The 57,671-nt window shown below is 45.2% G+C and carries 49 protein-coding genes and 1 pseudogene (1 of these 50 running past the window's edge); 30 read left to right on the top strand and 20 right to left on the bottom strand.

Translation table 11 applies throughout. From position 1 onward, the window contains the following. From kdsB to DSM107010_RS15410, 27 genes are all read left to right on the top strand, one after another. Positions 1 to 366, top strand: the final stretch of a protein-coding gene (gene kdsB / locus DSM107010_RS15535; RefSeq protein WP_106166112.1) for a 3-deoxy-manno-octulosonate cytidylyltransferase. Its footprint begins 402 nt before the window's first position; the window shows 366 of its 768 coding nt (coding positions 403-768); the start codon falls outside the window, past its left edge; the stop codon is at positions 364 to 366. Positions 367 to 437: 71 nt separating this feature from the next. Beyond that, positions 438 to 1,838: a nucleotide sugar dehydrogenase gene (locus tag DSM107010_RS15530; RefSeq protein ID WP_015152816.1), complete on the top strand. Its 1,401-nt coding sequence runs from the start codon at positions 438 to 440 to the stop codon at positions 1,836 to 1,838. 113 nt (positions 1,839 to 1,951) lie between these two features. Beyond that, complete coding sequence (gene kdsA, locus DSM107010_RS15525) at positions 1,952 to 2,788, top strand: 3-deoxy-8-phosphooctulonate synthase (protein WP_106166113.1); 837 nt, start codon at positions 1,952 to 1,954, stop codon at positions 2,786 to 2,788. A 1-nt stretch (position 2,789) separates the two neighbouring features. After that, positions 2,790 to 3,356 carry a KdsC family phosphatase gene (locus DSM107010_RS15520; protein ID WP_106166114.1) on the top strand — a complete coding sequence of 189 codons (567 nt, stop codon included), beginning with the start codon at positions 2,790 to 2,792 and terminating at the stop codon, positions 3,354 to 3,356. Positions 3,357 to 3,379: 23 nt separating this feature from the next. Next, a complete protein-coding gene (locus DSM107010_RS15515; protein WP_106166115.1) occupies positions 3,380 to 4,615 on the top strand; it encodes a polysialyltransferase family glycosyltransferase in 1,236 nt (411 codons plus the stop codon). Positions 4,616 to 4,735: 120 nt separating this feature from the next. Then, the gene (locus DSM107010_RS15510) at positions 4,736 to 5,578 is read left to right on the top strand and encodes a polysaccharide lyase family 20 protein (RefSeq protein WP_106166116.1); all 843 of its coding nucleotides are present in this window, start codon (positions 4,736 to 4,738) and stop codon (positions 5,576 to 5,578) included. A 506-nt stretch (positions 5,579 to 6,084) separates the two neighbouring features. Further along, positions 6,085 to 6,795 carry an alpha/beta hydrolase gene (locus tag DSM107010_RS15505; RefSeq protein WP_241994224.1) on the top strand — a complete coding sequence of 237 codons (711 nt, stop codon included), beginning with the start codon at positions 6,085 to 6,087 and terminating at the stop codon, positions 6,793 to 6,795. Between the two features lie 99 nt (positions 6,796 to 6,894). Beyond that, entirely contained in the window at positions 6,895 to 7,083 is a 189-nt protein-coding gene (locus DSM107010_RS15500) for a hypothetical protein (protein ID WP_106166118.1), read from the top strand. 506 nt (positions 7,084 to 7,589) lie between these two features. Beyond that, positions 7,590 to 9,278, top strand: a complete 1,689-nt coding sequence (locus DSM107010_RS15495) for an HAL/PAL/TAL family ammonia-lyase (RefSeq protein WP_106166126.1) — start codon at positions 7,590 to 7,592, stop codon at positions 9,276 to 9,278. Positions 9,279 to 9,434: 156 nt separating this feature from the next. Next, positions 9,435 to 11,072 (top strand): class I adenylate-forming enzyme family protein, encoded by a 1,638-nt coding sequence (locus tag DSM107010_RS15490; protein WP_106166127.1) that lies wholly within the window; start codon positions 9,435 to 9,437, stop codon positions 11,070 to 11,072. Between the two features lie 248 nt (positions 11,073 to 11,320). After that, complete coding sequence (locus tag DSM107010_RS15485) at positions 11,321 to 12,487, top strand: thioesterase domain-containing protein (protein WP_106166119.1); 1,167 nt, start codon at positions 11,321 to 11,323, stop codon at positions 12,485 to 12,487. Next, the gene (locus tag DSM107010_RS15480) at positions 12,477 to 14,186 is read left to right on the top strand and encodes an FAD-dependent oxidoreductase (RefSeq protein ID WP_127023321.1); all 1,710 of its coding nucleotides are present in this window, start codon (positions 12,477 to 12,479) and stop codon (positions 14,184 to 14,186) included. Before DSM107010_RS15485 ends, DSM107010_RS15480 begins: the two co-directional genes overlap by 11 nt. A gap of 173 nt (positions 14,187 to 14,359) precedes the next feature. After that, a complete protein-coding gene (locus DSM107010_RS39650) occupies positions 14,360 to 14,611 on the top strand; it encodes a glycosyltransferase family 2 protein (protein WP_199755565.1) in 252 nt (83 codons plus the stop codon). Beyond that, positions 14,583 to 15,221 carry a glycosyltransferase family 2 protein gene (locus tag DSM107010_RS15475; RefSeq protein WP_199755564.1) on the top strand — a complete coding sequence of 213 codons (639 nt, stop codon included), beginning with the start codon at positions 14,583 to 14,585 and terminating at the stop codon, positions 15,219 to 15,221. Before DSM107010_RS39650 ends, DSM107010_RS15475 begins: the two co-directional genes overlap by 29 nt. A gap of 285 nt (positions 15,222 to 15,506) precedes the next feature. Beyond that, positions 15,507 to 16,349, top strand: coding sequence for a beta-1,6-N-acetylglucosaminyltransferase (locus DSM107010_RS15470; protein ID WP_241994222.1), 843 nt, complete (start codon positions 15,507 to 15,509; stop codon positions 16,347 to 16,349). Positions 16,350 to 16,353: 4 nt separating this feature from the next. Continuing rightward, positions 16,354 to 17,121 (top strand): acyltransferase, encoded by a 768-nt coding sequence (locus DSM107010_RS42265; protein WP_015152803.1) that lies wholly within the window; start codon positions 16,354 to 16,356, stop codon positions 17,119 to 17,121. Positions 17,122 to 17,318: 197 nt separating this feature from the next. Then, positions 17,319 to 19,016 (top strand): GMC oxidoreductase, encoded by a 1,698-nt coding sequence (locus DSM107010_RS15460; RefSeq protein ID WP_106166123.1) that lies wholly within the window; start codon positions 17,319 to 17,321, stop codon positions 19,014 to 19,016. Positions 19,017 to 19,059: 43 nt separating this feature from the next. After that, positions 19,060 to 19,887, top strand: coding sequence for a class I SAM-dependent methyltransferase (locus DSM107010_RS15455; RefSeq protein WP_015152801.1), 828 nt, complete (start codon positions 19,060 to 19,062; stop codon positions 19,885 to 19,887). A gap of 223 nt (positions 19,888 to 20,110) precedes the next feature. After that, positions 20,111 to 21,961: a heterocyst formation ABC transporter subunit HepA gene (gene hepA, locus DSM107010_RS15450; RefSeq protein ID WP_106168528.1), complete on the top strand. Its 1,851-nt coding sequence runs from the start codon at positions 20,111 to 20,113 to the stop codon at positions 21,959 to 21,961. 239 nt (positions 21,962 to 22,200) lie between these two features. Continuing rightward, positions 22,201 to 23,382, top strand: a complete 1,182-nt coding sequence (locus DSM107010_RS15445; protein WP_106168527.1) for a glycosyltransferase — start codon at positions 22,201 to 22,203, stop codon at positions 23,380 to 23,382. Positions 23,383 to 23,572: 190 nt separating this feature from the next. After that, on the top strand, positions 23,573 to 24,322 hold the full coding sequence (locus DSM107010_RS42260; RefSeq protein ID WP_106168526.1) for an acyltransferase: 750 nt from the start codon (positions 23,573 to 23,575) through the stop codon (positions 24,320 to 24,322). A gap of 88 nt (positions 24,323 to 24,410) precedes the next feature. Beyond that, positions 24,411 to 24,959 (top strand): dTDP-4-dehydrorhamnose 3,5-epimerase, encoded by a 549-nt coding sequence (rfbC, locus tag DSM107010_RS15435; protein ID WP_106168525.1) that lies wholly within the window; start codon positions 24,411 to 24,413, stop codon positions 24,957 to 24,959. 2 nt (positions 24,960 to 24,961) lie between these two features. Then, positions 24,962 to 26,293, top strand: a complete 1,332-nt coding sequence (locus tag DSM107010_RS15430) for a GDSL-type esterase/lipase family protein (RefSeq protein ID WP_127023318.1) — start codon at positions 24,962 to 24,964, stop codon at positions 26,291 to 26,293. Between the two features lie 121 nt (positions 26,294 to 26,414). Continuing rightward, the gene (locus tag DSM107010_RS15425) at positions 26,415 to 27,764 is read left to right on the top strand and encodes a GDSL-type esterase/lipase family protein (RefSeq protein ID WP_106168523.1); all 1,350 of its coding nucleotides are present in this window, start codon (positions 26,415 to 26,417) and stop codon (positions 27,762 to 27,764) included. A gap of 283 nt (positions 27,765 to 28,047) precedes the next feature. After that, complete coding sequence (locus DSM107010_RS15420; protein ID WP_015152794.1) at positions 28,048 to 29,370, top strand: NAD(P)H-dependent oxidoreductase; 1,323 nt, start codon at positions 28,048 to 28,050, stop codon at positions 29,368 to 29,370. Positions 29,371 to 29,544: 174 nt separating this feature from the next. Next, positions 29,545 to 30,501: an NAD-dependent epimerase/dehydratase family protein gene (locus DSM107010_RS15415; protein ID WP_106167604.1), complete on the top strand. Its 957-nt coding sequence runs from the start codon at positions 29,545 to 29,547 to the stop codon at positions 30,499 to 30,501. A 501-nt stretch (positions 30,502 to 31,002) separates the two neighbouring features. After that, on the top strand, positions 31,003 to 31,314 hold the full coding sequence (locus DSM107010_RS15410) for a hypothetical protein (protein ID WP_127023315.1): 312 nt from the start codon (positions 31,003 to 31,005) through the stop codon (positions 31,312 to 31,314). Between the two features lie 40 nt (positions 31,315 to 31,354). Here DSM107010_RS15410 and DSM107010_RS15405 read toward each other — a convergent pair whose 3' ends face one another. From DSM107010_RS15405 to DSM107010_RS15335, 15 genes are all read right to left on the bottom strand, one after another. Beyond that, positions 31,355 to 33,043, bottom strand: coding sequence for a glycosyltransferase family 39 protein (locus DSM107010_RS15405; protein ID WP_106167606.1), 1,689 nt, complete (start codon positions 33,041 to 33,043; stop codon positions 31,355 to 31,357). A 159-nt stretch (positions 33,044 to 33,202) separates the two neighbouring features. Further along, positions 33,203 to 34,261, bottom strand: coding sequence for an AI-2E family transporter (locus tag DSM107010_RS15400; RefSeq protein WP_015152790.1), 1,059 nt, complete (start codon positions 34,259 to 34,261; stop codon positions 33,203 to 33,205). 80 nt (positions 34,262 to 34,341) lie between these two features. Then, a complete protein-coding gene (locus tag DSM107010_RS15395) occupies positions 34,342 to 34,638 on the bottom strand; it encodes a DUF2288 domain-containing protein (RefSeq protein ID WP_106167607.1) in 297 nt (98 codons plus the stop codon). A gap of 132 nt (positions 34,639 to 34,770) precedes the next feature. After that, a complete protein-coding gene (locus DSM107010_RS15390) occupies positions 34,771 to 35,409 on the bottom strand; it encodes a lysophospholipid acyltransferase family protein (RefSeq protein WP_015152788.1) in 639 nt (212 codons plus the stop codon). Positions 35,410 to 35,553: 144 nt separating this feature from the next. Next, entirely contained in the window at positions 35,554 to 36,423 is an 870-nt protein-coding gene (gene fabD, locus DSM107010_RS15385; protein WP_106167608.1) for an ACP S-malonyltransferase, read from the bottom strand. Between the two features lie 103 nt (positions 36,424 to 36,526). Continuing rightward, the gene (locus DSM107010_RS15380) at positions 36,527 to 37,519 is read right to left on the bottom strand and encodes a beta-ketoacyl-ACP synthase III (protein ID WP_106167609.1); all 993 of its coding nucleotides are present in this window, start codon (positions 37,517 to 37,519) and stop codon (positions 36,527 to 36,529) included. Positions 37,520 to 37,609: 90 nt separating this feature from the next. Continuing rightward, positions 37,610 to 38,626, bottom strand: coding sequence for a phosphate acyltransferase PlsX (gene plsX / locus DSM107010_RS15375; protein ID WP_015152785.1), 1,017 nt, complete (start codon positions 38,624 to 38,626; stop codon positions 37,610 to 37,612). Positions 38,627 to 38,856: 230 nt separating this feature from the next. After that, positions 38,857 to 40,443, bottom strand: a complete 1,587-nt coding sequence (locus DSM107010_RS15370; protein WP_106167610.1) for an NAD(P)H-quinone oxidoreductase subunit N — start codon at positions 40,441 to 40,443, stop codon at positions 38,857 to 38,859. A 377-nt stretch (positions 40,444 to 40,820) separates the two neighbouring features. Then, entirely contained in the window at positions 40,821 to 43,085 is a 2,265-nt protein-coding gene (locus DSM107010_RS15365) for a cytochrome-c peroxidase (RefSeq protein ID WP_127023312.1), read from the bottom strand. A gap of 315 nt (positions 43,086 to 43,400) precedes the next feature. Continuing rightward, the gene (locus DSM107010_RS15360; RefSeq protein ID WP_181246572.1) at positions 43,401 to 44,621 is read right to left on the bottom strand and encodes a mannosyltransferase family protein; all 1,221 of its coding nucleotides are present in this window, start codon (positions 44,619 to 44,621) and stop codon (positions 43,401 to 43,403) included. 82 nt (positions 44,622 to 44,703) lie between these two features. Further along, entirely contained in the window at positions 44,704 to 45,606 is a 903-nt protein-coding gene (locus DSM107010_RS15355; RefSeq protein WP_106171320.1) for an ROK family protein, read from the bottom strand. A 52-nt stretch (positions 45,607 to 45,658) separates the two neighbouring features. Continuing rightward, on the bottom strand, positions 45,659 to 45,865 hold the full coding sequence (locus DSM107010_RS15350; protein WP_015152780.1) for a hypothetical protein: 207 nt from the start codon (positions 45,863 to 45,865) through the stop codon (positions 45,659 to 45,661). 173 nt (positions 45,866 to 46,038) lie between these two features. After that, entirely contained in the window at positions 46,039 to 46,941 is a 903-nt protein-coding gene (locus DSM107010_RS15345; RefSeq protein WP_106168052.1) for an ABC transporter permease, read from the bottom strand. 275 nt (positions 46,942 to 47,216) lie between these two features. After that, positions 47,217 to 47,846: a Holliday junction branch migration protein RuvA gene (gene ruvA, locus DSM107010_RS15340; protein ID WP_106168051.1), complete on the bottom strand. Its 630-nt coding sequence runs from the start codon at positions 47,844 to 47,846 to the stop codon at positions 47,217 to 47,219. After that, the gene (locus DSM107010_RS15335; RefSeq protein WP_015152777.1) at positions 47,843 to 48,589 is read right to left on the bottom strand and encodes a sucrose-phosphate phosphatase; all 747 of its coding nucleotides are present in this window, start codon (positions 48,587 to 48,589) and stop codon (positions 47,843 to 47,845) included. The genes ruvA and DSM107010_RS15335 overlap by 4 nt, the downstream gene beginning before the upstream one ends. Positions 48,590 to 48,943: 354 nt before the next feature. Here DSM107010_RS15335 and DSM107010_RS15330 point away from each other — a divergent pair, with 354 nt between their 5' ends. Then, positions 48,944 to 49,306, top strand: a complete 363-nt coding sequence (locus DSM107010_RS15330) for a DUF4351 domain-containing protein (RefSeq protein WP_106168050.1) — start codon at positions 48,944 to 48,946, stop codon at positions 49,304 to 49,306. Between the two features lie 115 nt (positions 49,307 to 49,421). Here the strand turns inward: DSM107010_RS15330 and DSM107010_RS15325 are convergent, their stop codons facing one another. After that, positions 49,422 to 52,631, bottom strand: a complete 3,210-nt coding sequence (locus DSM107010_RS15325) for a glycoside hydrolase family 15 protein (protein ID WP_106168049.1) — start codon at positions 52,629 to 52,631, stop codon at positions 49,422 to 49,424. A gap of 382 nt (positions 52,632 to 53,013) precedes the next feature. Here DSM107010_RS15325 and DSM107010_RS42255 point away from each other — a divergent pair, with 382 nt between their 5' ends. Continuing rightward, a complete protein-coding gene (locus DSM107010_RS42255; protein ID WP_015152774.1) occupies positions 53,014 to 53,142 on the top strand; it encodes a hypothetical protein in 129 nt (42 codons plus the stop codon). Positions 53,143 to 53,252: 110 nt separating this feature from the next. On the opposite strand, the gene DSM107010_RS38460 is transcribed toward DSM107010_RS42255, so the two are convergent. Beyond that, the gene (locus tag DSM107010_RS38460) at positions 53,253 to 53,396 is read right to left on the bottom strand and encodes a hypothetical protein (protein WP_158631792.1); all 144 of its coding nucleotides are present in this window, start codon (positions 53,394 to 53,396) and stop codon (positions 53,253 to 53,255) included. 475 nt (positions 53,397 to 53,871) lie between these two features. Here DSM107010_RS38460 and DSM107010_RS15320 point away from each other — a divergent pair, with 475 nt between their 5' ends. Continuing rightward, entirely contained in the window at positions 53,872 to 55,797 is a 1,926-nt protein-coding gene (locus DSM107010_RS15320; RefSeq protein ID WP_106168048.1) for a caspase family protein, read from the top strand. 42 nt (positions 55,798 to 55,839) lie between these two features. Here the strand turns inward: DSM107010_RS15320 and DSM107010_RS15315 are convergent, their stop codons facing one another. From DSM107010_RS15315 to DSM107010_RS15305, 3 genes and pseudogenes are all read right to left on the bottom strand, one after another. After that, a complete protein-coding gene (locus DSM107010_RS15315) occupies positions 55,840 to 56,475 on the bottom strand; it encodes a hypothetical protein (RefSeq protein ID WP_106168047.1) in 636 nt (211 codons plus the stop codon). 150 nt (positions 56,476 to 56,625) lie between these two features. Continuing rightward, entirely contained in the window at positions 56,626 to 57,189 is a 564-nt protein-coding gene (locus DSM107010_RS15310) for a RidA family protein (protein WP_106168053.1), read from the bottom strand. A gap of 177 nt (positions 57,190 to 57,366) precedes the next feature. Further along, a pseudogene (locus tag DSM107010_RS15305) lies at positions 57,367 to 57,591 on the bottom strand (FAD-dependent oxidoreductase); the annotation flags it as partial. Positions 57,592 to 57,671 lie beyond the last annotated feature (80 nt).

Raw genomic sequence — 57,671 nt, 5'->3', positions numbered from 1 at the left:
TACAACGACCCCAACGCCGTAAAAGTCTTGTGCGATCGCCGCGATCGGGCGCTTTATTTCTCCCGCTCCCCCATCCCTTACTATCGCAATGCGGGTTCTGCACCAGTATTTCACCACCTCGGACTCTACGCTTTTAGCCGCAATTTTCTTGCCAAATACGCTCAGTTGACCCCGACACCATTAGAACACTGCGAAGGATTAGAACAGTTGCGCGTACTCGAACACGGCTACGCGATCGTCGTTTGTCAAACTCAAAAAGCCGTGTTGGAAATCAACACGCCGAGCGATCTGCTACAGGCGCAAGCCTTAATTGCTCAAAGCACCATGAAAGAAGTCGAAAGTCAAAAGTTAAAAGTCAAAAGTTAAAAGTCAAAACACACTCCTCCCTGCCCTGCTCCCTGCTCCCTGCTCCCTACTCACTTAATAGGAAAATAACAATGCGCGTTATCGTTTGGGGTTTAGGTTACGTCGGTACAGTTGTTGCTGCTTGCTTGGCGCAAGCCGGACATGATGTTATAGGTGTAGAACTCAACCCAGAAAAGGTAAAAGTTTTTAATAGCGGGCGCAGTCCGTTGAAAGAACCCGATTTAGATGAGTTAATTCAGCAAGGAATCGCTCAAGGACGGTTACGGGCTGTAACGGATGGCGAACAATACGTTGCTGAGGCTGATGCTTCTCTCATCTGCGTTGGTACGCCTAGCATGGCGGATGGTAGTCCAATGCTCAACTATATAAAAGGAGTTGCCCAACAGATCGGTAGCGGGTTGAAGCATTCACAACGCTATCACGTTGTCGTTCTCCGCAGTACGGTTTTTCCTGGCGTAACCCGCGATTTTCTCCTACCATTGCTAGAACAGCATTCGCTGCGTTCTGCTGGCGAGGACTTTGGTTTAGTAGTCAATCCAGAATTTCTGCGCGAGACGGAAGCAGTCACAGATTTTCACGCGCCTCCTTATACCGTAATTGGGGAATTAGACAAACGCTCGGGTGATGCGATCGCTCAACTCTATAGCAATATCCAGGCTCCTTTACATCGCGTGGCATTGGAGGAAGCGGAATTGTTGAAGGTAGTTAACAATACATTTCATGCCCTCAAGATCGGGTTTAGTAATGAAATTGGTCGGATTTGCGATCGCCTGGGAATAGATAGTCACGTCCTGATGCAGCTCGTTTGTGCCGATACTAAGCTCAACATCTCCCCTGCCTATCTCAAGCCTGGATTTGCTTTTGGTGGCTCTTGTTTACCAAAAGACTTGCGCTCTCTCATTTTCAACGCTCGGCAGTTGGGGGTTGAAATCCCGATTCTAGATTCAGTACTGCCCAGCAACACGTTGCAAGTTGAAGCAGCGCGGATCAAAATTCACGAAACTGGTGCTAAGCACGTCGGTATCTTGGGTTTGAGTTTTAAAGCAGGTACGGACGATCTGCGCGAAAGTCCCGTTATCAGCCTGATCCGTCAGTTGTGGCAGGATGGCTTAGAAATATCAGTCTACGATCCAGACGTAAATCTAGAGGTGCTATTGGGCAGCAACTTAGAATACCTGCAACGCCAGCTACCGCAAATCGATCGGATTTTGCGCACGGATATCGATAGCGTATTAAATGAATGCCAAACTCTAGTCATTACTCAAAAACGACCGGAATTCACCAACATACAAGGACTCAAGAGTCACGTTGCCGTTCTCGACTTGGTGCGGTTGAGCAACGAGTCTGCCGTTACAGGCTTAGCTAACTATGAAGGGATTTCTTGGCAGAAGAAACAGCCTGCTAAGAAAATCTTGCCATTTGCGGGCAGCGATCGCGCTAACAACAAAGACGTTGCGCCCGTTGCTAGGTAGTAGGTTTTTGAAACAATCGTAGGGGCGCACAGCTGTGCGTCCCTACAAAAATGTGCGCCCCTACAAAAATGTGCGCCCCTACAGATCGTGTACCTCATCCATCAGTAACCACAATGATTCAAACCCAAATTTCCAAAACTCTCTCTATTGGTGATGGCTGTCCCCTCACCTTAATTGGTGGTCCCTGCGTGATTGAATCGGGGGACTTTACGCTGAAAATGGCAGAGGAAATTGCTAAAGTGTGCGATCGCTTGGGTGTTTCTTTTATCTTCAAGTCTTCCTTTGATAAAGCCAATCGCACGTCAATTAATTCTTTTCGCGGACAACCGATCGAATCTGGACTCAAAATTCTCCAACGGGTAAAAGAGGAAGTCGGAGTCCCAGTCCTCACCGATATCCACGAAAGCCACCAAGCGGTGACTGTAGCAGAAGTGGTTGATGTTTTACAAATTCCTGCTTTCTTGTGTCGGCAAACCGATCTGCTTTTGGCAGCAGCAGCAACAGGCAAAGTTGTCAATGTCAAAAAGGGTCAGTTCCTTGCGCCTTGGGATATGAGGCAAGTCGTGCGCAAGTTAGAAGCAGCTGGAACCAAGCGCATTCTTTTAACCGAGCGCGGTACGAGTTTCGGCTACAACACTTTGGTAGTAGATTTTCGTTCTCTACCACAAATGCGATCGCTGGGTTATCCCGTAGTCTTTGATGCTACCCACAGCGTTCAAATGCCGGGGGGTCAAGGTGATAAATCTGGCGGACAGCGCCAATTCGTACCTTACCTGGCAAGAGCCGCTGCTGCGATTGGAATTGATGCCTTATTTATGGAAATTCACGAAGACCCAGACAATGCACCAAGTGATGGTCCAAATATGATTCCTCTGGCTCAATTGGAAACTGTGTTGAGACAAATTATCAACGTCCGTAACTGTTTAGAAGTAACTCCCGCTCTTGTTTAACATGACAACCATTTTTGAATTTGAACCCGAAGTGCGATCGCCCAGCAGCTTTCAAGGAGATTCGCACAATATTTCTGAGAGAGATGCACGCTTGTCGCAAGTCAAATTACTAGTTCTTGATGTTGATGGTGTCCTCACAGATGGAGGTCTTTACTACTCCGAAAGCGGTGAGGTTCAACAGCGATTTAACATCAAGGATGGTCAAGGATTAAAGCGATTGATGTACTCTGGTGTAGAAGTTGCCATTATTACAGCTAAGTCTTTTTCATCCACTCTTCATCGCGCCAAAGATTTAGGAATTGATCGCGCTTATCTGGGGATTAAAGATAAATTACCGACTCTAATTCATCTGTGTCAAAACTTAGACATATCTTTGTCTCAGGTGGCATATGTTGGTGATGACATTAACGATCTAGAAGTCATGCACGTTGTTGGCTGTCCTTTAACGGTAGCTGATGCCATGCGTGCCAATCAAGACTGCGCTCTTTACGTCACTAAATTACCAGGAGGACAAGGTGCAGTTCGCGAGATCTGCGATCTTATTGTTGCCCTCCAAACGGTGAAATAAATTCACTCGCATAGAAATCAAGTATGTCAACATCAAAAACAATTAAGCGGCTTGTCGTTTGTTTTGGTAGCATTCAACTCGTCACGGTTTTGTCAGTCATGAATTATCGAGAAAAGACGCGACAAGACCAGAATTTGCAGTACGAAAACTACCTGCTAATTACTCCTTTATTTGCTCCCCAAGGACAAAGTGAGAAATTTGCTGCTTTGATTGAACAAATGGCTCGGTCGATTTGCACTTGGGAAAAAGTTGCTTATATGCCCTTGGAGCAAAAACAAGCAATTTCCCAAAAAGTGAAGCAGTCTGGTTTATCTAAAGTGACTGACTTAGTTCATGCATTAACCGGGAGTCAGCATTTTGATGAGATTTTTCTAGCGCATGAATACGATTTTGAAGACCAGTTGGTGATGAATCTCTATCAAGATGCCGAAAAGATTTGCTACGGTAACGGCATTGGAGTTTACACGGCACAATCGGCTTTCCCTAAAGCTAATTTATTGAGAGATTCGCGTAATTATCTAGACTTTATCTATAAGTCGTCAAAGGACAAACTCAGAGAATTTCTCCCTCGCAAGCGATCGCTGAGCGAACAAAAGCTAGACATTGGTTATTTCTCGCTGCCATTTGCTTTTGGACAAGAACCGGCAATTCCAACGATTATTCTTGACAGAGATGTTTACCGAGAGACTTTTCAAAAGTTAAGCGCCAAGCTATCTGAGTTTATCGATATTAGTTATATCGAAAACCTACGCGATCGCATCCAAACTGCTCCCACGTCAATTTTACTCACGAGTAATTTCTCTGAGTCGGGTAGAATATCGCCAGAAAATGAAATTGCTGCCTATCGAGAGTTTTTGGTCACTAGAGGAATTCGTCCCGATGAAGTTCTCTTAATTAAACCACACCCTAGAAATTCTAGAGAGAAGTTACTGCAATTAAAGTCTAATCTTAGCGCTCTTTATGCAAATGTAATTCTGCTAGCTGAAGACTTTTTGTTTTATCTTCCATTTGAATTAATTTTCATGGAAGTTTTCTTAAACACAGACTTGAAAAATCTGCAAAATTCTAGAGTTTTTACGTTTAGCTCTGCTTGTTTAACGCTGGAATTTGTTTTAGATACCCGTTGTACTCTGGGCTTCGGTAGCGATATAGTACAACAATTCTTTTATCCCGACCATGTAGAAAGTAGAAGCCAACACGAAGCCGATCTACTATCTACAATTCAGGAAATTAGAAACTTAAATTCCGTTCTCGTCTAATCGCATTTGAACCTACGATTACAAATCAGGGAGAGGAATTATGTTAAATCACCTCAGCATTTCTACTAATCCATTGAAAAAGTGGAGTCATTTCACTTGCAATCATTTAGAGGTTAGAGAATGTCTCAAAATAAGTACAAACAATATCGAAAGTGGTTAGATTTTATAACTTTAAGTTCAGCCACTACGTTACTTTTAGTCTTCATATCAGTTTGGTTAATTCCTTTCAGTAGCAAAGTCAACAGCGATACTCTAGTTTTTCTGAGTGATTTTGAATCAGGATTTTCTGAGTGGGGAGCAGAATTTCGCTACGAATACTCAGCTCAGCTTGTGAACTCTCCCGTACGCGCCGGAAAACAGGCTATTAAGTTTCTTTTGAAAAAAGAAGACACTCGTATTGATGGTGTGAAGCGTGCGGAATTGAGGCTGGGAGAAGTTCCGCCAGATTCAGAAATATGGTACGGTTTTAGTGTTTTCTTGCCTACTAACTATCATCGAGACCCATCTAGTGAAATCATCGCTCAATGGCACGATCTACCAGATAAGAACTTAGGAGAAAAATGGAAATCTCCAGCTCTTTCTCTCAGTACAAAAGATGGTAAATTCATTTTAAACAGGAAATGGGACTCAAAACGAGTTACAGTAGTTCCAGAAGGTAAAGAGGTAGTAGATTTAGGTCTTTACCAAACTGGAAAGTGGACAGACTTCGTGTTTCATGTGAAGTGGTCTAGTGGATCAAATGGTCGATTGAAGGTTTGGCAAGATGGCAAATTAGTTGTGAGTAGAAATGGACCGAATAACTATAATGATGCGAGGGGACCATATCTCAAAATTGGAATATATAAGGGTGATTGGAAAAACCAGCCAGACAAATCGATCGTGAGCGAAAGAGAACTTTATTTTGATGAAGTTAGGGTTGGAGATGCTAACGCTAGATACAAAGATATTGCTCCGCGCGATTGAGTAGAAGATGACTCAGTAGCGAATAAAGACTATGATTGAGATGGCTCACTTTTACGGGCTGCATCTACCAATTTGATGAATTAATATTATTCAAACTACTATTGTTTGACTCGGCAAAGTTGAAAATATATATTCAGTAAAATTTAAGCGTTGAAATTGAAGTATTAAGTATGGGTAATGCCCAACCGGAAACACAGTTAATAAGCGTAAGGTGGACATTACCTACCCTACTAATGATGAATTATCTAAAAGCTAACTTAATAAGCAATTTCCGACTTCCAACTCCCGTAGGGGCGGGTTTATCCGCACAATTCTGGGTTGTTTCAGGGATATCCTGTAGAAACCCGCCCCTACGACTCCCCAAATTCGCTCTTTTTCACCACAAACTCAAGAAAACTAAAATTCCTCATGACTTGATTCATCGGCGGGACATCGTGTTTACTCGGGGTAGACAACGCCCGCTAAAAATGGACATTCTTCACTCTAAAATCTTACCTGAAATGCCCATGCCTGCTCTGATATGGATACATGGTGGAGCATGGTTGGAAGGAAATAAAGAGCAAGGAATCGAACTGTTACTTCCTTTTGCCCGCCAAGGCTATTTATGCGCTAGTATCGAGTATCGCTTGAGTCATGAAGCTATCTTCCCAGCCCAAATTGAAGATTGTAAATGTGCGGTGCGTTTCTTGCGCGCTCATGCGAAAGAGTTGCATCTAAATCGCGATCGCATTGGGGTTTGGGGTCAATCTGCTGGTGGTCATTTAGCGGCGCTTTTGGGGACAACTGGCGGCGTTGAAGAATTGGAAGGCGAGGGGGGCTGGGAGAACTTTTCTAGTCGCGTCCAAGCTGTGTGCGACTGGTTTGCTCCTACGGATTTCACCCGCATAAATGACTTTCCTCGACAGATCTCCCATAGCGCAGTTGATGCTCCCGAAGCATTGTTGATTGGCGGAACTGTGGCAGAAAATCAGGAAAAAGCAATGCGGGCAAACCCGATCGCTTATATTAATCAAGATGCTCCTCCCTTCGCGATTTTCCATGCAGATGACGACTTTATAGTGCCGCTCAATCAAAGTCAATTATTGTTTGAGGCGCTACAGCAGGCGGGAGTTGAGGTGTCATTAAAAATTGTGAAAGGCGGCGGACACGGGAAAAAATTTGATTCTCCTTTGCTACTGGCGCAGTTGGAAAACTTTTTTCATCGACATCTTTATTAAGTCTTTACTAAGTTCGATCGTAAAAAACAATACAGTATCTATGGTGACGATCTGTTTGCGTATATTCAGTTGCATAATTTTTGCTGAAAGGGCGTAATAATGTTGTTGATTTTACTGCTAGTGGGATTTTTACTAATAATTACGATCTTCGCGATCGCTCTAGTGTGGGACTACACTCACGGTATATTTTCCTTGAACAATACTACGGGTGCTACCGCGATCGATTCATCTCCGAACGATCCCGAAAAATACATATTGTCACAACCGATCGAGCATCCAACCGCATGAACGATCTTCCCAGTGAGTCTGTTTCAGGAATAATTGTTTGACAATCGCAGTACTTTTCGTTATAAGTAACATATACAACTTACTAGTTTACTTATCCCAGTGCATAGCATTGTGGGTTGTTAGAAACGACACCAAGAGTGCAGTTTAACAGTCCTAGTGAGTTAGAAGTATTGTTACTTTTTGGAAATGAGCAGCTCGGTCAAATTATAGATACATTCTCAACACGACTCGAACAATCCTCAATATTAGTTGTGTGAAGGCGCGAAATGTCGCGCCTTTTTTGCATATCTAAATTTCGCACAGGTGAAGATCCCCCCAATCCCCGATCTTCGGGGGGCTACAATTCCCCCGTTGTTAGGGGGCTAGGGGGGATCGTCTTATCTGAAGCGTATTGGTTTAAACGGAGACAGCGCGATTGGTTAAATCAGCCGAACGCACTTGAATTTAATTGCGAATTACAGCTTGCGACTGACGACTTGATTTTGTCCTCTACAGAGAACTTCTACATGAACGTAGCCGATTTACAAACAAACAAGACACTTCTGGTTAACGAGTCAAACAAGACTGTCGTTGTCGGTGACAATAGCCTGACCATAGATGATGTCGTGAGCGTGGCACGGCATAGCGCAAAGGTGCGCTTGAGCGATCGCGAAGATGTTTTGCAAGGCGTTCAGGCATCGTGCGACTACATTGCTGAGGCTGTGGCATCGGGAGCGCCAATTTACGGCGTGACATCTGGTTTTGGTGGGATGGCGAACGTCGTAATCTCGCCTGAATCTGCTCAACTGTTGCAAAATAACTTGATTTGGTATCACAAGGCAGGCGCGGGACAAAAGTTGTCAAAACCAGACGTGCGGGCGGCGATGCTCTTGCGGGCTAATTCTCATATGTACGGTGCGTCAGCGATTCGGCTCGAACTGATCCGGCGCGTGGAAACTTTCCTGAATGCCAATGTCACGCCACACGTACATGAATTTGGCTCGATTGGGGCAAGTGGCGACCTCACGCCTTTGGCATACATTACAGGGGCAATTACTGGACTCGATACCTGTTATAAAGTTGACTTCAACGGGGAAGAAGTCGATGCTCCCACGGCTCTAAATCGACTGGGACTGCAACCATTGCCACTCCTACCTAAAGAAGGGCTGGCGATGATGAACGGGACTTCGGTAATGACGGGGATTGCCGCAAATTGCGTTTACGACGCAAGAGTTCTCCTCGCACTGTCAATGGGGGCACACGCACTTGCGATTCAAGGCTTACATGGCACGAATCAATCGTTCCACCCGTTTATCCACGATCGCAAACCGCATCCTGGGCAAAAGTGGGCAGCTAGTCAAATGCTCGATCTGTTGGTGGGTTCGCTGTTAATCCGCGATGAGTTAAATGGTACGCATGACTATCGCGGTGGAGATCCGATCCAAGACCGTTATTCCCTGCGTTGCTTGCCCCAATATATGGGTCCCATCGTCGATGGTTTGGCGGAGATTACGACTCAAATCGAGCAAGAAATGAACTCGGTGACTGACAATCCCCTGATCGATGCCGAGCAACAAGCTAGCTACCACGGTGGCAACTTCCTCGGACAGTACGTAGGCATGGGAATGGATCGCCTGCGCTACCACATGGGGATGTTAGCCAAGCATCTTGATGTCCAAATTGCGCTTTTGGTCGCTCCAGAATTTAACCACGGACTGTCACCGTCTTTAGTTGGTAACAGAGAGCGCAGCGTCAATATGGGATTGAAGGCACTGCAAATCACGGGCAACTCGATCATGCCCATACTATCGTTCTATGGCAATTCGATCGCCGATCGCTACCCCACCCACGCCGAACAATTCAACCAAAATATCAACAGTCAAGGATTTGCTTCCGCCAATTTAGCACGGCGATCGATCGAGATCTTCCAGCAATATATGGCAGTGGCGCTGATGTTTGGAGTCCAAGCTGTAGACTTGCGGACAAAATTAATCGCAGAACATTACGACGCAAGCGAGTGCGTTTCACCTACAACTAGAGCGTTATATCTAGCCGTGCGTGAGGTCGTTGGCGTTCCACCTTCAGCAGATCGTCCCTACATCCGCAACGATAACGAGCAACCGCTAGACGATCATATTGCTCGCATTGCCGCTGATATTGCAGCTGGTGGTCGGATTGTGGCAGCAATGCAAAATGTTTTGTCTAGTTTGAAGTAAGACCAATTTTCTGTTTGACTACGACAGAAGAGATCCCCCCTAGCCCCCCTTTTTAAGGGGGGGAATGAATGCCCCCTTAAAAAGGGGGGAATAAATGCCCCCTTTTTAAGGGGGTTGGGGGATCTCATGCAACAGCCCTATAAGTATGCCAATGCCATGAACATCACACAGCATATAGAACGCGGTTGTCATTTATTTCCCGATAAACCTGCACTGATTTTTGAAGGCACGACTTTTACTTATGCTGAGTTAGATCGGCTAGCTAATCGCGTTGCCAACGGGTTGCGAGATTTAGGAGTTCACCGCAGCGATCGCATTGCCTTGTTTTTGCCCAATATTCCCGAATTTATCATCTCCTATTTGGGCATTTTGAAACTGGGCGCGATCGCCGTTTCGCTCAATGCCATGCTCAAAAGCAGTGAAGTCAAGTTTATCCTCGACGACTGCGGTGCTAAGGCTGTGGTGACGACAGCGGATCTGGTGAAAAATGTTCCCCAACAAGACTTACCGCAGCTCAAACACGTTCTGATTGCTGAAGGTACGGCTAGTGAAGGAACTAGCCTCGCCGAACTGATGGCGAATGCTTCACCCAGCGCTCGTGGGGTGGAAATGGATCGTTACGCTCCGGCGGCGATCGTCTATACTTCTGGAACAACAGGGTTTCCGAAGGGAGCTACCCTGTCTCATGGCAATTTAATTTCCAACAGCTACTCGCAGCAACATTGTTGTGGAATGCAGGCTGACGATCGAATATTACTTTATCTGCCCCTATTCCATTGTTTCGGGCAAAATGCTGTCCTGAATGCCGGACTCAATGCTTGCGCCACGCTGGTATTACACCGCAATTTCGATTTGACGCAAATCCTGAAATCTGTCACTGACGAACAAATAACCATGTTTTTCGGCGTGCCAACAGTTTTCCTGGTGCTGCTCAACATGGATCTGCCTAAAGACCAACTCAAGTCCGTGCGGTTTTACTTTTCCGCCGCCGCACCCCTCCCAACGGAAGTTGCTCAGAAGTGGTACGACAAGTACGGGTTGGTCATTCATCAAGGCTACGGTTTAACCGAAACATCTCCCTGCGCCAGCTACAACCACGACTATATCTACAAACCTGGGTCAGTTGGGACGGCGATCGAAAATGTGGAAATGAAAGTCGTCAACAATGGCAAAGAAGTCGAGCCAGGAGAGGTAGGCGAGATCGCAATTCGGGGACCAAACGTCATGCTCGGTTATTGGAATCGTCCGTTTGAAACTGCCGAAACGATCAAAAATGGTTGGTTTTACACTGGCGATATTGGACGCATGGACGAAGACGGCTTCTTTTACATCGTCGATCGCTCTAAGGACATGATCAACGTGGCTGGGTTTAAAGTATATCCCACTGAAGTCGAAAACGCGATCTACGAACATCCCGCCGTTGCTGAAGTTGCTGTTTATGGCGTTCCCGATTTAGAAAAAAGTGAAATCGTCAAAGCTAACATCATTCTGAAACCGGATTGTAACGTCACCGAAAAACAGATGATTGCCTTCTGCGCCGAGAGAATGGCAGCTTACAAGATGCCAAAGACGATTAAATTTGTCGATTCCATTCCCAAAAACCCCACAGGCAAAGTGTTGAAGCGAGTTTTGCGCGATGAAGCAGCCAACGAAGCCGCGCTGAAAAAAGGCGGTGCTGCTGTCCCGGCGATCGCCAAACCAATTCCTTTAGTCGCTACAACATCAGTGCCTAGTAACGATACAAGCGGTGGCGTACTCAAATCGTTGGGTAATATTTTCAAACGTCGAAATTAAGCGTCTATGTCGCAGAAGATCCCCCCAACCCCCCTTAAAAAGGGGGGCTTTGTTCTTTCCTGATTAAGTGGGGCATTCCTTCTAAGTCAGGGGGGCTTTGTTCTTTTCTGATTAAGTGGGGCATTCCTTCTAAGTCAGGGGGGCTTTGTTCTTTTCTGAATTAAGTGGGGCTAGGGGGGATCTCTTTTGCCGCAATCGCATTCCCTCGACGTGAAGCTAAGCAGTTTCCACAATTCTCATCTTTTCTTATGAGCCATTCTGCCCAAACAGTTAGATTAGACCAATCCGATTTAGAAGCAGACTATGTAGCACCCCAGAATTCTACCCAAACTCAACTGGTCGAGATCTGGGAACAGCTTTTAGAAATTACGCCCATCAGCATCAGAGACAATTTTTTTGAGATTGGGGGAGATTCGCTACTCGCCGTCCGTTTATTCGCTCAAATCGAGCAAACATTTGGCAAAAGTCTTTCCCTCTCTACCTTGCTCCAGTCTCCCACGGTGGAACAACTAGCAAGCGTTCTCGGTGAAACAACATCACCCTCTTGGTCTTCCCTCGTGCCAATTCAACCAAATGGCTCGAAACCACCCTTCTTTTGCGTTCATGGTAATGGCGCAAACGTGCTTGTATTTAACGAATTGGCTAACCATTTGGGAGCGGAGCAGCCTTTTTATGGATTGCAAGCACGCGGAGTCGATGGTAAAGAAGAAGCCCTAGATCGAATTGAAGAGATGGCGGCTTTCTACATTCAAGAAATGCGTACCGTCCAGCCGCAAGGACCTTACTTTGTAGGCGGCTTTTCTTCTGGAGGCTTGGTGGCGTATGAGATCGCCCAGCAGTTGCACGCAGAAGGCGAGCAAGTCGCTTTTTTAGGCTTGTTCGATACCTTTGTACCTGGTAGTTTCCCACCAGTATCAATTCCAGAAAGACTGGCACGTCACTGGCGCAACCTTTTCCGACTGGGAGCCAAATATCCTTTAAAAATGCTCAGAAGTGCATGGCTGAGAGTATACAACAAAAATGTTTGTCGGCTATATCAATTATTCAGAATTAAGTGGCTGAACTGGCCCTACGAACGGAAAAGAAGATATATAGGAATTTGTATCAGGCGTGCAGTCAAAGCTTACGTACCGCAAGTTTACCCAGGTCAGGTAACTTTGTTTCGCGCTAGCGAACCCCCGATGGGTTGGTACTACATGGGACGAGATTTTCCCACACCCGATGATTGGTACGACCGAGATCCGCAATACGGCTGGGGGAATCTCGTCGGAGAATTGGAAAGCCACGACGTTTCCGGTCATCACGGCTCTATGCTCAAAGAACCTCATGTCGCAGGCTTGACCGAGAAATTAAGAGCTAGCTTAGATGCCGCATTAGATATAGCAGAATTGACTAGGAGTAATCATGTTAGTTGATGCCTTGAAATTACCAGCAGAAACGCTGGTAGAAACAGACATTTGTATTATCGGTGCTGGTGCGGCAGGAATTACATTAGCACGAGAATTGCGCGATCGCCCCGAACAAGTTTGTTTGCTCGAAAGTGGCGGATTTGACTATGAGGAACAGATTCAATCGCTGTATGCGGGAGAGAATACTGGTCTAGCTTATTTTCCCTTGAAAGAAGCACGCGGGCGCTATTTCGGCGGTTCGACCAACTTGTGGGGCGGTTGGAGTCGTCCGATGGATGAAATTGACTTCGAGCATCGTCCCTGGATGCCTTATAGCGGTTGGTGTTTTCCCAAGGCGGAGCTAGATCCCTACTACGAACGGGCGCAAACTGCTTGTCATTTGGGTCCGTTTGAATATGATTTAGACTATTGGCAAGAGGGATTGGCGCAACAGCAACGGCGACAAGTGCCATTTTCGACAACAGACGAGCTGGCTACTTATTTGTGGCAGATTATTCCATCAACCCACTTACGCTTTGGGGAAGCTTATCGCGCCCAAATCGAGCAGGCGAGTAATATTACTACCTATCTCCACGCTAACGTGCTGGAGATTGAAACCAACGACAGCGCTCAAGCCGTAACGCGGCTGCGGGTGGCAAGCTCGGATGGCAAACAGTTCTCGGTAGCAGCAAAAATCTTCGTGCTAGCGGCGGGTGGAATTGAAAATCCTCGCTTGCTCCTAGCTTCCAACCGGGTGCAAAGTGGTGGAGTCGGCAACCAACACGATTTGGTAGGCAGATTCTTCATGGAGCATCCCTATCTCATTTCTGGAAAACTACAGCCTTCCCGTCAAATTCCCTTATATACGGGCAGAAATTGTCGGATTGACGAGACATTTGTGGCGACGGCTCTAGGACTATCGAAAGAAGTGCAAAAGCGCGAGCAAATTCTCAACTTTGCCGCGAGACTGATACCTTACGAGGAAGAATGGGTACGAGCTGCGATCCGGTTGAAGCAGTTAGGTAAACCGCGCGCAGTCGGACATCAAGCCTTTCCCAAGCTTCAGGAACATAAGGAACACAGGCGGAAATATTTCCCCAGCATTAAGGAAGGTAACAAGCACAGCAATGACACGACTTTAATTCAAGATCTGATGACGGCGATCGCCAATGTCGATCGGATTGCGGCTAAAGTTTATGCTAAAGCCTCTAATAAGTTGCTGAAAAAAGGCTCCTCGAAACAGCCGCAATTGTGCGAAACTCACTTAATTGGGGAACAAGCACCGAATCCCGATAGCCGAATTACCCTCAGCCGCGATCGCGATAAATTAGGGATGAATCGCGTCCAGCTTGACTGGCGTTTGAGTCCAATTGACAAGTATACGATTAAGCGATCGCAGCAATTAATTGCGGCAGAATTCGAGCGGTCTGGACTTGGCAAAATGCAAATTGAAATGGGCGACGATGACGCTTCCTGGCGATCGCTGCGCGGTTCATACCACCACATCGGCACAACCCGCATGAGTCACAATCCCAGGGAAGGTGTGGTTGACGAGCATTGTCAAGTGCATGGAATTCACAATTTATATATCGCTGGTAGTTCCGTTTTCCCCACCAGCGGACTCTCCAATCCTACACTCACGATCGTGGCTCTAGCCATTCGGCTAGCAGATCGAATTCAAGAGCAGATGAGTCGTGCTGAAGCCACAGCAGGAGCGATCGGATAACTTGCTCGATCCGTTGTTGTGTCGGCGACTTATTCCATAGAATGAGATCCGCGAGTAGGGGCGCACAGATGTGCGCCCCTACGATTTATGGCGATCTAATGAGAATCGCTCTTTAAAGTCGCCTAGCACAAGATTAAACGTCAAACGCAAACTGGGTGCATCTAAAAAGAGTTATGAAACTAAGTGTAATCATTCCCTCTTACAACGAAGCTGGCACTATTTCCGGTCAGCTTGAAGCACTGACAACCCAACAGTGGTATCAACCTTGGGAAATTATTATTTCCGATAACGGTTCGACAGATGAAACAGTCGCGATCGCCGAGCAATATCAGGAAAGATTACCTAACCTACAGATTGTGGACTCATCCGATCGGCAAGGTGCGGCACACGCTAGAAATGTGGGTTGCATCTGTGGCTGCGGGTGAGGCATTGGCGTTTTGCGATGCCGATGATGAGGTAGCTGCTGGATGGGTATCGGCTATGGGCGAAGCGCTCTCCCAGCACGATTTTGTGGCTGGCAAGCGCGAGTACACAAAACTCAACGAACCTTGGACGCTCACGTATCGCCCGCTGACTCAGGTAGATAAGTTGCTAACTAGCCATCCCCCTTATCTACCCCATGCTTCTAGTAGTAACCTTGGCATCAAGCGCTCGGTTCATGAAGCTGTTGGTGGATTTGATGAAACTATGCTCAAAGTGCAAGACACTGACTATTGCTGGAGGGTGCAACTTGCTGGCATAAAACTCCATTTTGTCCCAGAAGCAGTGGTTCATTACCGCTTGCGCGATCGCTTAAGAGCTATCTACCGTCAGGCGCGCCTTGCAGGGGAGTACAACGTGCTGCTGTACAAAAAATACAAAGCGCTAGGGATGCCTAAACTTTCCTGGAAAGCAGGCTTAAAGTCTTGGTGGCGCATATTAAAGCAATCTCCGCAAATTTTTTCTCAGCAAAACCGAATGAAATGGGTGGCACATTTTGCTCGCCGCTGGGGACGCTTGCAAGGTTGTATCAAGTATCAAGTTTTAGCCCTTTAGTTTAAAGGGTAAGGGCGCACATCTGTGCGCCCTTACATGTCGAAATAGCATTTTAATTACACGGTAAGCATCTACAAACAAGAATGAAAACCACAAATAAGGCGAAGTTATTTTGGCTTCCGTCAGGGGGGCAATCTGCATCGTTCACTTATCTAACCATGCAGAAAAATGAAGGTATGTTACTTTATTCAAAGTCACAGAAATCCACAGCAAATTTATCGTCTAATTCAGACCATTAAAAAACAAAGCCCTAACTCTATAGTCTTGGTTAATCATGACTTTAGTGTGTCTAACTTAGATATAAGAGATGTAGGTAATTACTCGGAAGTTGAGATAATCAAAAGAAATAAATCGGCTGCAAGAGGTAATTCCTCAATTTTAGAAATTTATTTAGATGCAATTAATTGGTTACTCGCTCGTAAATCTGATTTTGATTGGTTAGTTTGTCTTTCCGGTCAAGATTACCCAACTCAACCCATATCTAAAACTGAGGAGTTTCTGGCTCAAACTGAATACGATGGCTTTATCCGCTATTACGATCCACTGGCAGAAAAGTCCGCTTGGAATGAGAAGAGTATTCAGCGATTTTTCAATCAATACGTGCAGGTTCCAGAAGCAATTAATTGGCTACTAAGAAAGTATTCTGGAAAAATTGAACACTACACGCCGCTGATTGTAAAATGGCGATACTCTATGATCGGACTGAAAACAAAAACTCCGTTCAATCGCAATTTTAAATGTTACAGAGGATGGCACTGGAATACTCTTTCCCAAGCCTGTGTCAAGTTTTTAATGAACTACTTAAACGAACATCCTGACATATTGAGGTATTACAAAAGAACGATCGGTCCTGAAGAATCTCTAGTTCAAACTGTGTTAGTCAATAGTCAGCAGTTCAATCTTTGTAATGATGACAAGCGTTATCATGACTATCCTCTAGAACTTGGCGGTTATGCTAGGTTGCTAACTGTTAAAGACTATCCGATCGTCACTAACGGTAATTTTCATTTTGCCAGGAAATTTGATGCCGAGATAGATAGTGAAATATTAGATTTGCTTGACGCTCAAGCCTTAAATAATTCTCCACTTGCACCCGAACGTATTCAAAAGAGTAACAGTTGTGACTGAATATATGGATCGCAGTTTAACTCAAAATATCTGGACTCAAATTGGCAAAATAAGACAACCAGATAAATTACTCAGCTTTCTCGTAACTATCTGGTCGCGCTTTTGGATGAAATTTGCTGGATTAGGCTATTTTGGGCGATTTGCTACTTGGCTTGCTACCTGGTTCATTCCACCTTACTACGAGCGTCGTCGTTTAGCTCAATACAACTCAAAAGGATATATCGCGCCTAGTGCCACCGTGTATCACTCCCAATTAAAACTCGGCGCTAACGTTTTTATTAGCGATCGCGTTTTGATTTTTGAGGATCGCAATAGTGGTTCAGTTCAGTTAGGCGATCGGGTGCGCCTGCATCAGGATATTTGCATTCAGACGGGGAATGGTGGCAGTTTGCAAATCGGAGAGAATACATCCGTTCAACCCCGCTGCCAGTTTTCAGCCTACAAGTCAGCAATTCAAATTGGCAGCAATGTCTTGATTGCCCCCAATTGTGCTTTCTATCCCTACGATCATGCGATTGCACCAGATCTGCCGATCGCGAAGCAACCTTTACAAACCAAAGGAGGGATTGCGATCGAAGATGATGTCTGGTTGGGTTTTGGGGTCATCGTCCTAGATGGGGTACGCATTGGTAAGGGTGCTGTCATTGGTGCTGGTGCAGTTGTGACGCAAGATATACCGGAAGGCGCGATCGCTTTGGGCGTGCCTGCCCGTGTCGTGAAACTGCGCAGTAGTTTAGCAGAGTCAAATCTCGTACCCAGCCCCAGCAATTAGAAGATTTTCAATCCTAATACTTTTCAGTCCAAGACTAGATCCCCCCTAACCCCCCTTAAAAAGGGGAGAACTCTTGCCTCCAAAGAACTCTTGCCCCCTTTTGAAGGGGGTTGGGGGATCGCCAAGATCTTTGGTCTGACACGTAAATGTATTAGGTCTTGTCTGTGTAGCCGCGAATTTGATTCGCCAAATTAATTATGTTTGTTGATGCTAGGACATTACCAGAAGATACAGTCATTGACAGCGAAGTTTGCATCATCGGTACTGGTCCCGCTGGAACTACGCTGGCACATGAGTTGCGATCGCAGAACTTTCGCGTTTGTTTGCTCGAAAGCGGCGGAACCGAGTTGGATGAAGCCACGCAGTCTCTCTCCCAGGGCAGGATAGTTGAAGAAATTAAACAAAAGCTTGACAGGTCTCGCTGTCGTCAATTTGGTGGCACTGCTAACCGCTGGAGAAATCGCACCGGAGAAAACCACTACAGCGTCAGACTGCTGCCACTAGACAAAATCGATTTTGAACAGCGAGATTGGTTGCCATATAGCGGCTGGTCGTTTGACAAATCTCACCTCGATCCGTTTTACGAACGCGCTCAACACCTGTGCCGACTGCGACCCTTCGCTTACCATGCAGAAGACTGGGAAGACGATCGCACTCCACGGCTACCTTTAGCTGAGGGGCGACTTGAAACGACTATGTATCAGTTTGGACCGCGCAACGTCTTCACGCACGAACTCAAAAGCGAAATTGCGCGATCGCCAAACATTACAACTTATCTCAATGCGAATGTTGTCGAGATTGAAACTAACGATACGGCTCAAGCGATAACTCGCGTTCGAGTCGCTTGTTTGTCGGGAAATCAATTTTGGGTAGCCGCCAAAATCTTCGTTCTTGCCACGGGTGGAATTGAAAATGCTCGCTTGTTGCTGCTGTCAAACAAGACTCAAAATGTTGGGTTAGGCAACCAAAACGATCTAGTTGGCAGATTTTTTATGGAACATCCAATTTTTCAAATTGGCGTGTTTCGACCGAAAGATCGACAGTTATTTAATTCAACAGCACTATACGATCTCCGCTGGGCAAATAACATTTTAATTATGGGCAAACTGAGTCTGACAGACGCAGTGATGCGCCAGCAGCAATTATTAAATACGAGTCTAATTATCGTACCGAAATCTTTATCATACGAGTCACCTGCCGTCAAGTTTCTGAAACCTTTTCTCTCATCAATACGACGGGGCAAATTGCCAGAGGCGCGATCGCATTTGCAAGTAGCAATTGATGGTATAGATGAAATTAAGTCTCATATTTATAGACGCACTTTTAAAATCGAAGAAACGCCCTACACCATTAGCGAAGGCGGTTGGTCGTATTTTCAAAATAATGAAAAAAGATTTGGTGCGTTTGAAGTTTGGGCTGCTACGGAGCAAATACCGAATCCAGACATTCGAGTCACGCTAGGCGAGGAACGCGATCGCCTGGGACTCAGAAGAATACAACACATCCGCTGGCATTCGAGCGAGCTAGAAATTCAGAGCAACTTGCAGGTAGAAGAAATCCTTAGAGCAGAAATTGCTCAAGCCGATCTCGGTCAGTTTCAGTCATGGCGCGAACTGACCGGACGTACTAAACCCAAGTACTACGGTGGAATGCATCACATGGGAACAACGCGAATGCACGTCGATCCCAAACAAGGTGTGGTCGATAAAAACTGCTGTATTCATGGCATTGCTAATTTGTACGTCGCAGGCAGTTCTGTTTTTCCTACTGGGGGTGCTGCCAATCCAACTCTGACTATTGTTGCTTTAGCAATGCGACTGGCAGATCGGATTAAACATGTGATGAAACTAGATGCGATCGCCATAGGCAACGAGCAGTTGTTGCACGTCCAGTAGCGAACAACAAATACAACTACATTTTTACAAACTAAGCAATTTCATGACGATTGCAAATAATTCAGCATATTACGAGATCGACCCACTCAGCGCATTTTCCGAGCGCGGAGTAGATTATGCCAAGTATCGACCGACTTACCCACCCAACGTCATCGATACTATTTTGAGAGAACTGGGTGAACCATCGCAGCTAGCAGCAGCAGATGTTGGAGCTGGTACGGGTATAGCCTCACGGTTGCTAGCAGAGCGCGGTATCCACGTCTGGGCGATCGAGCCGAATACTTCAATGCGAACCGCCGCCCAAAATCATCCTTTGGTAAAATTCTGCGATGCTAGCGCCGAACAAACTCATCTCCCAACCGCATCGGTCGATCTAATTACATCTTTTCAGGCTTTTCACTGGTTTAATCCTCAGCCAACCCTAGCAGAGTTTCACCGCATTCTCAAACCATCTGGACGACTGGCGATCGCTTGGAATCAACGAGCAGCAGATGACGAATTTTCTGTAGAGTTCGATCGCCTCGTGAAAGCATCGATGAGCGAGCTACCAACGACCAAACCGCAAAACTCAGTCGCTCGGATCTTGATGTCGAGTTCGCATTTCGGGCGCGTCCGTCGCCATACTTTTACTTACAAGCACGAGTTAGATTTGGTGGGGACAGTCGGTTACGCGCTCAGTAAATCATTTGTCCCTCAAGAGGGAGCGGCGCATCGGCAGCTACTTGTGGATTTACAGGAATTGCACGCTCGTTGGGCAGACGAACGCGGCATGGTGAGCTTTGTTTACCATACAACCCTTTATCTCGCTCAGCCGCAGCATGGTTTGAATAAACTACGTAGGCTTTTTTCTAATTGGCTAATAGCTAAATAGCAGGGAGCAGGGAGCAGGGAGCAGGGAGCAGAGGGGCAGAGGGGCAGAGGGGGACAAGGGGGACAAGGGGGACAATTCTGGTTCCATCACCCACCAGCCACCAGTCACCAGTCACAATTGAACCCCACACCCTAAACCCTAAACTCCACACCCCATTTATCACGCATATTTGGCGATCGCTCATTCGCAACCAATATCTAGAAATCATATATCTAGAAAGCACATGCACATCAAACTTCCCACGCCAGTTCGCAATTTTCTAGTAGCTACGAGCTTTTGGAAAGAATATTATTTTATCCTGCGCGAGTTCAAGCACTTTCGACAAATTGCAATTCTGGCAGCAGTTTTCACCTTGTCAGCGGCAGTATTGGAGGGCTTTGGAGTTGGGTTTATCTTAGCTGTCTTACATAGCGTACTCAATCCCAACGCCAAACCAATTCAAACTGGGGTGAGCTGGTTTGATGTGTGGATTTTAGCGGTCAATGCTTCTACCAGCGAGCGACTCTTCCGCTCGTCTGCTTTAGTTCTGCTCACAACTCTACTACGGTTGGGCTTGACGTACTTAGGACGGCTTTACGTTTTTACGGCTCAGTATACTTTAGGATATCGGTTAAGCTTGCAAGTTTTCGAGCAGTTGCAAGCACTCAGCTTGAGTTTTTTCACCAAGACCCGTGCGGGAAATTTAGTTAACAGCCTGACGAGCGAAGTCAATCAAATTACGCTGGCTTTTGATGTCCTGGCTACTTTTTTCACGCGGGGTTCGACTCTCATCGCATATACGATCTCCATGTTCATGCTGTCCTGGCAGCTGACGGCAATTACAGCCATGCTGTTCGGCTTACTATCGGTGGGGATAACCAGTCTATTAGGGCAGATCCGAGAAGCGAGTTTTGCTACCACAAAGGCTCGACGCTGGTATGTTTCAGTAGCGTTGGAATTTATCAATGGAATTCGCACCGTTCAAGCTTTCGCTGCCCAAGACTTCGAGCGCAAGCGATTTCACGATGCGAGTTTGCAACTATTGCAAGCTAGTACTAAATCTAGAGCTGCCCAAGCGTTAGTAGAACCTGTCTCGGAAGGGATAGCTACTTTTATCCTGTTTGGCATTTTGTTCTTAGCATTTGCTGTCTTAATCCCAAACGGACAACTGCAACCAGCAGGTTTGCTGACATTTCTGTTTGTCTTGTTACGTCTAATGCCAATTCGCCGTCAATTAGATGGAGCCAGGGCGAAGTTCAGTAGTTTTCAGGGATCGTTCAGCAATATTAAAGAGCTATTGCGGACTGATAACAAAACCTATTTACGCAATGGCAAACTTCAGTTTTCCAAGTTACAGCGAGCAATTGAGTTTGTGTCTGTAGATTTTGGGTACGACAAGCAACATTCAGTATTGCATAACATCAAGCTGACAATTAACCGTGGTGAGATGACGGCATTAGTTGGATCTTCTGGTGCTGGCAAAACGACGTTGGCAGATTTAATTCCGCGATTTTACGACCCAACCCAAGGACAAATTTTCATTGACGGTATCGATCTGCAAAATTATGACATTAAATCGCTGCGTCGCAAGCTAGCTGTAGTCAGTCAGGATACATTTATCTTCAATGCTTCTGTGCGAGACAATATTGCCTACGCTTTAGAAGAGGTAGACGAAGATGCGGTGTGGGAAGCGGCTCGACTCGCTAACGCGCTGGAATTTATCCATAAACTACCTGAAGGCTTTGATACTCAACTAGGAGAACGGGGGGTACGATTATCTGGGGGTCAGCGCCAGCGATTGGCGATCGCCCGTGCCTTGTTACGCGACCCAGATATTTTGATTTTAGATGAGGCGACGAGCGCTTTAGACTCCGTTTCCGAGCGGCTGATTCAAGAGTCATTAGAAAAGCTATCTCAAGGGCGCACGGTGATTGCGATCGCTCACAGGCTTTCAACTATCGTTCGCGCCGATAAGGTTGTCGTGCTAGAACAAGGACGAATTCTCGAACAAGGAACTTATCAAGAGTTGCTGCAACAGCGCGGCAATCTCTGGAAGTATCACCAAATGCAACATGAAGTCAGTCAGATGAGCTAACACCAGATTTTGGTAATTGGTAATTACCCCATATGCGACTTTTTTCTTAGCCCTCTTTTGAAGGGGGTTGGGGGATCTTCAACTGCACTACTGAAGAAGAGATCCCCCCTGACCCCCCTTATGAAAGGGGGGGACAAGAGAAAGTTGCACCGAAGCGTTACTTGGTAATTGGTAGTTGCTCCCTCAGCTCTCTTTCCCTCACACCCTACACTCTATTTCAACTCAGGACTGAAACAACTGTGTCAACTAACACAAGGGCAATCAAAATTCTACTATATGGAAAATCTTTTCCGGTCAATTATCGTTCCAAGGTCTTAATCGATCTACTTCAGCGATCGCAATATTGTATTGCTCAATTTAATCCCGACTTTTATTGGACGAGCAACAAGTTCTTAACTCTATTTTCTTGGATCGACTTTTTTATTAAGGCTATCTTTGCCGATGTGATATATTTGCTGCCCAAAAATACCATTTATATCAAAAATGTTCTTTGGGTTACTAAGCTGCTGCGTAAAAAATTAATCGTAGAAATGCATATCTCGCTTTACGACAATTATGTAAAAGAATACAAGATGATTGAAGTTGACGATCGAAAAGCTAAAACATTTAAGGAACTCGATATTTTGGCTCTTACTAAATCGGATTATTTGATCCATAGTGCCGATTACGAATTAGTATATTGGGAAAAACTACTCGACATTCAGGTCGATCGCAGTAAGGTTTTTATCGCTCCTAACTGCAATACTTCTACCACGCTACTGCATCAAAGAAGTTTTATGCAGGATGGCGTACTTAGAATTTGCTGGTGGGGAACGTTTATTCCTCTGCACGGCATAGACAAAATTTTGCAAGCAATGCAAACTTTAAAGGAAAAAGAAGTTAAGTTTACTTGCAATTTATTTGGTGTAGACCGACCTATTTTTTCCACTTATGCTGAGAAGATTCAGCAAGCCAATCTTGAAGATTGTGTTTTTCTCAGAAAAGATCTCAACTTTGCTGATGGCTCTTTACCTAAATATTTAGTCGAGAACTGCGATCTAGCATTAGGTATCTTCGGAGATGGAGATGCAGCACGCCATGCTCTCCCAAATAAATTGAATGAAGCTCTTGCTATGAGACTTCCAATTTTAACTATGAATGCTCCTGCCTTGACCGAATTTTTTGACCCTGAAGTAGACTTTTGGACGTGCGAACCTTCGGCTGACTCTATTGTCATGTCAATTTTAAATATTATTCACGGTGTAGTTTATCCTGTGGACTGGGAACAGAGTCGTCAAAAAGTTACAAACACATTCAATGCTGTGCGGTATCAAGAAGTCTTGAAACAGGTATTAAGCAAGGCTACTCCTAAGTTGTCACCGAAAGAAACTCAAAATTCTGAAAGTGGAGGATTAACAACTGGTCGGGCTGCACTTAATTAAATTAAGCGTTCGTTTGTCAATGCTTCTTTGCCTAAAATTAAAGAGTTATGTAGTATCTTGAAGCCAAGTTATAGAATTTTTCACCAGCTATTCCAATCATAAACGCGCTGTCAGGAAACAAAAAATTCAATAGTGAAAGATTGAATGGGAAAATTAGGCAAACTAGAACTCAGTAGAGAGATACAGAATCATGGATTTCGTCAACGATCTATCTTTTTCAAAGTGGCTCTATAGGAAAGAAGCTTTAGCAACTAAATTAATAGAATGGATTCCATTTTCGATTTTAAAAATGCCGCTCTATCGCACTATCTTTGCGCGATTAGGTACATCTGTTCAAATTCATCGAGGCGTTCAACTTCTACGTCCTCATGGAATCGAAATTGGAAATAGAACTACGATTGAGTCTGGAGTTATCTTAAAAAACGTCGGGAAAACGAGCAAAATCTGGATTGGAGATTCGGTTACCCTTGAGTCTGGCGTTCGCTTAAAAAGCTCCGCTCACAACAGCAGAATTCGGATCGGAGATGGGACATTAATTGAACGTGGAGTTGATATCAAAGTTCATCATATGGGTACGATTGAGATTGGCGCAAATACTCACATCGGTCCCTATACCTGTTTGTCTGGTAAATCTATCAGCATTGGCAACAACTGTTTGATTGCTTCTCATGGCGGAATTTATGCTGGCAATCATAATTTTTCGGATTGCACTCGTCCCATCAGAGGACAAGGAATTATTTACAAAGAAAAGGGAATTGTCATTGAGGATGATTGCTGGCTGGGTAGTGGAGTCAGAGTTGTTGATGGAGTAACCATTGGTAGAGGAAGTGTCATTGGAGCAGGAGCTGTGGTAACTAAAGATATTCCACCTTACTCTGTGGCAGTGGGTGTACCTGCTAAGGTAATTTGTCAACGACATGATGCTGACAACAAATTGTAGAGATAAAGCACTGCTTTAAATCTCAAGATGAGGACGGAGAGCTCGGGTTTAGTTATAGACATTCATTGCAATTTTTTTGGAGAAATTCATGAAATTTATCGAAACAAAACTCAAAGGCGCATTCATTATTGACTTAGATGAGCGAGTCGATCATAGAGGTTTTTTTGCTCGAACTTTTTGCATGAAGGAATTTATCGACCACGGATTAAAGCCAACTGTCGCTCAATGTAATTTGTCTTTTAACCACAAAAAAGGCACGCTCAGGGGGATGCACTATCAAACTCCCCCAGCTACAGAAACTAAGTTAGTCCGGTGTACTCAAGGTGCAATTTATGACGTAATTATCGATATGCGTCCTGATTCTCCGACATATTTGTCACATATTGGCGTAGAACTCTCGGCAGAGAATCGCAGAGCTTTATACGTACCGGATTTGTTTGCTCATGGCTATCAAACCCTCACGCCTAATGCTGAAGTCGTGTATCAAGTGAGCGAGTTTTACACTCCAGGTTACGAAAAAGGACTGCGCTACAACGATCCGGCACTGGCAATCGAGTGGCGCTTACCTGTGACCGAGATTTCGCCTAAGGATGCAACTTGGTCTTTACTATTAGAACCCGTGAGTGTAGGAGTCTAGAGTTGAGCGCGATTAACGGTACTGAAGCTACCGAAATTTTGCGTGGCGATCGCCAAAATGACATCATCAATGGGGCTGGGGGTGACGATACTATTGATGGTGGAGCAGGTAACGATATTCTCATCGGAGGTAAGGGTAAAGACCGTCTGATTGGCGGTGACGGTATCGATACCGTAGACTACAGCCAATCCACCAGGGGGATTGTAGCCGATCTCAATCGAGGTGTTATTTTAGCGCCGATCTACGGAACGTCAGGAACGCCGAGAATTATGCCTCTTGGCGATTCTAAAACCGCAGGCGGACACCGTGTCGAACCGACCCCAGGAGCCTACCGGATTCAGTTGTGGCAAAATTTTGTCGCGGATGGTTTGAGCATAGATTTTGTGGGTTCGCTATCCAATGGACCTAGCAGTCTTGGCGATAAAGACCATGAGGGACATGGCGGGTGGACGACTGATGAGATTTCTGCTTTACTCGACACGGGTATACTCAAGACCTATCAGCCGCACATTATTCTGTTAACAATTGGCACGAACGATACGGGATCGAGTTCTGTCAATGAAATGTATGGCGATCTGAGCCGCCTGATCGATCGCATTGCGCAACAGTCACCCAACACGCAGATTTTTGTTTCCTCCATTGCACCGATCGAGCCAAATGGATCTAAAGGTGTGAAACCAGAAGCAGCAGAAAACGCTGAAGACTTTAACGCTCTGCTTCCTCAACTGGTTAACAATAAAGTTAGCCAAGGTAAAAAAGTCGCTTTTGTAGATGCAGAGGGTAGTTTAACCATTGACGATCTCGGGTCAGATGGCGTTCACCCCAGTTCTCAAGGCTACAAAAAAATTGGGAATAAATGGTATAACGCGATCGTGGAGCGTGACACCATAAGCAGTGTCGAAAACGTTATAGGTACGGCTTATAGGGATAAATTATTAGGCAATGTTAGTAACAACGTCCTAGAAGGTGGTGCAAGTAGGGATATTCTAACTGGAGGTGGGGGTATAGATACCTTTATCTATCGCTCGTCTCATCATGGTAGCGACACCATTACCGATTTTGGTACAGATGACTTTTTTCAATTCTCTGCTGCTAATTTTGGTGGTGGCTTAATTGCAGGTACGCCTTTGAGCTTGACAGAAGCAGCAACAGGTGTTTTTGTCAGCAGCGATAATCCCTTCGCTCTGGGTACAAGCGCCAACTTTCTCTACAATACTGCCACGGGCATCCTGAGTTTTGACCAAGATGGAGTTGGGATTGATGCAGCTATTACCATAGCCAGACTCAGGAGCTTACCTAGTTTGAATTGGCAGCAAATCCAAATTATTGCTTAATTTCGGTAAAACTAAAGCATAACGTGCGGAAATACTCTTCGCCGTGTTGATTCTGTAGCTATCTAGCTGTTACATCTATCTATAGGTGTAATTGTGCGGATAGAACAGTCAACCAGTAAGTGTGGGGAGTAGAGTTTTGCCGGAAATATTTGGTACTAAAACTGCTGACAATTTACAAGGCAATGCCCAGGACAGTATCATCTATGGCTGGGAAGGCGATGACACGCTGGTTGGAGGAACTGGCAATGACATTTTAATTGGTGGTACGGGCAAAGACGCTTTAGATGGTGGCGCGGGGATCGACACGGTTAGTTATTTCAACGCTACCAGTGGTGTTACTGTTGACCTCAATGCAGGCATAGCGACGCGCACAGCCAAGTTAATGCCCCTGGGTGACTCAATTACTTATGGTTTTGTCAGTGATGTCAATCCTGATTCAGGCGGCTATCGCCTGAAGTTGTCGGAGTTATTGCAGGCTAATGGAATTAGTATAGATTTTGTTGGTTCCCTGTCTAATGGACCTACAACTCTCCGCGATAAAGACCATGAAGGACATAGTGGCTGGACGATCGACCAGATCGACGGCAAAGTTAATGAGTGGCTGAATACTGCCCAACCAGATGTTGTTCTATTAACAATTGGCACAAATGACACCTACGGAGATTCTGTAGGGCAAATGTCCCAAGAACTGAGCAATTTAATTGACAAAATCGTCCAGTATTCCCCAGATACTTATGTATTTGTAGCCACCATTCCCCCAACTAACAATCAGGAACGGGTACAAAAGATAGCGGAGTACAATGCTGCCATTCCTGGGATTGTAGAGCAAAAGCTAGCAGAGGGCAAAAAAGTTAAGTTCGTCGATATGAGTTCTCTGACGACGGACGAGATTTCTAGACCTCCAGATGATAACGGGCTGCATCCTACTACGACGGGTTACAGTAAGATTGCTAGTTTATGGTACGAAGCCCTACAAGATTTAGGTATAAGCCAAGGCACGTTCGCTATCGATCGCGACACGCTCGTTAATATCGAATACATTGACGGCTCTAGCTACAATGACACGCTGATCGGGAATGCGGTGGGAAATGCGATCGCGGGTGACGCTGGGGCGGATGTGCTAACTGGTGGCGGTGGGAGAGATGTCTTCGTGTATCGCTCCTATACAGATGGCGGCGATACGATTACTGACTTTAACGCCACCGACGATTTAATTCAATTCTCTGCTAGCGGTTTCGGTGGTGGTTTAACAGCTGGGGTAATGTTAAGTTTGACTGCTGCTGCTACTGGCACGTTTGTTAGTGGTAACAATCCCCAATCTCTCGGCAATAATGCTAACTTTTTATACGATACCGCTACGGGGATATTGAGTTTTGATGTGGATGGCATTGGTGCGAACTCAGCTGTCACCATAGCTCAGTTCAGCGGCTTGCCTAACCTAAATCCAACTCAAATTAGTATAGTGGCGTAATTGAGGCGATCGCTGAGTAAAACTCTTACAGGAGGGGCTTTTTGTCCCTCTTTCGCTTTTCTACCCTTAACGATGCTAGAGCATTAAAGTTAGATTATCTCGGAACCATAACCCCAAAAGTGCTTTCAGTGAATGTTAGATTCATTCTCCAATTGAGGTACTGTATTCCATCGTTGTGATGGCATGACATAAACAGCTCGGGCGCACGGCTGCGCGCCCCTACTTACGACTCGGGCGCACGGCTGTGCGCCCCTTCACGACTCACTATCAAGGAACATACATCATGATCATTGTCGATCGCGCTTTACAAGCACGGGCAGAAGCAGGTAACCCCGTTCGGGTGGGGATGATTGGTGCTGGCTTTATGGGACGAGGTATTGCCAACCAAATTATCAATTCCGTCCCAGGTATGGAACTGGTGGCGATTTTTAACCGCGATGTCGATAAAGCCATGCGTGCTTATCGGGAAGCGGGAATAGATGACGCAAAAGCCGTCCAAACTGTATCTGGCTTAGAAGCAGCGATCGCCGCCGGACAGTATGCCGTCACAGATGACGCAATGCTGTTGTGTCAAGCTACGGGCATTGATGCTTTGATTGAAGTCACGGGCGCGGTAGAATTTGGGGCGCATGTCGTCATGAAGGCGATCGCCCACCGCAAGCATGTAATTATGATGAATGCGGAACTCGACGGGACGATCGGTCCTATTCTCAAAGTCTATGCCGATCGCGCTGGGGTTATCTTATCTGCTTGCGATGGCGACCAACCAGGCGTGCAGATGAATCTTTACCGTTTTGTCAAGAGTATTGGTTTAACTCCGCTAGTTTGCGGCAATATTAAGGGACTGCAAGACCCTTACCGCAATCCTACCACCCAAGCTGGTTTTGCGCAGCGTTGGGGACAAAACCCTTGTATGGTAACGAGTTTTGCTGATGGAACCAAGATTTCTTTCGAGCAGGCGATCGTAGCTAACGCTACAGGTATGCAAGTTGCCCAGCGCGGGATGTTGGGCTACTATCACGACGGTCATGTAGACGAAATGACCAATAAATACGATCTCGACCAATTAAAAGCATTAGGTGGGATCGTCGATTATGCCGTTGGTGCTAAACCCGGTCCAGGGGTATATGTCTTTGGAACCCACGACGACCCGAAGCAGAGACACTATCTCAATCTCTACAAGTTGGGTGAAGGTCCTCTCTACAGTTTTTACACTCCCTACCATCTCTGCCACTTTGAAGTTCCCTTGTCAGTAGCGCGGGCGGTTTTATGTCAAGATCCTGTTATGGCTCCGATTGCTGGTGCTGTAGTCGAAGTTGTTACCACTGCCAAGATCGACCTCAAAGCTGGAGAAACTCTCGATGGGATTGGCGAGTACATGACTTACGGACAATGCGAAAATGCCGACGTGGTGCGATCGCAAAATCTTTTACCGATGGGTTTGGCTGTTGGTTGTCGCTTGAAGCGAGATTTGCCAAAAGATAAAGTTCTCACTTACGACGATGTAGAACTCCCCACAGGTAGACTGTGCGACCAATTACGGGCAGAACAAGAAGCATATTTCGGCATTCAGCCAACCGCAAAATCTCCTGTAGCAGTCGCATGATTATGAAGTGGCTAGTGGCTAGTGGCTGGCGGCTAGATAGTTGTTTCAGTCTAGCCACGAGTCACTAGTCACTAGCCACTGGCGGCTAGATAGTTGTTTCAGTCTAGCCACGAGTCACCAGTCCCTAGTCACTGACAACTGATAACTGATATTCAAGGGTGCTATCGGAAAATAATGAAAATACTCGTTACCGATCCTGAAGGATATGTAGGTTCACTTGTTGTTGCCTGCTTCACACAACAAGGTCATGAGGTGATTAGCGTCAGTCAAGCAAACGCTGGCGCTGCTTTATCTTTGATTCAGCTAGCAGTCACCGACTTGCAAAATTTCGACGCAGTGATACATACAGGAGAAATCTGCGGGAATCCAGCCTTGCATCCGCAGATCGCCTGTAACATCCACTACAGAGATGCTATGCACTTGGCAAACTTAGCCAAAGCTGCTGGAGTCAGTCGCTTTATTTATCTGTCGTCCTGTAGCGTTTATGGTGCGGGTGAGGAAGAATACGTTACGGAAGAATCTCCTGTTCGTCCTCAAACTCCTTCTGCTACTTGTAAAGCTGCGATTGAAAGCGATCTATTGACGATCGCCTCGGCAGAATTCTCGCCGACAATTCTCCGTCCGGCAATAGCTTTCGGTGCTTCTCCCCGCATTCGCTTTGATGTCGTTCTCAACAATATGGCAGGATTAGCTTGGACGGCTAACAAGATTAATATTCCTGGCAAGGGTCTATCTTGGTGTCCTGTCGTCCACGTTCTAGATATCTGCCAAATTATCAATTGCATTCTCCAAGCACCGCGTCCTCTGGTTCATCAACAAATTTTTAATGTTGGTGATACAAATCATAACTATCAACTGATAGAAATTGCTGCTATGGTAGCAGAAGTTTTTCAAGTTGAGAATTTTAGCTTTGGGCATCATGGTTTTGGCGATCGCGGTCTATTTATGACTTTTGACAAGATTCATCAGTTTTTCCCTGATTTTCAATGTGGTTGGAATCCTCGGCAAGGTGCGGAACAATTATTAAATTTCTTTACTCTTACCGATTCGATCCAAAGTCACTTTACATTGACGCGATCGCCCTACCATCGGTCAGAAAACCATCTTTTCCATACTGTGTCAATAGCCTAAAGCAATGAGGGTTTTCGTGAAGGAGTAGCGAGTATTTCTATCTTTCTGCTCCCTTACGGTTATTCCCTGAGTTCACACATGTCAATTTTCAGCAATCTTTCTAAAAATTTTAGATTTTCCGTAATTTCACCCGATTACAAATATAGATAATTTCACCGATCGGCAAATTTGCGGTTGCTGCCAAATCATAAAATAGTTAATTTGAAGTTAATTTGAGTCGATCGCAACTTCATATGTCATAAACTGTTTGCAAGGAGAGTTATCGCTCGATTGTTGTTAGTAATAATAAAAACAATATAAAAAGCCGATGACGTGTATTCAATAACGCGATTGCTAGCGATTTTCAAGTTATCTCAGATTGCTAAGTCTAACGTCTCATTTAAGCTGAAAAGCCCTGATGAGAAATATATGAGCAATTAGCAAATGACGCATGACCGTCAAAATAGCAAATCTCAAGAACTATTTGTGACTGCTGTTTAACCTAAAACCGTGGAATTTGGCATGAACACTATCATTGCAGCATCGATTTGCATTTTCTTAGCTGGCAGTTGCTACTTTTTGATGAATTGGATGACCTTCTTTCATCGCCAGCCCAATCCTTCAGTGGAAGATAGATTTTTAGCTTTTACAATTTTAATTGTAGCAACTATTTTCTGGGTTTTGCTAATTCCTATTTACTGCTTTAGGCTTTTCACAAACTTTTTTTTCAACATGCCAAAAGCTACAAAACAACAGACAATCAATACAGCAAAATTAACAACTGGCTATTCGGAAGTTTTGAGAACAGATTACAAGGTTAAAAGTCAAATTTAGGGGCTGAATCTTTTAAGAAGGGCTGTAACTATAGCGTTTCTTATGCAGGTAAAATACATTTGTAGGGGGCGCACGGCTGTGCGCCCTCTATAGTTCGTTGCACGGATTTTAATGACCAAATAACATTAGACTGTTCGACATTTATTGGCTCTATTATATAATTTTGCTCTGTTTTAAGCTGAGCTATCAGCGCTAAAAACTCCCTGGCAAAGCTAGATTTAAAATCTGTCAAACCGCAGGGATTATATAAAAATACATTACTGAATTGCTCTGCATCGATTTCAATATTTTTTTGATTGACTAGCAAAAGCTTAACGTTTGGATTTAGAAAATGGCTAAAAGAAAATAAATAAGTAGCATTACAATCGTACAGAGATTGATAATTACTGACAACGACTAGCGGACGAGCAGCCTGATTGATAATTCGAGCAATTTCAAGATCGTTTTGATTTTTACCTTTATTCCATGCAGTTTCTGAGTAAGCAATTTTAGTAGAAGAAAATATCCCACCTGTGAAGACAGCGATCGCTATCCATAACCACATTTTTCTTTGCCATTGAGGAAAATGGGGGGAAGCAATTTTAGTAGTAAAAAGATAAGCAACAGCAATTTGAATGCTGAGATAGCAGGGAATTAAAAATCGAGCTTGTAGCGTTCTTTGTCCCTGAGTGATAAAGTCTGGAATTGCCAGACATAAGGCTGTACCTCCAAGTAGAGTGAACAGAAACAACCAAACTTTACGTTCGGAAAACCGATAGGTGAAATAGGCTGCATATCCGACTAAAATCAGAGTCAATGGCAAGATTAAAAAGTCTAAATTAGTGACATTGAAAAAAATTAGTTTTACCGTATTTCCCCACGAATAGACTAGCTGACAAGCAGATATTTTAGCTGCTGATATCCAGTTCGTTGAATCTCGCAATCTGCCATAGTTACGAATGGCGATCGCGATCCAAGGGGTGAAGATTGCTAATGCTATACTTGTCGCAAATAAATAAGCTCGAACTGTGTTTGTCCAGCGCCACCTTCGACTCGAATTTTCACTTACAAATATATAAATTCCGTGCGCGATCGCTACAAAAGCAGAAAATAAAAATGTATATAGAGCAGATGCGATCGCGATCGCGTAAATTCCCCAATTCAACCGACTGTAGGAGCGCTTTGCTTGTAATAAAGCAGCACTAGAAAGTAAGATTGTCACAGTCCATAAACTATACTGTCGCGCTTCTTGAGCATAGAGGACGTGAAATGGAGAAATAGCCACTAGAGCGATCGCCATCCATCCCGTTAAGGGCGATAATGGAAATAATTCTCGGCACAGCCAATAGATGCAAGGAAATACAAGTAAGCTAGTAACAGCCGACAAACTGCGGATAGCTGTCACCGAATTACCAAACCATTGCATCCACTGACGCAACATTAAATAATAAAGTGGTGGATGTTGTGGATCTTCTATTGCTAACGATTCGATCGTATCTAGCCAATTGCGGTTGTGATTTGGACTTAAATATTGCCGAAATTCGTTAACATCAATAATGTTCCCGTTAAAAGTCTGCTGTACGACTTCTCGAATCACATAACCGCCAACTCTTAAAGAAGTAAAGCCTTCGTCAAACCAGTAAACTTTGCGATCGAGGTTAATTAAGCGAAAAAATATACCTAAAACTAAAATAGCTACGAGAAACCTCTGCAACCAAGTGGAATTTTTGCTAGTGAGGGAACGATGCATTAAAAAACCGTTATATATTAGATTTTCATCTAAAGACGTATGGTTTCATGTTGTCACATCCCCTAGTTTAAAAATCTTTATGTTACTGGTAGCGTGGACGATGCCCATCCTACGATAAAAACTCGTCACAAATGACAAATGACCCATGACCAATGACATTCAAGACACTTCTGCTTTCATTTCATCAATTTCAAACAAACTGACAATCACGCTAGCAATCGGAATAGCTAGAAAAACACCTAATAATCCTGCTACTCTTGCTCCTACTAATAAAGCAAAAAAGATGACGACTGGATTAACGTTTAAAGAACCTTGCATCACTCTAGGAGAAATTAAATTATCTTGAATCTGCTGCAAAATAATACAAGCAGCTAATACTTTTAATGCCAGCCAGACATTTTGAGATAAAACAATTAGAAAAATAATTCCAACTCCTAAAGTTGCTCCAATCCCAGGAATTGCATCAAATACCCCTACAATTGCTGCTAAAATTAAAGGAAAAGGTACATTTAATACTAAGAAAACTATAAAGCTAGAAGTCGTTAAGAATAACATTAAAATGAGTTGACCTTGTACGAAACCAGAAAATTTCCGCTTCACAATAAGTTCAAATCTTGCCCGCCGATTTTTCGGTACAGACTTTAAGATTAGGCTCCAAAGCCGTTGACCGTCGAGCAGCATAAAAAAGGAAACTACCGCAATCAGAATTAAATTGAGAAAATTAGTAAAAAATATTTGAATAGTAGAAAAACTATAAGTTAAACCTACACTCAGTCCTGAGAGAATTTGATTTTGCAACTGCTGTTGAATTGCATTTAGATCGACTATAATGTTACGATTGCGTAGAAAGACCTCTAGGTTTTCTACCAATGGAATTAAAGAGTTTAAAAAAGCTGTAATACTATTAATTAGCTGTTGTGCTTGAGATACTAAGGATAAACCAACAGTAATTGTGAGCGCAATAATTAATACTAAACTCACCAGAAAAACTATAGCAACTGCTACATAGCGAGGCAAGTATTTTTGCAACCACTGTACGGGATAGCTGAGCAAAAACGCTAAAATCGCAGCAAATGAGAAGATTGCAATAACATCCTCGAAATATTTCAGCAGCAAGATAGAAGCCCAACCAGAAAGAAAAAATAGCAAGAAACGCACCAATACCAAATTATTTAAACGTTCCCAAAAATTCGGTGGTTCCTGCATATCTGGCTTCATAAGTACGATCGCTATTTGCTTAACATAGGTTTCCAGCTAGGAATACAGCATACGGTAGCTGCTGGAAATAATCACCTACCTCAAGCAGCAGATAGCTCTTGTACGAGGACGTATGGCTGGACGATCAAAGTATTGAACTGCTTAGCGCGATCGCTATTCCAATCAGAAAGTTGATGATTAGAAGGCTTAGCAATCAATGCTTCACCGATCCAATGTTGTACCGCAGTTACGTTATCATTCGCGATCGCCACTCCAACATCAAGAATATCGAGCTGTGGTGCAACAACTACCAATGCATCTCGCATCGCATGAGGAATTAACCACTCCCACTCAGCTCTATCTAAACTTTCTGCCAGTTCTGTTCTTAAATCTTCCATCAATCTGAAGTTATGACAATATTTTTACAGTTTATCGTTTATGAGGTAGCAGTGAGTGGCTAGCGGCTAGTGACTGGTGACTAGATAAAGAATCCAGCCACTAGCCACCAGCTACTAGCCACTGATAACTGATTATCTTCCCAATTCGTGTAGCGTAGTAATCACGGCAGCACACTGTCGCGTGATGGCTTGTAATTCTTCCTTATCAGTGGAAGTAGGAGGGGGAATGACTTCGCCAATTCTTACGGTGATGGGGACGGGACGGGGAACGGCAGAACCTTTCATTAAAATTTTTTCAGTTCCCCACAGGCTGACGGGTAAAAGTGGAGCTTGAGCTTTGGCAGCGAGTAATGCGGCTCCGCGTTTGGGATCGGTAATGCGTCCGTCAGGCGTGCGCTTTCCCTCTAAATACACGCCAATTGCCCAGCCTGCTTCTAAACATTTTAGTGCAGCACGAATAGCCTTGCGATCGCCCGCCCCGCGACTGACTGGATAAGCACCGTACAACTCAATTGCTTGCTTCAAAACCGGAACGTCAAACAACTCTTCTTTTGCCATGTAAGCCACTGGTCGTCTCATACAAGCCGAGAGCAGTGGCGGATCGAAGTAACTAGCATGATTGCTCACTACCACCAACGATCCCTTTTGGGGGACATTTTCCGCGCCAAAAATGCGTCCCCGAAAATAAGCGTGCAGCATCGGACTGACGACCGAATATTTAAATAGGTAGTACAGCAGCAGACTGGCAAATGGTTCGCGTTCTCTTGGCATGGGGAATCGGTAGTCGGGAGGCGGGAGTCGGGAATCGGGAGTCGGGAATCGGGGGACAAGGAGGACAAGGGGGACAAGGAAGCAGTTCTAGCCACTAGCCACTAGCCACTAGCCACTAGCCACCAGTCACTGATAACTGTCAACTTACGACTTACCACTAATATTTTCTAAACCTAAGTCAGGAGAAGTCCGCTTGATTAATCCGGTCAGGACGTTACCTGGACCAATTTCTACTACCTGTTGCACGCCTGCTTCTACAAAGCGTTGAACTGTCTCGCGCCAACGAACTCCACCTGTCATCTGGCGTGCCAGGCGATCTTTTAAAATCGCCGCATCTACAGTTGGCACTGGTTCCACGTTCGATAAAACTGGAATTGTTGCCGTGTTAAAGCTTACGGTTTCTAATACTTGTTGAAACTCGCTAGCAGCTGCTGCCATAAATGGCGAGTGAAAAGCTCCCGATACTTTCAAGGGCATAGCCCGTTTTGTTTTGATGTTAGCAATCAACTCTTGCACGGCAGTGGGAGTGCCAGAAATTACGACCTGAGCTGGGCTATTATCGTTTGCCAGGACAACATCAGACATTTGTTGCAGTTGAGTTTCTAGCTGGATGCGATCGAAACCAATTAAAGCCGCCATCATCCCACCAGAAACGCTGTCCATCAGTTCGGCACGGCGTTTAATTAGGCGTAATCCCGACGACCAATCAAACACGCCAGCAACGTAGAGAGCAGCATATTCTCCTAAGCTATGACCTGCTACTAAGTCTGGTTGTCGTCCTTGTTGTCGTAACAAGTCAGCAAGAATAGATTCTACAACGTACATACAAGGCTGGGTGTAGAGCGTGCGCGACAGGCTATCATCTTCGCTTTGGCAAATTTCAACAACAGACCAACCTAAAATTTCTTCTGCCTGGGCAAACTTATCTTTGGCATAATCGATTTCTAACAAATCCATCCCCATGCCAGTTGCTTGCGAACCTTGCCCTGGAAATACCCATGCTGTTTTAGTCATTTGTCATTTGTCATTTGTGAGTGGCTGGTGGCTCGTGGTTAGTGGCTAGTCACCAGTCACCAGCCACTAGCCACTGATAACTGGTCACTGATAACTGATTCACCTATTTCCATTGAAAAATGGCGGCTCCCCAAGTCAAGCCTGCGCCAAAGCCAGAGGCGGCGATGATGTGGTTGGGTTGCACTTGTCCTTGGCGGACTGCTTCGTCGAGTGCGAGGGGAATGGAGGCGGCGGAGGTGTTGCCGTAATGGGCGAGATTGCTAATAACTTTATGGGCGGGAATTTTCAAGCGATCGGCTACGGCATCGAGGATGCGCTGGTTAGCTTGATGTAGGAGCAACCAATCGATGTTGTCAACAGTGAGATTGGCACGAAACAGGGCTTTGTCAATGACTTCTGGAACTCTCTGCACGGCAAAACGATAGACTTCTTTACCGTTCATGGTGATGGGTTGATAAGTTCCTTGAGTCACTTCCACGCCATCCATGAGTTGTTTCGGGTTGCCCTGATAGCTGAGGTTGAGACAGTGGTTTTCCGTACCGTCGCTTTTGAGTTCAAATCCGAGTAAGCGATCGCGTTTGTCTGCTTGCATCACGACAGCTCCCGCACCATCGCCAAAGAGGACGCAGGTACGCCGATCTTCCCAATCTACCCAACGAGATAGCACATCTGCCCCAATCAGCAAAACGTTCTGATAGACTCCCGTGCGGATGTATTGGGCAGCAGTAACCATACCAAACACAAATCCCGAACAAGCTGCGGTCAGATCGAAGGCTACAGCATTACTCGCGCCCAGCCGTGCTTGGACTTGACAAGCACTCCCAAACAGATCGTCGGCGCTGGAGGTTGCTAAAAGAATCAGATCGATCTCGGCTGGCGTAATGCCTGCCATCGCGATCGCCTCTCGTCCAGCAGCAGAGGCGATCGAGCTTAAAGACTCCGCTGTCGTGGCTAGCCGCCTGCTACCAATGCCCGTGCGACTCCTAATCCACTCATCGGATGTGTCTACCAGCTGACTGAAACTCTGGTTATTCAACACGGTTGCTGGTGTGGCAGAACCGCTACCTGTAATAATTACGCCTGATTGTTGTACCATGCTTCTCCCTGTAGAAGGGGCGAGGAGTAAGGAGTGAGGGGTGAGGGGGTTAAACTTTTCCCTCGCTCCTCGCTCCTCGCTCCTCGCTCCTCATTCTTCCGCGATCGCTACCGAACCCTGAATTCGCTCTAGCACTTCGTTATCTACTGCTTCTCTTGCCAGACGAATGGCATTAAAAATCGACGGCGCTTGAGAGCTACCGTGGCTGATAATGCAGATCCCTGCGACACCCAAAAGCAATCCGCCTCCATGTTCGGCATGATCTACCCGCTGCTTGATCCGTTTCAGGTTTGGTCGCAACAGCGATACGCCTAACTGACCGTGCAATCCTTGGGGTAATTCTTCGCGCAGGATTTGCAGCAATACTTCTCCCACTGCTTCGGCAAATTTCAACAGCACGTTACCAGCAAAGCCATCGCACACGATTACATCAAAATCACCCGAGAGAATATCTCGCCCTTCGGCATTTCCGACAAATGGAACTTTAGGGTTGGCTTGGAGCAATTGGTAAGCTTGAAGTGCAAGATCGTTCCCTTTGGATTCTTCCTCGCCAATATTTAGTAAACCGACTTTAGGTTCGGGAATACCTAGAACGTATTTGCTGTACACCGTCCCCATAACCGCAAATTGTTCTAAGAACTTGGGGCGACAATCGACGTTTGCACCCACATCTAGGATCAAAACTTGCTTGCTAGCAACGATTGTGGGAAACACGGCTCCAATCGCTGGGCGATCGATTCCAGATAGTCTTCCCAAACGTAATAATGCCGATGCCATTGCTGCACCTGAGTGTCCGGCTGAGACTACGGCATCTGCCTGTTGTTGCTTGACCAAATTCATTGCTACGTTAATCGAAGCTTTGGGCTTGCGCCTAATGCCACTCAGAGGCTCCTCGTGCATTTCTATCGTCCCTTGGGCAGGGACAATTTCTAGCTGACCGAGATTAGTATTAGCGGGCAAGACGGCTTCAATAGAGTGGCGATCGCCCACCAGTATGACCTCTACGCCTAATTCGTCCCTTGCTCGCAGAGCACCAGCAACAATTTCGGCGGGTGCATGGTCTCCCCCCATAGCGTCTATTGCGATTCGTGCGCGAGTCTTTCCCATTGATGACAGTTCCAGAAACCTTAAAGATCTTACCAGTTATCAGTAGAGACGTTACATGTAACGTCTGTACAAAGCGATCGGCGAGCGGAAGTCGTAGGGGCGGGTTTTTTCGCAGATCTGTACTGGCACAAATAATTCTTCGCTCGAACCCGCCCATAAGAGTCAGGAGTAATTGCGAATTGCAAATCGCCAATTGCGAATTGAATTGTCTCCTGCTAAAAGGTAAGCAATTAAGTCCGATCTGTCAAACTTACTGGTGGCGAAGTTTTAGGTACTGGTGCAAAGCTTTGCGCTCCTGCGGAGCTGATAATGATGGGTTGCAGGATCGCCGTATTGGCAATGGAATTATTTGCCAAGGTAAATAGTGGGTTAGAGAGAATTCCAGCTAGAGATGTCGCAATTAAAGAAAGTACGATACCCACTTGTAGCGGACGCATCCCTGATAAAGTCCAGTTGATTTCGGGATAGTTTTTCACCACATCGGACATTTCCTGCGGTTCTTTGACCACCATCATCCTGACGACACGGATGTAGTAGTAAATTGAAACTACGGTGGTAATTAGTCCTAGCAATACCAATCCATACTGTCCAGCTTGCCAGCCAGCCCAGAATAAATAGATCTTGCCGAAGAAACCGGCTAATGGTGGAATACCTCCCAAAGACAGCAGGCAAATGCTGAGGCATAGAGTCAGCAAGGGATCTTTTTGATATAAACCTGAGTATTCGCTAATTTGGTCGGTTCCGGTGCGGAGGGAGAATAGAACGACGCAACAGAAGCCGCCCAGGTTCATGAACAGATATACCAACAGGTAAAACACCATACTGGCGTATCCTGCTTCTGTACCCGCAATTAAACCAATCATGACGAATCCGGCTTGGGCGATGGAAGAATAAGCCAACATCCGTTTCATGCTGGTCTGAGCTAGAGCAACGACGTTACCCAAAATCATACTCAGGACAGCGAGGGCGGTAAAGACAAACTTCCACTCGCTAGAAAGTAAGGGAAAAGCAGTGGAAAGAAGGCGAATGGCAAGAGCAAACCCAGCGGCTTTAGAACCTACAGATAAGAAAGCAATGACTGGAGTGGGCGCACCTTCATAAACGTCTGGAGTCCATTGGTGGAAAGGTGCAGCGGAGATTTTGAAGCCAATTCCCGCAATGACGAAGACGAGGGAGATCGCCAGACCGAGAGACTGACCCGCGTTAGCTTGGACGATCCCAGTGGCGATCGCGCTCAGTTCAGTTTGTCCGCCCGAGAGTCCGTAGAGTAGGGATACGCCGTAAAGGAAGACGGCTGTAGAGGAAGCACCAATCAATAGGTATTTCAGCGCCGCCTCGTTAGAACGGGGGTCGCGTTTGGTGTATCCCGTCAGCAGGTAAGAGGAAATACTTAAAGACTCTAGAGAGATAAAAATCATCACCAGCTCGTTTGCTCCAGAGAGGAACATTCCGCCTAAAGTAGCAGTGAGCAAAATGACGAGAAACTCCGCCAAAGCAGTACCGCTTTTTTCGATGTAGGTAATTGACATCAAAATGGTGACAGCGGCAGACAGCGCGATAATACCGCGAAAAACTATGCTCAGGTCATCACCATTAAAGCCGCCTAAGAAAGCTATTGGATTGGCAATATCCCATTGAAAATAGAGAGCGATTATGGAACCAAGCAGCCCTGCGATCGCTGCATAAGCAACCCAGCGCGAGGAACTACGACCCACAATCAAGTCACCAACTAAAACCACCATGAGAGTAACGAGGACGATACTCTCTGGCAAAATCGTCCCAGCATTCAACTGGGTTGCAAGATTGGCTAAATCCATACTCTTTGTATTCAGTTGCGATGTATCAGTTGCGATGTATCAGGTACGCTCATTGAGCATCAGGACTGACTGTGTTAGTTTTATTTTCTCTTAATCCGATCCCCTTTCGGTCACGCCACCCCAGCTAATATTAGCGTTAACTGGGATTGAGAGGATAAGTTTTACTTGTTACATTAGGGCGAGTTAATGCAGATCGTTGTAAATTTCTTATAGCTGATTTTCATTTACATATGGCGATCGCTAATCTAGATATACCGAATATTAGCCATCATAATTGTGAAAGAAAAAAGCCCGACAAATCGGCTAGGCGATCGTAAATCTCCTAGAGACGTTATATGTAACGTCTCGACAACCGATAACTGATAACTGACAACTGTTTACTGACTCAAAGTTGTCCCCGTCGTAGAGAAATTAGACAGGAAATCTGGAATCGGATTGCCTCCATTACGTCCCACGGCAGGAATTTCTAGCAAATCGTCTGTGGCTTGTCCTTTACCATCATTAACTACAGCATTTTGGTTACCTGGGTGTCCGTTGGGAACAAAAAGCTGTGGGTGGTCGAAGGGCGCTCTTTGAAAGCGAACTCGCTCATCGGTCAGTCCGCGTAGGAAGGCGACGAACGCTTGTTTTTCATTAGTGGTCAAATTCAGCACTGGCAAACCGCCAAAATCTCCACCGCGACTGTAAAAATCTATCACTTGCTCCAAAGTCAAAGTTCCGCCGTTGTGGAAATAAGGAGCAGTCAGTTCCACATTTCGCAGTCCTGGAGTTTTGAAGGCTCCATTCGCCAGGATGCTATCGCTGGGACTTAGGGGTGGATCGAGCGTGGGTGGATTTTCTCCTAATAGTTGCGAGAATTTCCCTTGCTGTGCCAACCGTGCTTCAGAGAGCGAATTGCCAAACCCATCATCAGCACCTAAAGCAACGTCTTCCTGTGGAGGTCTAACTCCAATGGCAAAAAATCCCGTATCTTCCACAGGGGTTCCAGGAATTGGCGCTCTACCGATTCTGCCACGACCAGAAACATTCCGAAACGAAGCCGCAGTTAGTTCTGTACTTGCATGACAGCCAATACAACCCCTGCGAGTGAAAAGCTGCCATCCCTGCTGTTGCTGCGGGGTAAAAGCACTGCGGTTTCCTGCTAAGAATTGGTCGAAGGGCGTTTGGCTGGAAACTAGAGTAGATTCATAGGCTTGAACTGCTAATCCAAAAAATAGCGAGAAATTGTATTCCGCCAGCGTATACTCAATTGTTGATAGAGGGCGATTTCGCGGTCGGCGATAGAATCTCCGCCTACCCGTATTCGGATTGACGCGAATCACCATGTTAGAGTCCCACCACTGAGGTTGGAAAGCTTCTTGAATCATCTGCTCGTAGGTTTTGTTTAAACCTGGCTGAGGTGCTTTACTAAAAGCTCCTAAAACGCTGTCATCGGCAGCAACGCGCTGTTTTGCTAAAGGTGGCAAAGCCAGGAGTTTTTTACCTGCCTTTCTCCCTATTCTCCTGATGATTCTCCGGCGAGTCGATTGTGCTGTCGTAGCGCTAGTTTCCGCGATCGCATCTGTTGAGGCGGCGATATCGGCACTGTTACTATCAACTAAATTACCGTTAGTATCCCTCACCCTCACGGTGTTATCCGTATCAGATAAATCGATGACTAATGGTGCTATTGGCAAATCTTCGGCTGCTGTCTCAACTGCTGTGGTTATGGGTGCTACGGCTTGGGAAGCCAAAGACGAATTTTTAATTCTGACTGGTACATCCCGCAAGCGCCTGCGGTTAGTGGCTTGTAAGACTAAAGCTTCTGGGTTTCTCAAGCCAGAGCGATCGACTCCATTAAATATATTTTGGGCGCTGCCGTCCCAGAAATTACGGAAGTTAAAGACTGCATCGATAACACTTGGAGAGTGACGATCTGTGACGCGCCGCGTGTTGATACCTTGGACTCTGAAGATATCATCTGGCTGTGGCGTGACGTTATCTTTATCGCTTCCAGGCACGATATCGACAAAATCAGCTCGAAATACCCCTTGGGAGCCTGCAATATCATTGCTGTCAGATATAACCCTAGAGGCGATATTATTGGGGTCTTCTAGCTGATGAAAGGGAAAATCTGCCGCTGTTAACTGGTAATTAGGTGCGCCAACAAGATTAAATACGCGATCGCCTGCTTTTAATCCTGGGTTGATTTGGTTTTTAGAGCGGCTGTCTGCACCTGCTTTAAAGTGGCAGGTGGCACAAGTGACATTACCGTCCGTACCGAGTTGCATATCCCAGAATAAAGTTTTTCCCAAAGCGATCGCAGCGGTTTTGTTGCGAATAAATTCGCCAATATTGTCGGGTTCGGGAATGGATACTTGGTTTAAAGGTACAATTGGCGGGCTACCAACTTGTGCTGATACAGTATGTCCGGTTAAGACTGTAAAAATCACAAGTAGGGCGATCGTAATACTAGTTTTGAGTTTTCTCGATAGTCGATCTCCTCCAATCTGCCGAGCTAAAAATGAGGTAAAAAGGCGGATACCAGCCAAAAAAGTAGCTGCTAATTTAGCAAAAAACCGAGCCACAAAACGATAAAAAACTGTTTCGTTTTCCTTGTTCGATAACTCGTTTGGTGGTTTATGCTTCAAACCATGACTCATGGCAAAATTCCCTTTGTTGGTTTGAGTAGAGATAAAATCTCTGCTTCCACAAAACAACATTGTTTAGCTTAATTACTTAAAATCGTAATATTTTGTCATTTGTTATTCGTCATTTGTCATCTGTTGTTGGTTGACAGTTAACAGTTGACAGAAATATACGTAGGATGCGTTACGCCAAAGGCTAACGCTAACGCATCACTCTAAGTTTTTGGTGCGTTACGCGCTGGCGTAACTGAGATTTTTTCAATCATCAAACTGATGGCTGGACTCCTTTCTAGTCACTAGCCACCAGTCACTAGTCACTGATAACTGATTTCACCCTACCCAAAGTTCTTGGGCAAATCTGACTGAGAATAAGATTAGTAAAATGGTGAAAAAAACTAATGTTATATATCCCCAACGTGGATGGCGGGAGAGTAATAAACTAAGTGCAATTGGTAACGAGATGATTCCGTAAACTAACCGAGTCAATGACCAAGTACTACCAGAAACAAGTAACAATCCTAAACCACAAAAACCATAGGCGATCGCTATAGTAGTTAGTTGGTGGCGCATATGCCATAACAAGTAAATCCCACCTAAAACAGCAACCGTATTCAGCAACGGATCGCCTGCTAACAGCCACAAAGCCAAAACGAGTACGCAAAAACCATAGCCTACCTTAACTGGATTGAATCGGCTACGCCAGCGCCAAAGACAATAAGCCAAAGCAATTATCGCGATAAACAACAACGGATGCAGCGGATCTTCGATCCTTCCAGACTTCCAGTTAGCAGTGCCGACAACAACTTGCATCAGCATCTTCCACCAACCTTGTACGTCAACCCCTAGCGATCGCTTCCATTCCTGCTGGGCGCGTCCGAAAGCCAGCCAATCGCCTAAATAAATCCTACAGTAGAGGCTGTAGAGTAATAGACCGCTGCCAGCTGCCAAGCTAGCAAGATAGGCGATCGATTGGCAGCGCTCTTTCCAAGCAGCGATAATTAAGGCAGGCACGATCGCAATTCCAGTTGGGCGAGTCGCCGTTGCCAACATTCCCCACAGCGCCACCCCAGGATACTGCTTAAATTCAAAAGCGCGTAAGGTTGCCGTACTGCAAAGTAAATATAGCCCTTCCGTGTAGACTACCGTACCAAACAACGACAGCGGACACCAAGCTAATACGGCTGCACTCCACCGGGCTGCATTGGTTCCATACTGCCGAGCCATCCAATTAGCTAGTAATAATAATGCGCCTAAAAACGCCAAATTATTTACTAATACCCCCGCCACTTCTGCTGATAACCCCAGCAGCATCAAAGCACGGATACACAGAGGAAACAACGGAAAAAAAGCAACATTGTCTCCTGCATAACCAGAAGTTGCAATCTGTTGATAAAAGACGCTATCCCAATGAGAAAAAACTCGCCAACCAAAATTAGGAATAACGCCTCCTGGTGGTTTTGGTAGTGCAGGTGCAATGAATAACATCGCTACTGCTACCACCGAGCGGCTCAGCAGCCACATACAAGCAGCAAATCTTAATTCATTTCTCATTATTCAGTTATCAGTAGAGAGTGACTAGTGGCTGGTGGCTAGTGGCTGTTTATCTAGTCACCAGTCACTAGTCACTAGCCACTCACCAGTTACCAACTACCTTTGTCAAAGCCAATTTAGCCGCTCCCACGATTCCGGCTTGATTGCCTAACTCGGCGCAAACTAACTGCAAACCCTCGCGGGAACAGGGTTCAACTCGACGCTCAATTTCAGCCCATGTTGCCGGAAAGAAAAACTCCGCACACGCACACGCACCACCACCGATCGCCACTGCTTCTGGCGATAGCACGTAGACTAGGCTTGCCAACCCTGCTCCTAAATCCTTACCATATTCCGACCAAAATTGCAAAGCCGCGGGATCTCCAGCTTCAGCCAAAGCGCCTAACTCGGCTGGTTCCTTGCCCGTGCGCCGTCGGATCGCTGTTACCGAAACGTACTGTTCTAAAGAGCCTTGATTGCCACTTTTACAGGGTGGACCATCAGGATTGAAGGTGATTAACCCCAGTTCCCCAGCCGCGCCGCGATGCCCGCTAAATAGTTTGCCATCAAGGATAATTGCCCCACCGACACCCGTACCTATAGTCAATAAAATAAAATGCTTGAACTTGCGCCCTACCCCCAACCACGCTTCCCCTACGCCCGCACAATTGGCATCGTTAGCAACGACTGTCGGTAAACCCGTTTTTGCTTCTAACCAATCGGCTAAAGGAACGTTGTACCAGTCAGGAAGATTAATCGCAACTTTCGCAATTCGCCCCGCCGCATCAGCGGGACCGGGAGTTCCGACACCAATCGCCACCGCTTGCCGTTGCGGATCGACTTGAGCGATCGCCTCTACCATTGCCAATAGTACCGCTGTTGGCGTAGCTGGTTGGGGCGTAGGTACGGTTAAAGACTGCAAGCAAGTCCCATCCGGCAAAAATCGCCCTAACTTAATTGCCGAGCCGCCCAAATCGATACCGATGACTTGATGGTCATTTGTCATTTGTCATTTGTTGTTAGCTGACGTTAACTGATAACTGGTCACTGGTCACTGGTCACTGATTTTGCTGCCAGTTGCGATCGCAATATCTACTTTGTTTATTTTGACCGAGCGATCGCTGTAGAGTTGTGCCATGAGACACTCCTACATTTGGCTGCGATTTCAAAGCTGTTACGGGTGCGGCATGAATAATACTCGCAGCAGCAAGCGAAAGCATCAAACCACCAGCAGCAGCAGCAACTAAAGATATCGGATCTTTCATCGTCTTTACTTTTTCAAACAAGGCTTTTCAAAGATAACCGATGAACGGGTCGTGGGGTGTGGGGTGTGGGGTGTGGGGGAGCCAGTGCGGTCTTGGGGGTTACCCCCATGAGCAACTGGCGTTGTGAGGTGTTTGATTTAATTCCGAATTCCGAATTCCGAATTCCGAATTCATTATGGTGGTGTTTGACTCCAACTGTCTTTTCGCAAACGGGGGTTGATAAATTCGTTTAAGCCTTCACCCAGTAAAGACAATCCTACAACCATTAATGTCATGCCTAAGCCAGGAAAAAGCGCCGTCCACCATACTCCTGTTGGCAGTGCTTCGAGGGCAAGACGCAGATCGTGACCCCATTCTGGTGTTTCTTCTGGCAGTCCTAACCCTAAAAATCCTAAGCCACCCAGCGTTAAAATGGCATCGGCAGCATTGAGAGTGAATAATACTGGTACGCTCTGCACGACGTTGAAAAAGAGGTATCGAGTTAGAATTCTTCCGGTTGAGGCTCCCATAGCTTGGGCAGCTTCGACAAATAATTCGGTTTTGACGCTAACGGTGTGGTTGCGGACGACACGGTAATATTGGGGAATATAGGCGATACTGATGGCGATCGCAGCATTTAATATTCCTCTACCGACGACAAAGGCTAGCGTTACCGAAAGCAAAAGTCCTGGTAGCGTGTAGATCGTGTCCATAAAAAATAACAATATGCGATCGAGTTTGCCACCGAGATAGCCACTGACTAAACCTAAAGGTACGCCAATAATTAAACCAAAGGCTGTGGCTAACACCACCACTTGCAACGCCGCTTGAGTGCCGTATAGCGTGCGCGAAAATACGTCATAACCTTGGCGCGTCGTGCCAAATAAATACTTGAGGGAAGGTGGATCGTGAATTGGGTTAATGAGCGACTCTGTAGGGTTTTGAATCCATCCCCAAGCTTGAAATACTGGAGCGAGTATTGCTATGCCTAAAAAAATCAGGGTAATCGCTAAGCCGATAGCTGTCAGTTGTAAGGAAAGGCTGGGACGACCAGAAAATCGAATCAATCTGGGAAGTTGACGTTTTGCCACACTCATGCATGTTTGCCCTAACAGGAGCGATACGCAGACTATTGTTACCTAAAAATAAGTCAAAAGTTAAAAGTCAAAAGTCAAAATTTTGAAACTTGTGCTGTTACGCATTTATAGCAAACAGCGGATGAACTAGGACAATTCAATTTACTACAAGTTCGCGCTTGTACCATGAGTTCTTCATTTGCTCGAAAGCTCGCTACTTCCTGAATATTAGCCATAAAGAGATCGCCAACAGGGTTCCATTCTTTTGACTTTTGCCTTTTGACTTTTGACTTACTTTATTGGCTACTCAACCAAGTCATCGCCTGTTTCATCCATTCTTCGGGGCTGGCGTTTTTCGGTACGAGGGCGTTTTGACTGACAGCTGTTAGTGCCTGAGAAATTTCGCTGGGGCTGTAGCCGACTGCGAGGAGTGCGGCTTGCACTTCTTCTAAAATATTTGGGGCTAAGGGTATGGCGGCTGTCGTTGTGGCGAGTCCAGCTGTTTGACTCCAACTGACTAATTTGCTTTTCAGTTCTAAACAAATGCGTTCGGCAGTTTTGCCACCCACACCAGGGGTTTGTAGCAGGAGTTGGGTATTGTTGCTGACGATCGCCTGTACCAGATCGGAGATATCAAAAGTATCTAATAAAGCGATCGCCAGTGCCGCACCAATGCCGCTAACGCTAATTAACAAGCGAAATAAGTCTCGTTGTACGCTAGAACCAAAACCGTACAGTGATGGCTGTTCTTCCCGCACTTGGAGATGGGTAAAGATTTGTGTCTGTTCGCCAGCAGTTAGTTCCTGCGATAGTCGGGCGGGAATTTGCATTTCATAGCCGCAAGCGTTCACCTCTAGAATCAGGATGACGCGATTGCTGCTACTTTTGATAATGCTGGCAACTGTACCCTTGAGATAGCTAATCATCCCAAAAAACCGAAATGACCTAAGCCCTCTAGGATACCACCTGCACAGGGGGCTTGGGCTAAGTAGCGATCGCCACCTGGGTTTGCTTCGTGCCATTCTAGTAATTCAGAACTGGCATTACCAACGATAATTCCTTTGGTTTCCCTGGTGGCGAACATGGAAATATCGTTACCAGAGTCGCCGCACACGACTGTTTTTTCTGAGGAAACTTGCCAAGTTGAACGTAAAAACTTGACTGCTAAGCCTTTATCACCGCGTAAGGGCAGAATATCTAAATCGGTTCCGGTACTATAGATTAATTTGACTTCTAAGCCTTGCTGTTTCAAGGTAGATTCCAATTGAGGTAATAGTTCTGCTGCTACAGTTCGAGCCAAGTGAAAGCTAACTTTATAGGGACGCTGTTCTGAATCTGCTTGTAGCGTCAGATCGGCAAAATGAGCGGCGATCGCTAAAATTTTATCGCGATCCCAGCCTATATCGAGTTGTTTCGACCAAGCAGTATAAGAGTTATCAATCCCGTCGAGATAGATTTCCGTCCCCACTGACGCAACCAAAGCATCAGGGGAGATCAGATTTTTTTCCTGTTGCAATTCTTGATATAGTATGGGCGATCGCCCTGTTGCATAAACAATCTTCGTGCCGTGTACGTGGCGATGGTAACTTAGTTTTTGGTTTAATTCTGATAAGGCGCGATCGTCACCTACGAGGGTGTTATCTAAGTCGGTTACGAAGAGAAATTTCACAACTACCTCTTATACCAGCTACTCCATCAAATAGTTTAGGACTAAGTGGCGATCGATGAGATCGAGCAAGTCAAAAGTTAAAAATCAAAAGTCAAAATAGATATCTTGCTTGCATTCACTCTTCATCCGCGTACCCAATGGTTGCGGCTGCACCAACATCAGCATTCATCTGCGTTTCCATCTGCATTGAAATTCATCTCTAGTAAGCTCAGCCATATTTGCCCCCTTGAGTTAAATATTAGTATTAACTGCATATGTAATTTTTTCTTAGCCCCTTTTTAAGGGGGTTGGGGGATCGAAAAAAAATAGTTACCTTATTGCAAGATCCCCTAATATAGCAATCCTATTTGATTCATGAACGAGCAGGCTTCTAGCCTGCGGCAGGCTAGAAGCCTACTTTACAAATCATTTAGAACTGCTATAGCAGGGCTAAGATTTGAGCAGAATTTAATTCAACAACTATTTCGAGAGGAAATTATGCGGGAATCCGTAATTTATCAAGATATTATTCAAAAGGGCATACAACAAGGCAAGCAGGAAGGCGAGTTAGCAGTTGTGCTACGCCAACTCACCCGCCGCCTTGGAACGATAGAACCTGAAGTCCAAGAACGCTTGCGGAGTTTAACTACTACTCAGTTAGAAGATTTAGCAGAAGCACTATTAGATTTCTCTAATGCTGATAATTTGACTAACTGGTTGCAGAGTCAAGGAAGCTAAGCAAGTCAAATTCTACTATGCTGCTAATATCTAATTTGCATTACGCAGCCAGCTAGAAATCTAATAAATTAGAGTTTTCAGCCTTTTGCCTTTTAACTTTGAACTTTTGACTTTCTCATGCTGCTTGAGATTGCCCAAATTCGGATAAGAATCGGAATGCCTTCACGACAGCACTAGCGCATTCTCTGGGTGAAGAATTGTAAAAAGCACGCCATGCAGAGGCTTTAAATTCATCGTAACGGTCTGCTTTTTCAGGGAAACGTTCTAACCAGGCTAAACGCACGGCATGACCGATTAATACATCTAAGACGATATATTCTTCTATTTGCAAATTAGGATTGCGATCGCAAATTGCTGCTAATTCCATTAGCGTTTCAATATTAACTTGTCGATATTCTGGGGCTTCAATTTTATTGAGTAAATGCTCGACTCGTAGGGCAAAGTTTTTTTCTCCCGATGTCATTTCTGCTAGAATTAACTCGCTATCCAAACGATTGCGTCGTTCTAATTTATCGCCAATAATCACGCCTTTAGAGTGTTTCATTAACCGCCAAACTCGTTGGAAAAAGTCTTGAGGAACGCGGTTCATCGACCCATCCCAGTGTCGCTGCTGTTGCCAGCCACTCAAAGGGACAAAGCCTTCATCTGTAGCTTCAGGCAGGACTACCCATTCAATATCGCTTTCTGACTGTTTGACGTGTAGCGATTCTCGTTGACGCAAGACTTGATTCATCCCCTCATAACCAATTAAAACTTGGCGCAGGCGCATTTTCACTTCAAATGGGGATAGTTGCATCAAATGTTCGTATGCTTCATCTTGAGTTAGCCCTAATTCCTGTCCTAATTCGCTGGTAATTAATAGAATTAAATAACCAACCCGCAATGTCAGTAATCCCTTAAATAAATGGGGTTCAGTACGAATTAATACCCCTAAATAGTTAAGCATTTCTTGTGTCAAAACGCGATCGCGAATATCTTCGCCACAAAACTGGTCGATTTTTTCCCCAATTTCCTGATTAGACATCGGTTGGGTAATCAAGGAAGCCTCGCTGTAAGACTTACCTACAGCAATTTGTTTTTGTCTGACTAGAATTGATGTCACCTCGTCTGAAAGCGACACGTCTATCATCCGTCGCAGTCCTGCGGCGCGGCGTACAATCGTCCACAAGCACAGATTTCCCGCCTTGGTATAAACTTCATCCAATAAATCGCCAACCGTCACTCGTCCAGTGCCAAAACCAGTATCAAAATCTAAGCCGCGTAAGCGATACAATGTCTGCAATAACTCTATTTGCTCGTAAAGATTTTCTGAAGCCCGTAATTGTCCTAATAGTAGACTGAGATTGGTTTCGCACTCTAGTTGAAATTCTTGAGTAATCCCTAGAGGTAGGTTTTTTTCGGGATGAAACGTTAAATAATAGTTGCGTTGTGCGGTCTTGTTGACTGCTAAGCGAGTAAAATTTAACTCATGCAAGAAATCAATCCGTTCCGTTTTTGCCGTTAGCATCAACTGTTGCAATCGTCCTAGCTTAACGTGAACGCCGTTGCAAACACCGCTTCTGAGTTCCTCCATCAACGGTAATAACGCTTCTTTCTCCGTTTCTAGCATGGTATGAGTTAACATCAGCGTTACTGTCGGTCGCCCTAAATCACTCCAATGGTGTTTAATATATGCAAGTTCGCTTTTGAGTCGTGCGACTAGAAAGTGGTAATCGAGGGTGAGATAAAATTGTTGGGGATCGAGAAAAGAAGGTAAAAACACCACGGTTTCATCGCGAATCCGAAAGATTCTCGAAGTCGTTAAACTCCGCAAGCGTCTAATTGGTCTTCCTGTCAAACCTAATTTGTCGTTGCGTCCAATTTGGGTGTAGACAGTTGATAGTTCTCCAGCTTGGCGGACTTGAATTGGTTCTACTTGTGATGGTGTTTGGGTTTCAATGCCGTAAACCGCTAGTTTTGCTTGTAAATCTTCATCTTCTGCAAGTAAGGCAATTTGTACCATTGCTTCTTGGCGACGACCGATGTTTAAATGTTTTCCTAGAGGATCGATATCGCCAATTGAGACTAGCCCTTCACTTAACATTTGACCGAGAAAATACAGGCTTTGCGCCCAAACTAAGGGGACATTCTCATTTGGTAGACGAGTTTGAGTTTGGGGATTTGCCCTTTCTGCGGCAATGTTTTCCTGCGGGACGTAGTACAACTCTGGCAATAGTTTCACGCCATCTCGTTCTACGACAATCTTTTCCAAGCGTTCCTGATATGCTTGAATTTGGGTGCGATCGCCTCTAAATATTCCATCTAGTAATAAGTATGTGAAAAATAGGGGCCACTCGCATTCGATATGTTCAAATTGCTTCAGTTCCCACGGTTCGTAATGCAGGCGGTTGGTGTCTTCCAACACCGTTTGATGTCCGTCACGTAAAAATCGCTTGCAACCGTATTTGCCTTGGAGTTTGGTAATAATATCATTGCGGGTGCGTTCTAGCAAGCGTCGATCCTCTACGGCAAACGCAGGATAACCGATAACGCTTAATACGGCTGCATCAACTTCTTTAGACGCAGATTCCCTCGGTAACAAATTCTCTAACGTAATGCGGGCGCGGGCAATTTCATCGGGTAAAACGTGAATTACCGATGCTTGGCTACCCCCAACTCCAAATAAATCTAGTCCGTTCATGGCTTCTAAGGCTGCTTTTGCCATTCCCACAGAACTAGCATTCAATTCGGCATTACCGTGATTGATTTTGTTTCCCCGTTCCCAAATTCCGAAGTCTGGGGTACGGTAGGTGCGTCCGATGTAATAAACCAAATTTTGCACGAAGTTTACTTCGTCGATGGTGTAGACGACGTGCAACCCCGAAGCCGTCATTTGTGCCAGCATCAATAAAAATAGAGAAGTGGCATCGAGTTGTAGATGTCCCCACTCACCATCGCCGACGACAATATCACCCGTTTGAGTATTGTACTTGGCGTGCAAGGCATCTAGGGCAGCTTGAGTGTGTTTGAAGCTTTCTACTTTGGTGGCTTGGCGCATCATCGCAAATAACAAGCCTCGCATCAGCTTCACAACGCTGTGTTCTAATTCGTAGGTACGTCCTTTATCGGGATCGACTTTACGATATGCTAGCGCCAGACCCCAGACCGCTAAAATACTGTAGACGTTATCTCTCACCCAGGCATCGGTATAATCTCCGTGGGCAGTGATGGCAGTACTAGCTGGTAATAAGCCAGAAATCGGATTTTGCCGAGATAAAATGATGGTTTTAATCTGATGGTAATAATAGTCCAGTCGTGCGGGTAACTGAGCGGCAGTTTTGTACATACGGAAGTTTGACTGTTTCGGGAATCAAGCGGTTGCGTGGTGAAGCTATCTACAGAAAAGCAAAGATCGCTACATTTCATCCTTTCGGAGTAGATCGACCAAAGTAGAAGAACGATAAGCTGATTTAGGATTTTGTTCGTATTCTACTGGAAATCTCACCGTACCACTGAATCGCGTTAGCGAAGCTGAACGAAGTTATCGCCACTATCAAACGAAAATTTATTGTAATCTTCATCAAATCCCCACTCTGCGATCGCATATCTTTGCAAAATCTTTAACGACTCTAAGCTACAACATTGTCAGTATTTTCACTGAATACGTAACTTAGTATTGTCTTTTTTTATACCGTTGGCTTTACCGAATCAACAGGCAGGTAATCGATATGGCACTTTTATACAATCAACAACAGTCTCCTTTGGTAAAAATTGTCTACAGCAAAGTTATTACTAACGGCAAAGTTGAACTAGTACCACTGCAACTATATGCAGACGGTTCCTTGCGTCGCTGTTAGTAGAAAATTATAGTCACCCTATATAAATTGTTAAATCGGTTTTCCCTGTAGAGACGTTACATGTGTAGAGACGTTACATGTAACGTCTCTACAAAAATTCGTGAAAAAATTTAAGAGCGACTTAAATCTTGACTCCAAAATAATTCTTTGCCGTGGGAATCAATAACCCGTCCAGTAAAGATAATAGCTTTAGTTTCAGAAATAGAAAAGCCTGCCTCAAAACCGATCGCAGTTTTCAATTGGATGCAATACACGTCTGGTAGGGGCGCTTTCTCTGTGCGCCCCTACAAATGTTATCCACACAATCAAGAATTGCTATGAGATGTAGATTCAGATCGTCAAAGCTTTCATTCCAAGCGGTAATTCGATAATAATTTATTTCAGTCGTGGCAATATCGCGATCGCATCTTGTTCGGTGAGAAGACGAGCATTGGCTTTCTAATATTAAGTAATTGATTATACAAGAGCAACTCTTCCTCTAGAAGCAGGCATAAAAAGCCTGAATCTGCTAAATATTTGTTCGGGCGAGTATTAAAAAATACCAAAAAACTTTACTTTGAGGACGACATGACAAACTATATTTTTGCGGTTGAATAATAATTGCTTTACTTTATCTTTAAAATTAGAGAGGTAACATCAAGCTTTCATGGGCTTGTATGAAAAAACACTTGGAATTCGTGTAGGGACTGGTGGCGACGCATCTACAGGACATCAGGGAGGAAGTCACCAATGGCTAGAGTGGCATTGCTGATCGGCGTAAGCGATTACGGACCTGGTTTTAACTGGCTACCTGGGGTCGGAAAGGACTTGGTAGCAATGCAACGGGTCTTACAGCATCCAGAAATGGGTGGTTTTACAGAGGTAGAAATCCTCAAAAATCCCGATCCGCTGACAATGCAATTAGCGATCGCGACTTTATTTAACGCCCAGACACGCCAGCCGGATGACTTAGTATTATTATATTTCTCCGGTCATTACGTCAGCGATCGCTATGGCAGATTTTACTTTCCCACTCGCTTAACTTGTAAAAATCCCAACGGAGAACTGGTTGCCCCGACTGCAATTCCAGCTAATCTAGTCAAAAATATCATGAATGACAGTCCGGCAGAACAACAGGTTGTCATTCTCGATTGTTGCGCCGACAACTCTATGGTTGTAGATGAATGGACGAAAAATCCCATGATGGGCAATCTCCAACAGCAGTTAGGAGGAATAGGTAGGGTAATATTGACGGCTGGAAATACAGCAACAGAATTTTCTCATAAGGGATTTGAACTCTCAACATATACTCATTACTTAGTAGAAGGAATTGAAACTGGCGCAGCAGATTTAGATCGCGATCGCACAATTTCTGTAGCAGAAATGCATCAGTATATTAGGAAAAGACTAGGAGAAACTTCGACAAATTTAGCACCAAATATACACGCATTTGACGATCCGCAGCAGATTTATTTAGCTAAAGCGACCATGAAAAGAACGGCGCTTTGGTGGTTGGAAAATGCAACGCTCAATACAGCGATCGCAGCTCATAGTAAAGGTACAGACGATCGAGGTACAGATTGGGAAGCAGACCGTCAGAGTACGGTAGCAGTTTTAACTAGCGAAATGCAGGAAAAAACGGTAGAAGACGATCTCGTTCAACGCCAACCAAAATCTTGGTTGGGGGCAGTTACACTGACAGTTTTGGCAATATTAGGGATAGCTTATGGTGCAACTCGCTGGCAAGATTTGCGCCAGCTATCCATGAGCGAAACTATTGCCGCAGACACGACATACAATCACCAAGTACCGACGGTACTCGAACATGTTAATACTGTTTGGTCGCTGGCTTTTAGTCCTGACAGTCAAATTTTAGCTAGCTGTGGTAACGATCGCGCAATTAAGTTGTGGAGTTTAAAAACTGGAGAATTAATTCGGACAATTCCTGATGCTCATACAGGTGCAATTTGGTCGGTAGCGATCGATCCTGGCGGAGATAAATTAATTAGCGGTAGTAGCGATCGCACGATTAAAGTTTGGAATTTGCAAACCGGGGAACCGATCCGTACCTTGCGGGGACATACAGATGCAGTTCGCGCTGTGGCTGTGAGTCCCGATGACAAACATATTGTCAGCGGTAGTAGCGATCGCACGATTAAAGTTTGGGATTTAAGTACGGGAGTTTTACTGCGAACTTTGAGCGGACATACAAGTGCAGTTCGTGCCGTAGCAATTAGTCCTAATGGTTACACGATTGTAAGTGGTGGTGCAGACAATTTAGTCAGAGTTTGGAATTTAAACACGGGACAATTACTCAGCACACTACAAGGGCATACTAGCCGAGTCATTGCGATCGCCATGAGTCCCGATGGAAATATAGTTGCCAGTGGTGGAAATGACAACACAATTAGGTTGTGGAATTTACAAACTGGAGATTTATTACATACTTTGAAAGGGCATTCAGACCACATTAATTCTCTGGCTTTTCGAGCGGACGGACAAGTACTAATTAGCGGTGCAGAAGACCATTCTATCAAATTATGGAATCCGCGATCGGGCGAGCTGCTCAATACTTTAAGCAAACACGATGAAGATGTTTATGCAGTAGCTATAAGTCCCGATGGTAAAACTCTTGCTAGTGCAGATAAAGCAGGGGAAATTAAACTGGGACAGTGAACGTTTATCAGTACAACTAGCCACTAGCCACTGATGACTAATTTACCTATAACCGGGATCTTCTTCTTCTAGGCTGGCTCCACCTGGAGGCGAATTAACTGGAGGCAAACTATTAGCAGGTGGAGATGTATTGCTTGATGGTTTTACCGTAGGCGGGGTAGGAATGGGAACTGGAGGAGTGGAGATTGAAGGAGTAGAGGAGGTTGGGGGAGTAGAGCGACGGAAAGTCGGTGCGGTAGACGTAGGAGAAGAGGGCTGCTGTTCGACTTCTATTAGACCAAGCAATACACCAGAACTCGTAAAATATTGACTCCAGTTTTGAATTTGAGGTTGCTTTTGCCAGTCAAAGCGAGAAACTTTGGCAAACAATAGAGGTGCTTCTTGTCCGTTACGTTCGCCAAAAATGCGGACGGACATTTCGCGCAACTTGGAGTTTTCTTGAAATCCTAGTCGGGTCAAGTTTGCGGCGATGATTTCCGCTTGTTGTATTAGCTCGGCAAAAGATTGGGGACGAGTGATGTTGACGGTAAAATCAACCTGTTTGGACTGAGTACTTTGTAGGGTCTGGGAATTGCGTGTAAAGTCTACAACCTCTACTGGATTGGCTGTTACGGGAGAGATGGCGATCGCCCAACTACCTAAAATAAATACCGTACCCAAAATTCTGCTATGACTCATAGCTACAGCCTGATGTCTACAAATTCGCTTTAACGCTACTTGAGTTACTCTACCGCTTAATTGCTCCCCAATTGTGTAGATGCACGCAAGATTTTTAATTCCGAATTCCGAGTTCCGTAGCTTGCTTCCCCGTAGGGGTATTCCGAATTCTTAACGTTTGGGATAAACGGCGACGGCTTCAATTTCAATCAACCAACCAGGATCGACCAAACCAGCCACAGCCAGGGTAGAACGAGCTGTTTTGACTGGATTTTCTGGATTGTTGAAAAATTGAGCGTAAGCGTCAAACCAACCCTGGTAATCGACTTGATTATCCATTGCGGGATCTGCCACTAGATAAACGCGCAGATAGACCACATCAGATAACGTCAGGTTCACATCTGCCAACAAAGCTTGAATTCGTTCTAGAATACCGATCGCCTGAGTTTTTGTATCGCCATAGCGATCGCGCGTCCGCAGTGGAGCATCGGGATTAATGACTGGTGGGACTGTGCCACTCGTCCAATAGTAAGCTTGGTCTTCCGGTACGGCGACGGCTGAAGCAATTGAAGAGGTTGGCGAACCGTAAAACACTACCTCTTTCGGTGCAGCTGGTTTGGCTACAGCTTGAAGATGAATCCCAAATATTTGCAGACCAATTAAGCTAGCACAAACAATTGCTAATAACCAAACACTAATTTTTCCCAGTTGAAGTTGATTGATGAAGCGTTTCATAGTTAATTTTTGGGTAATTTTTGGGTAACAATCAAAAATCAAAAGCCAAGCATTTGTAGGGGCGGGTTTAGCCAAAAATTCATGCCGACAGCAAGAAATCTACCTTCAAAACCCGCCCGTACGGGAGATAGGAGAATGTCAATAAAATCCCGATTGCGCACCAATGACAAATAACACTCATAGAGCCGCAATCTGTGTAGAGACGAGACGAGCAGATTCAAAAGCACCAGCCATCCAACCTGTGAGGTAGCTGAGATGTTCGCCGCACAAATAGATGTTGCCATCTGGTTGATTCAGTCGCGGATAGTAAGTCGTTCTGACATTAGTAGTGTATTCTGCCCATCCACCTTTGCTATAAGGCACTGTTGACCAGAACAGCGAAAAGCCATTCTCAAAGTGGTTGTTACTACCTAGAGCAGAGATTGGTTAACATAGAAAGGTAGCTAAGTCTGGAATCAGCCATGAAACTCAAAGACGCTCGC

Origin of the sequence: Chroococcidiopsis cubana SAG 39.79 (genome assembly GCF_003991895.1) — a bacterium.
GTDB classification, from domain to species: domain Bacteria; phylum Cyanobacteriota; class Cyanobacteriia; order Cyanobacteriales; family Chroococcidiopsidaceae; genus Chroococcidiopsis; species Chroococcidiopsis thermalis.
Note: the sequence above shows the minus strand (reverse complement) of the source record. Positions and strands in the feature narration are given on the sequence as shown.

Coding starts and splice junctions, on each gene's coding strand:
- DSM107010_RS15530 (WP_015152816.1), top strand. CDS start 438: ATGCGCGTTATCGTTTGGGGTTTAGGTTACGTCGGTACAGTTGTTGCT.
- kdsA (WP_106166113.1), top strand. CDS start 1,952: ATGATTCAAACCCAAATTTCCAAAACTCTCTCTATTGGTGATGGCTGT.
- DSM107010_RS15520 (WP_106166114.1), top strand. CDS start 2,790: ATGACAACCATTTTTGAATTTGAACCCGAAGTGCGATCGCCCAGCAGC.
- DSM107010_RS15515 (WP_106166115.1), top strand. CDS start 3,380: ATGTCAACATCAAAAACAATTAAGCGGCTTGTCGTTTGTTTTGGTAGC.
- DSM107010_RS15510 (WP_106166116.1), top strand. CDS start 4,736: ATGTCTCAAAATAAGTACAAACAATATCGAAAGTGGTTAGATTTTATA.
- DSM107010_RS15505 (WP_241994224.1), top strand. CDS start 6,085: ATGCCTGCTCTGATATGGATACATGGTGGAGCATGGTTGGAAGGAAAT.
- DSM107010_RS15500 (WP_106166118.1), top strand. CDS start 6,895: ATGTTGTTGATTTTACTGCTAGTGGGATTTTTACTAATAATTACGATC.
- DSM107010_RS15495 (WP_106166126.1), top strand. CDS start 7,590: ATGAACGTAGCCGATTTACAAACAAACAAGACACTTCTGGTTAACGAG.
- DSM107010_RS15490 (WP_106166127.1), top strand. CDS start 9,435: ATGAACATCACACAGCATATAGAACGCGGTTGTCATTTATTTCCCGAT.
- DSM107010_RS15485 (WP_106166119.1), top strand. CDS start 11,321: ATGAGCCATTCTGCCCAAACAGTTAGATTAGACCAATCCGATTTAGAA.
- DSM107010_RS15480 (WP_127023321.1), top strand. CDS start 12,477: ATGTTAGTTGATGCCTTGAAATTACCAGCAGAAACGCTGGTAGAAACA.
- DSM107010_RS39650 (WP_199755565.1), top strand. CDS start 14,360: ATGAAACTAAGTGTAATCATTCCCTCTTACAACGAAGCTGGCACTATT.
- DSM107010_RS15475 (WP_199755564.1), top strand. CDS start 14,583: ATGTGGGTTGCATCTGTGGCTGCGGGTGAGGCATTGGCGTTTTGCGAT.
- DSM107010_RS42265 (WP_015152803.1), top strand. CDS start 16,354: ATGGATCGCAGTTTAACTCAAAATATCTGGACTCAAATTGGCAAAATA.
- DSM107010_RS15460 (WP_106166123.1), top strand. CDS start 17,319: ATGTTTGTTGATGCTAGGACATTACCAGAAGATACAGTCATTGACAGC.
- DSM107010_RS15455 (WP_015152801.1), top strand. CDS start 19,060: ATGACGATTGCAAATAATTCAGCATATTACGAGATCGACCCACTCAGC.
- hepA (WP_106168528.1), top strand. CDS start 20,111: ATGCACATCAAACTTCCCACGCCAGTTCGCAATTTTCTAGTAGCTACG.
- DSM107010_RS42260 (WP_106168526.1), top strand. CDS start 23,573: ATGGATTTCGTCAACGATCTATCTTTTTCAAAGTGGCTCTATAGGAAA.
- rfbC (WP_106168525.1), top strand. CDS start 24,411: ATGAAATTTATCGAAACAAAACTCAAAGGCGCATTCATTATTGACTTA.
- DSM107010_RS15420 (WP_015152794.1), top strand. CDS start 28,048: ATGATCATTGTCGATCGCGCTTTACAAGCACGGGCAGAAGCAGGTAAC.
- DSM107010_RS15415 (WP_106167604.1), top strand. CDS start 29,545: ATGAAAATACTCGTTACCGATCCTGAAGGATATGTAGGTTCACTTGTT.
- DSM107010_RS15410 (WP_127023315.1), top strand. CDS start 31,003: ATGAACACTATCATTGCAGCATCGATTTGCATTTTCTTAGCTGGCAGT.
- DSM107010_RS15405 (WP_106167606.1), bottom strand. CDS start 33,043: ATGCATCGTTCCCTCACTAGCAAAAATTCCACTTGGTTGCAGAGGTTT.
- DSM107010_RS15400 (WP_015152790.1), bottom strand. CDS start 34,261: ATGAAGCCAGATATGCAGGAACCACCGAATTTTTGGGAACGTTTAAAT.
- DSM107010_RS15395 (WP_106167607.1), bottom strand. CDS start 34,638: ATGGAAGATTTAAGAACAGAACTGGCAGAAAGTTTAGATAGAGCTGAG.
- DSM107010_RS15390 (WP_015152788.1), bottom strand. CDS start 35,409: ATGCCAAGAGAACGCGAACCATTTGCCAGTCTGCTGCTGTACTACCTA.
- fabD (WP_106167608.1), bottom strand. CDS start 36,423: ATGACTAAAACAGCATGGGTATTTCCAGGGCAAGGTTCGCAAGCAACT.
- DSM107010_RS15380 (WP_106167609.1), bottom strand. CDS start 37,519: ATGGTACAACAATCAGGCGTAATTATTACAGGTAGCGGTTCTGCCACA.
- plsX (WP_015152785.1), bottom strand. CDS start 38,626: ATGGGAAAGACTCGCGCACGAATCGCAATAGACGCTATGGGGGGAGAC.
- DSM107010_RS15370 (WP_106167610.1), bottom strand. CDS start 40,443: ATGGATTTAGCCAATCTTGCAACCCAGTTGAATGCTGGGACGATTTTG.
- DSM107010_RS15365 (WP_127023312.1), bottom strand. CDS start 43,085: ATGAGTCATGGTTTGAAGCATAAACCACCAAACGAGTTATCGAACAAG.
- DSM107010_RS15360 (WP_181246572.1), bottom strand. CDS start 44,621: ATGAGAAATGAATTAAGATTTGCTGCTTGTATGTGGCTGCTGAGCCGC.
- DSM107010_RS15355 (WP_106171320.1), bottom strand. CDS start 45,606: ATGACAAATGACCATCAAGTCATCGGTATCGATTTGGGCGGCTCGGCA.
- DSM107010_RS15350 (WP_015152780.1), bottom strand. CDS start 45,865: ATGAAAGATCCGATATCTTTAGTTGCTGCTGCTGCTGGTGGTTTGATG.
- DSM107010_RS15345 (WP_106168052.1), bottom strand. CDS start 46,941: ATGAGTGTGGCAAAACGTCAACTTCCCAGATTGATTCGATTTTCTGGT.
- ruvA (WP_106168051.1), bottom strand. CDS start 47,846: ATGATTAGCTATCTCAAGGGTACAGTTGCCAGCATTATCAAAAGTAGC.
- DSM107010_RS15330 (WP_106168050.1), top strand. CDS start 48,944: ATGAACGAGCAGGCTTCTAGCCTGCGGCAGGCTAGAAGCCTACTTTAC.
- DSM107010_RS15325 (WP_106168049.1), bottom strand. CDS start 52,631: ATGTACAAAACTGCCGCTCAGTTACCCGCACGACTGGACTATTATTAC.
- DSM107010_RS42255 (WP_015152774.1), top strand. CDS start 53,014: ATGGCACTTTTATACAATCAACAACAGTCTCCTTTGGTAAAAATTGTC.
- DSM107010_RS15320 (WP_106168048.1), top strand. CDS start 53,872: ATGGCTAGAGTGGCATTGCTGATCGGCGTAAGCGATTACGGACCTGGT.
- DSM107010_RS15315 (WP_106168047.1), bottom strand. CDS start 56,475: ATGAGTCATAGCAGAATTTTGGGTACGGTATTTATTTTAGGTAGTTGG.
- DSM107010_RS15310 (WP_106168053.1), bottom strand. CDS start 57,189: ATGAAACGCTTCATCAATCAACTTCAACTGGGAAAAATTAGTGTTTGG.